Source organism: Streptomyces drozdowiczii (assembly GCF_026167665.1).
Classification (GTDB): Bacteria; Actinomycetota; Actinomycetes; order Streptomycetales; family Streptomycetaceae; genus Streptomyces; species Streptomyces drozdowiczii_A.
Genome location: NZ_CP098740.1, coordinates 6,808,551 through 6,866,221, shown reverse-complemented (window position 1 = coordinate 6,866,221; position 57,671 = coordinate 6,808,551). Strand labels below are relative to the sequence as shown.

Annotated in this window: 49 protein-coding genes and 5 pseudogenes (2 of these 54 cut by a window edge); 27 read left to right on the top strand and 27 right to left on the bottom strand. The window is 69.5% G+C overall.

The genetic code is table 11. The features are described from left to right. From NEH16_RS31085 to NEH16_RS31065, 5 genes are all read left to right on the top strand, one after another. On the top strand, positions 1-232 hold the final stretch of the coding sequence (locus NEH16_RS31085) for an LLM class flavin-dependent oxidoreductase (RefSeq protein ID WP_265546447.1). Its footprint begins 854 nt before the window's first position; 232 of the gene's 1,086 nt are visible here — the last part of the coding sequence; its start codon lies beyond the left edge, outside the window; its stop codon occupies positions 230-232. Continuing rightward, positions 229-885: a CE1759 family FMN reductase gene (locus NEH16_RS31080; protein ID WP_265546444.1), complete on the top strand. Its 657-nt coding sequence runs from the start codon at positions 229-231 to the stop codon at positions 883-885. Before NEH16_RS31085 ends, NEH16_RS31080 begins: the two co-directional genes overlap by 4 nt. Before the next feature lie 51 nt (positions 886-936). Further along, positions 937-1,338: an SsgA family sporulation/cell division regulator gene (locus NEH16_RS31075; protein ID WP_265546442.1), complete on the top strand. Its 402-nt coding sequence runs from the start codon at positions 937-939 to the stop codon at positions 1,336-1,338. Between the two features lie 165 nt (positions 1,339-1,503). Beyond that, entirely contained in the window at positions 1,504-2,166 is a 663-nt protein-coding gene (locus NEH16_RS31070) for a hydrolase (protein WP_265546440.1), read from the top strand. 76 nt (positions 2,167-2,242) lie between these two features. Beyond that, complete coding sequence (locus NEH16_RS31065; protein ID WP_265546439.1) at positions 2,243-3,076, top strand: alpha/beta fold hydrolase; 834 nt, start codon at positions 2,243-2,245, stop codon at positions 3,074-3,076. A gap of 196 nt (positions 3,077-3,272) precedes the next feature. On the opposite strand, the gene NEH16_RS31060 is transcribed toward NEH16_RS31065, so the two are convergent. From NEH16_RS31060 to NEH16_RS31040, 5 genes are all read right to left on the bottom strand, one after another. Beyond that, positions 3,273-3,836: a Dps family protein gene (locus NEH16_RS31060; protein ID WP_265546437.1), complete on the bottom strand. Its 564-nt coding sequence runs from the start codon at positions 3,834-3,836 to the stop codon at positions 3,273-3,275. Continuing rightward, a complete protein-coding gene (locus tag NEH16_RS31055; protein WP_265546436.1) occupies positions 3,833-4,348 on the bottom strand; it encodes a DoxX family protein in 516 nt (171 codons plus the stop codon). The genes NEH16_RS31060 and NEH16_RS31055 overlap by 4 nt, the downstream gene beginning before the upstream one ends. 27 nt (positions 4,349-4,375) lie before the next feature. Continuing rightward, entirely contained in the window at positions 4,376-6,286 is a 1,911-nt protein-coding gene (locus NEH16_RS31050) for an amidohydrolase (RefSeq protein WP_374215585.1), read from the bottom strand. An 82-nt stretch (positions 6,287-6,368) separates the two neighbouring features. Further along, positions 6,369-7,058: a GPR1/FUN34/YaaH family transporter gene (locus NEH16_RS31045; RefSeq protein WP_265546434.1), complete on the bottom strand. Its 690-nt coding sequence runs from the start codon at positions 7,056-7,058 to the stop codon at positions 6,369-6,371. A gap of 125 nt (positions 7,059-7,183) precedes the next feature. Then, positions 7,184-8,152 (bottom strand): alpha/beta hydrolase, encoded by a 969-nt coding sequence (locus NEH16_RS31040; RefSeq protein WP_265546432.1) that lies wholly within the window; start codon positions 8,150-8,152, stop codon positions 7,184-7,186. Between the two features lie 248 nt (positions 8,153-8,400). On the opposite strand from NEH16_RS31040, the gene NEH16_RS31035 reads away from it, so the two are divergent. The 3 genes from NEH16_RS31035 to NEH16_RS31025 all read left to right on the top strand — a co-directional run bounded on the left by NEH16_RS31035 (position 8,401) and on the right by NEH16_RS31025 (position 10,270). Next, positions 8,401-8,634 carry a DUF5133 domain-containing protein gene (locus NEH16_RS31035; protein ID WP_265546431.1) on the top strand — a complete coding sequence of 78 codons (234 nt, stop codon included), beginning with the start codon at positions 8,401-8,403 and terminating at the stop codon, positions 8,632-8,634. Between the two features lie 195 nt (positions 8,635-8,829). Beyond that, entirely contained in the window at positions 8,830-9,564 is a 735-nt protein-coding gene (locus tag NEH16_RS31030; RefSeq protein ID WP_265546430.1) for a hypothetical protein, read from the top strand. A gap of 247 nt (positions 9,565-9,811) precedes the next feature. Beyond that, on the top strand, positions 9,812-10,270 hold the full coding sequence (locus NEH16_RS31025; protein WP_265546429.1) for a Fic family protein: 459 nt from the start codon (positions 9,812-9,814) through the stop codon (positions 10,268-10,270). Positions 10,271-10,574: 304 nt separating this feature from the next. On the opposite strand, the gene NEH16_RS31020 is transcribed toward NEH16_RS31025, so the two are convergent. After that, positions 10,575-11,528 (bottom strand): SGNH/GDSL hydrolase family protein, encoded by a 954-nt coding sequence (locus NEH16_RS31020; protein WP_265546427.1) that lies wholly within the window; start codon positions 11,526-11,528, stop codon positions 10,575-10,577. A 518-nt stretch (positions 11,529-12,046) separates the two neighbouring features. Between NEH16_RS31020 and NEH16_RS31015 the strand changes: the two genes are divergently transcribed. Next, positions 12,047-12,388, top strand: a complete 342-nt coding sequence (locus NEH16_RS31015; RefSeq protein WP_265546426.1) for a hypothetical protein — start codon at positions 12,047-12,049, stop codon at positions 12,386-12,388. A 718-nt stretch (positions 12,389-13,106) separates the two neighbouring features. Here the strand turns inward: NEH16_RS31015 and NEH16_RS31010 are convergent. The 3 genes from NEH16_RS31010 to NEH16_RS31000 form a co-directional block, all read right to left on the bottom strand. Beyond that, positions 13,107-13,232 (bottom strand): hypothetical protein, encoded by a 126-nt coding sequence (locus NEH16_RS31010; RefSeq protein WP_265546424.1) that lies wholly within the window; start codon positions 13,230-13,232, stop codon positions 13,107-13,109. Positions 13,233-13,253: 21 nt separating this feature from the next. Next, positions 13,254-14,453: a PP2C family protein-serine/threonine phosphatase gene (locus NEH16_RS31005; RefSeq protein ID WP_265546422.1), complete on the bottom strand. Its 1,200-nt coding sequence runs from the start codon at positions 14,451-14,453 to the stop codon at positions 13,254-13,256. 243 nt (positions 14,454-14,696) lie between these two features. Continuing rightward, entirely contained in the window at positions 14,697-14,909 is a 213-nt protein-coding gene (locus NEH16_RS31000) for a hypothetical protein (protein WP_143203028.1), read from the bottom strand. Between the two features lie 218 nt (positions 14,910-15,127). Here NEH16_RS31000 and NEH16_RS30995 point away from each other — a divergent pair. From NEH16_RS30995 to NEH16_RS30980, 4 genes and pseudogenes are all read left to right on the top strand, one after another. Beyond that, positions 15,128-15,584, top strand: a pseudogene (locus NEH16_RS30995) (transposase); the annotation flags it as partial. A 93-nt stretch (positions 15,585-15,677) separates the two neighbouring features. Then, positions 15,678-17,357, top strand: a complete 1,680-nt coding sequence (gene aspT, locus NEH16_RS30990) for an aspartate-alanine antiporter (RefSeq protein ID WP_265546418.1) — start codon at positions 15,678-15,680, stop codon at positions 17,355-17,357. Then, a pseudogene (gene aspT, locus NEH16_RS30985) lies at positions 17,354-19,056 on the top strand (aspartate-alanine antiporter). The gene aspT (NEH16_RS30990) and the pseudogene aspT (NEH16_RS30985) overlap by 4 nt, the downstream one beginning before the upstream one ends. Positions 19,057-19,074: 18 nt before the next feature. Further along, positions 19,075-20,737 (top strand): annotated as a pseudogene (locus NEH16_RS30980) (bifunctional aspartate transaminase/aspartate 4-decarboxylase). A 163-nt stretch (positions 20,738-20,900) separates the two neighbouring features. Here the strand turns inward: NEH16_RS30980 and NEH16_RS30975 are convergent. Both NEH16_RS30975 and NEH16_RS30970 read right to left on the bottom strand, forming a co-directional pair. Beyond that, positions 20,901-22,049: a hypothetical protein gene (locus NEH16_RS30975; protein WP_265546416.1), complete on the bottom strand. Its 1,149-nt coding sequence runs from the start codon at positions 22,047-22,049 to the stop codon at positions 20,901-20,903. Between the two features lie 136 nt (positions 22,050-22,185). Then, a pseudogene (locus tag NEH16_RS30970) lies at positions 22,186-23,790 on the bottom strand (penicillin-binding transpeptidase domain-containing protein). An 85-nt stretch (positions 23,791-23,875) separates the two neighbouring features. Between NEH16_RS30970 and NEH16_RS30965 the strand changes: the two are divergent. Both NEH16_RS30965 and NEH16_RS30960 read left to right on the top strand, forming a co-directional pair. Beyond that, a complete protein-coding gene (locus NEH16_RS30965) occupies positions 23,876-24,835 on the top strand; it encodes a LysR family transcriptional regulator (protein WP_265546414.1) in 960 nt (319 codons plus the stop codon). Continuing rightward, complete coding sequence (locus tag NEH16_RS30960; RefSeq protein ID WP_265546412.1) at positions 24,832-25,722, top strand: serine hydrolase; 891 nt, start codon at positions 24,832-24,834, stop codon at positions 25,720-25,722. Before NEH16_RS30965 ends, NEH16_RS30960 begins: the two co-directional genes overlap by 4 nt. Positions 25,723-26,558: 836 nt before the next feature. Here the strand turns inward: NEH16_RS30960 and NEH16_RS30955 are convergent. The 3 genes from NEH16_RS30955 to NEH16_RS30945 form a co-directional block, all read right to left on the bottom strand. After that, positions 26,559-27,608, bottom strand: a complete 1,050-nt coding sequence (locus tag NEH16_RS30955; protein ID WP_265546410.1) for an FUSC family protein — start codon at positions 27,606-27,608, stop codon at positions 26,559-26,561. A gap of 103 nt (positions 27,609-27,711) precedes the next feature. Continuing rightward, positions 27,712-29,142 carry a glucose-6-phosphate dehydrogenase gene (gene zwf, locus NEH16_RS30950; protein WP_265546408.1) on the bottom strand — a complete coding sequence of 477 codons (1,431 nt, stop codon included), beginning with the start codon at positions 29,140-29,142 and terminating at the stop codon, positions 27,712-27,714. Further along, positions 29,139-30,620 (bottom strand): sugar porter family MFS transporter, encoded by a 1,482-nt coding sequence (locus NEH16_RS30945; RefSeq protein ID WP_265546407.1) that lies wholly within the window; start codon positions 30,618-30,620, stop codon positions 29,139-29,141. The genes zwf and NEH16_RS30945 overlap by 4 nt, the downstream gene beginning before the upstream one ends. Before the next feature lie 568 nt (positions 30,621-31,188). Here NEH16_RS30945 and NEH16_RS30940 point away from each other — a divergent pair. Then, positions 31,189-32,022, top strand: coding sequence for a hypothetical protein (locus tag NEH16_RS30940; protein WP_265546405.1), 834 nt, complete (start codon positions 31,189-31,191; stop codon positions 32,020-32,022). A 154-nt stretch (positions 32,023-32,176) separates the two neighbouring features. On the opposite strand, the gene NEH16_RS30935 is transcribed toward NEH16_RS30940, so the two are convergent. From NEH16_RS30935 to NEH16_RS30920, 4 genes and pseudogenes are all read right to left on the bottom strand, one after another. Continuing rightward, a complete protein-coding gene (locus NEH16_RS30935; RefSeq protein WP_265546403.1) occupies positions 32,177-33,493 on the bottom strand; it encodes an HAD family hydrolase in 1,317 nt (438 codons plus the stop codon). Positions 33,494-33,779: 286 nt separating this feature from the next. Next, positions 33,780-34,564: pseudogene (locus tag NEH16_RS30930) on the bottom strand (3-oxoacyl-ACP reductase). A 5-nt stretch (positions 34,565-34,569) separates the two neighbouring features. After that, positions 34,570-35,973, bottom strand: a complete 1,404-nt coding sequence (locus NEH16_RS30925) for an aldehyde dehydrogenase family protein (protein WP_265546402.1) — start codon at positions 35,971-35,973, stop codon at positions 34,570-34,572. Between the two features lie 38 nt (positions 35,974-36,011). Further along, positions 36,012-37,376, bottom strand: a complete 1,365-nt coding sequence (locus NEH16_RS30920) for a glutamine synthetase family protein (RefSeq protein WP_265546401.1) — start codon at positions 37,374-37,376, stop codon at positions 36,012-36,014. 74 nt (positions 37,377-37,450) lie between these two features. Between NEH16_RS30920 and NEH16_RS30915 the strand changes: the two genes are divergently transcribed. The 3 genes from NEH16_RS30915 (at position 37,451) to NEH16_RS30905 (ending at position 40,770) form a co-directional block, all read left to right on the top strand. Continuing rightward, complete coding sequence (locus NEH16_RS30915) at positions 37,451-38,248, top strand: FadR/GntR family transcriptional regulator (protein ID WP_374215586.1); 798 nt, start codon at positions 37,451-37,453, stop codon at positions 38,246-38,248. 201 nt (positions 38,249-38,449) lie between these two features. Further along, positions 38,450-39,919, top strand: a complete 1,470-nt coding sequence (gene eat / locus NEH16_RS30910) for an ethanolamine permease (protein ID WP_164641170.1) — start codon at positions 38,450-38,452, stop codon at positions 39,917-39,919. 104 nt (positions 39,920-40,023) lie between these two features. Further along, on the top strand, positions 40,024-40,770 hold the full coding sequence (locus tag NEH16_RS30905) for a gamma-glutamyl-gamma-aminobutyrate hydrolase family protein (protein WP_265546399.1): 747 nt from the start codon (positions 40,024-40,026) through the stop codon (positions 40,768-40,770). Between the two features lie 93 nt (positions 40,771-40,863). On the opposite strand, the gene NEH16_RS30900 is transcribed toward NEH16_RS30905, so the two are convergent. The 4 genes from NEH16_RS30900 to NEH16_RS30885 form a co-directional block, all read right to left on the bottom strand. After that, a complete protein-coding gene (locus NEH16_RS30900) occupies positions 40,864-41,097 on the bottom strand; it encodes a DUF5133 domain-containing protein (protein ID WP_265546398.1) in 234 nt (77 codons plus the stop codon). A 156-nt stretch (positions 41,098-41,253) separates the two neighbouring features. Then, positions 41,254-41,988 carry an OBAP family protein gene (locus tag NEH16_RS30895; protein WP_265546397.1) on the bottom strand — a complete coding sequence of 245 codons (735 nt, stop codon included), beginning with the start codon at positions 41,986-41,988 and terminating at the stop codon, positions 41,254-41,256. Positions 41,989-42,354: 366 nt separating this feature from the next. After that, positions 42,355-42,738, bottom strand: a complete 384-nt coding sequence (gene gcvH, locus NEH16_RS30890) for a glycine cleavage system protein GcvH (protein ID WP_265546395.1) — start codon at positions 42,736-42,738, stop codon at positions 42,355-42,357. Positions 42,739-43,681: 943 nt separating this feature from the next. Then, positions 43,682-44,257, bottom strand: coding sequence for a CGNR zinc finger domain-containing protein (locus NEH16_RS30885; RefSeq protein WP_265547449.1), 576 nt, complete (start codon positions 44,255-44,257; stop codon positions 43,682-43,684). Positions 44,258-44,360: 103 nt separating this feature from the next. Here NEH16_RS30885 and NEH16_RS30880 point away from each other — a divergent pair, with 103 nt between their 5' ends. Beyond that, complete coding sequence (locus NEH16_RS30880; RefSeq protein ID WP_265546394.1) at positions 44,361-45,545, top strand: epoxide hydrolase family protein; 1,185 nt, start codon at positions 44,361-44,363, stop codon at positions 45,543-45,545. 219 nt (positions 45,546-45,764) lie between these two features. On the opposite strand, the gene NEH16_RS30875 is transcribed toward NEH16_RS30880, so the two are convergent. The 5 genes from NEH16_RS30875 to NEH16_RS30855 form a co-directional block, all read right to left on the bottom strand. Continuing rightward, on the bottom strand, positions 45,765-46,580 hold the full coding sequence (locus tag NEH16_RS30875) for an SAM-dependent methyltransferase (RefSeq protein ID WP_073969315.1): 816 nt from the start codon (positions 46,578-46,580) through the stop codon (positions 45,765-45,767). Between the two features lie 335 nt (positions 46,581-46,915). After that, the gene (locus tag NEH16_RS30870) at positions 46,916-47,428 is read right to left on the bottom strand and encodes a tetratricopeptide repeat protein (protein WP_265546391.1); all 513 of its coding nucleotides are present in this window, start codon (positions 47,426-47,428) and stop codon (positions 46,916-46,918) included. 40 nt (positions 47,429-47,468) lie between these two features. Further along, on the bottom strand, positions 47,469-48,395 hold the full coding sequence (locus NEH16_RS30865) for a hypothetical protein (RefSeq protein ID WP_265546389.1): 927 nt from the start codon (positions 48,393-48,395) through the stop codon (positions 47,469-47,471). Positions 48,396-48,405: 10 nt separating this feature from the next. Continuing rightward, the gene (locus NEH16_RS30860) at positions 48,406-50,223 is read right to left on the bottom strand and encodes a hypothetical protein (protein ID WP_265546387.1); all 1,818 of its coding nucleotides are present in this window, start codon (positions 50,221-50,223) and stop codon (positions 48,406-48,408) included. A 481-nt stretch (positions 50,224-50,704) separates the two neighbouring features. Further along, positions 50,705-51,049: a hypothetical protein gene (locus NEH16_RS30855; RefSeq protein WP_265546386.1), complete on the bottom strand. Its 345-nt coding sequence runs from the start codon at positions 51,047-51,049 to the stop codon at positions 50,705-50,707. 273 nt (positions 51,050-51,322) lie between these two features. Here NEH16_RS30855 and NEH16_RS30850 point away from each other — a divergent pair, with 273 nt between their 5' ends. The 7 genes from NEH16_RS30850 to NEH16_RS30820 all read left to right on the top strand — a co-directional run. Then, positions 51,323-51,715 (top strand): hypothetical protein, encoded by a 393-nt coding sequence (locus tag NEH16_RS30850; protein ID WP_265546385.1) that lies wholly within the window; start codon positions 51,323-51,325, stop codon positions 51,713-51,715. Between the two features lie 187 nt (positions 51,716-51,902). Then, positions 51,903-52,028, top strand: coding sequence for a hypothetical protein (locus tag NEH16_RS30845; RefSeq protein WP_265546384.1), 126 nt, complete (start codon positions 51,903-51,905; stop codon positions 52,026-52,028). A 122-nt stretch (positions 52,029-52,150) separates the two neighbouring features. Next, a complete protein-coding gene (locus NEH16_RS30840; RefSeq protein ID WP_265546383.1) occupies positions 52,151-52,708 on the top strand; it encodes a GNAT family N-acetyltransferase in 558 nt (185 codons plus the stop codon). 96 nt (positions 52,709-52,804) lie between these two features. Then, positions 52,805-53,545 carry a beta-phosphoglucomutase family hydrolase gene (locus NEH16_RS30835; protein WP_265546382.1) on the top strand — a complete coding sequence of 247 codons (741 nt, stop codon included), beginning with the start codon at positions 52,805-52,807 and terminating at the stop codon, positions 53,543-53,545. After that, positions 53,542-55,920: a glycoside hydrolase family 65 protein gene (locus NEH16_RS30830; protein WP_265546381.1), complete on the top strand. Its 2,379-nt coding sequence runs from the start codon at positions 53,542-53,544 to the stop codon at positions 55,918-55,920. Before NEH16_RS30835 ends, NEH16_RS30830 begins: the two co-directional genes overlap by 4 nt. 137 nt (positions 55,921-56,057) lie before the next feature. Beyond that, positions 56,058-57,260 carry a teichoic acid biosynthesis protein C gene (locus tag NEH16_RS30825; protein WP_265546380.1) on the top strand — a complete coding sequence of 401 codons (1,203 nt, stop codon included), beginning with the start codon at positions 56,058-56,060 and terminating at the stop codon, positions 57,258-57,260. 172 nt (positions 57,261-57,432) lie between these two features. Next, positions 57,433-57,671: the start of a hypothetical protein gene (locus NEH16_RS30820; RefSeq protein WP_265546379.1), read on the top strand. The gene runs 1,321 nt beyond the window's last position; only the first 239 of its 1,560 coding nucleotides appear in the window; the start codon lies at positions 57,433-57,435; the stop codon falls past the right edge of the window.

Sequence of the window (57,671 nt, the reverse complement as noted above, 5' to 3'; positions counted from 1 at the left end):
CATCGAGCGGACGCTGCGCTTCCGTGAGGACTTCGGTGACTACCAGCGGCAGCTGTTCCTCATGGACCATGCCGGGCTGCCGCTCAAGACGGTCCTCGAGCAGCTCGACATCCTGGGCGAGGAGGTGGTTCCGGTGCTGCGCCGTGAGTTCGCGGCTGTCCGGCCCGCCGGTGTCGCCGAGGCTCCCACGCACGCGGCGCGCGTGCGTGACCTGGCGGGGGCCGCCCGATGAGCCGCCCCGTACGGCGCGTCGTGGTCGTGGCGGGCGGGCTCGGGGTCCCCTCGGCGACCGCGCTGCTCGCGTCCCGGCTCGGCGAGGCGACGCGCAACGCCTGCGCGGAGGCCGGGGTCGAGTGCGTCACCGAGGAGGTCTCGTTGCGCCCGCTCGCCCGTGACATCGCCTCCGCTCTCGTCACCGGCTTCCCGCCGCCCGCCCTTGAAGAGGCGCTGGAGCGCGTACGTGCGAGCGACGCGCTCATCGCGGTGTCGCCGGTCTTCGCCGCATCGTTCTCGGGGCTCTTCAAGTCGTTCGTGGACTTGTGGGACCCGGACGGTTTCACCGGACGGCCGGTCCTCGTCGCCGCGACGGGCGGGACGAGCCGGCACTCGCTCGTCCTGGACCACGCTTTGCGGCCTCTCTTCGCGTATCTGCGCGCCGCGGTCGTTCCCACCGGTGTCTTCGCGGCCACCGCCGACTGGGGTACGGGAGCCGAGGACGCCGATCCCGCGCTGCCCCGCCGCATCGAGCGTGCGGCGGCCGAACTCGCCACCGCCCTCGCCGGGCGCGGGGCTTCGGTGGTGTCCGGTTTCGCCGAGGAGGAAGAGGAGGGCATCCGTGCGTTCGTGGCGCAACTGCGCAGCCCCCGCGCGCACTCGGCGGGGTAGGCGCCGGGCGCGGCCGGTGGACGTCTGCCGTCGCACCTGGACGGAGCGAACGTGAACGGCGTCGTGCACGTCCTGACCGCGGACGTCGTCGGGCCGCACGCTCACCTGGCACGGTTCACCGTCCATCTGCGGCATCTTCCGCACGACCCGCTCGCCGTCCACTGCGACTTCCTGTCACCCGACGGCCGGCCGACGGCGACCTGGGTCTTCGCGCGGGCCCTGCTGGAGGAGGGTGTGCACGGCCTGGCCGGTGAGGGCGACGTACGCGTACGCGCGGCCGGTACTCATACGGAACTGGTCCTGCGGTCGCCCTCGGGCAGGTGCGTCCTGTACCTCCGCACCGCCGCAGTGCTCACCTATCTCGCCCGCACCGACACCTGGCCGCCGGCGGTCGCGGAGTGCGTCGCGCGAGCGGTCGACGAACTGCTCGCGGGCCTCACGACGGCCGACTGACGTCTCTGCCCCGGGGCCGCAGGTGTGCAGGCAGGGCACAGGAAGCGGGCCTTCACAGTCAACTGCCTTCTCACCGGCGGCCATAGGTTCGCCATGTCGAGCGCGGCACCGGTCGGTGTCCAGCTGCTCTTACCTCATCCCACTTATCTCACCCGAGGAATCACCATGTTCGATCCCAGCTCCGTTCAGGCCGCCCCGAGTCCGGACCTGCTGACACCCGACAACGCGATGATGCTCTTCGTCGACCACCAGCCGCAGATGTTCTTCGGCGCGGCGAGCGCTGACCGTGCAGGCGTCATCAACGCCACGGTCGGGCTCGCCAAGTCCGCCCGCGTCTTCGACGTGCCGGTGGTGCTGTCCACGGTGGCCGCCGAGTCCTTCTCCGGCCCGATCCTGCCGCAGCTCCTGGACGTCTTCCCGAAGCACGAGGTCATCGACCGCACCTCGATGAACGCGTGGGAGGACGCCGCGCTCGTCGAGGCGGTCAAGGCCACCGGACGCCGCAAGATCATCCTGTCCGGGCTCTGGACCGAGGTCTGCCTCGTCCTTCCCGCCCTCTCCGCGCTCGGTCAGGGCTATGAGGTGTACGTCGTCGCCGATGCCTCCGCGGGTGTCACCGCGGAGTCGCACGAACACGCCATGCAGCGCATGACGGCTGCGGGCGCCGTGCCCGTCACCTGGCTCCAGGTGCTCCTCGAGCTCCAGCGCGACTGGGCGCGCGGCGAGACCTACGCCGCGACGCTCGATGTCGTGAAGGAGCACGGGGGCGCGTACGGCATGGGTGTCGTCTACGCCCAGTCGATGATCAGCCCGCACGCGGCCGGCTGATCCACTCCCTCGGTGCCCGGCACCCCGTGGTGCCGGGCACCGGTCATTTCCCTCCAACAATCCGAAGGAACCCACCATGTCTTTCCTCACCGTCGGCCATGAGAACAGCACCCCGATCGACCTCTTCTACGAGGACCACGGCAGCGGCCGGCCCGTCGTCCTCATCCACGGCTACCCGCTGGACGGCCACTCCTGGGAGAAGCAGCTTCCCGTCCTGCTCGATGCCGGATACCGCGTCATCACGTACGACCGGCGGGGCTTCGGACAGTCGTCGCAGCCCACGGCCGGCTACGACTACGACACCTTCGCCGACGACCTGCACGCGATCATGGAGCGGCTCGACCTGCGGGACGCGGTCCTCGTGGGCTTTTCGATGGGCACGGGCGAGGTCGGCCGCTACCTCGGCAGGTACGGATCCGAGCGCGTCGCCAAGGCGGTGTTCCTCGCGGGCCTCGAACCCTTCCTGCTGAAGACTGAAGACAACCCGGGCGGCGTCGACGGCGCCGTCTTCGACGGCATCCTGGAAGCCGTGACCCGCGACCGCTACGCGTACTTCGAGGACTTCTACCAGGACTTCTACAACCTGGACGAGAATCTCGGAACCCGCATCAGCGAAACCGTCGTGCGCGCCAACTGGGCGACCGCGGCGGGCTCCTCCGCGTACGCCTCACGCGCGGCCGTCCCGACGTGGCTCACCGATTTCCGCGAAGACATCCCGAAGATCGACGTGCCGGCCCTGATCGTGCACGGCAGCGGTGACCGCATCCTGCCGATCGGCGCGACCGCCGAGCGCTTCCACGCGGCGCTGCCCGCCGCCGAGTACGTCGTGCTCGACGGCGCCCCGCACGGTCTGCTGTGGACACACGCGCAGGAGGTCAACGAGGCGCTGCTGGCATTCCTGAAGCGGTAACTCCCTCCTTCTGAGGCTCTCCCCGGTGCCGGGGCGGTGACGAACGACGTCACCGCCCCGGCACCTTCGTGCGTGCGGACGCGGGCTGCGATCAGTGCGTCGCCGACACGCGGTACGTGGGTATCCCAGGAGGGCCGCAGGCGCAGCGAAACGCCCCGCGCCCGGTGGACCGGGCGCGGGGCGGATGGTGGGGAGATCAGCGGGTCCGAAGGTTCCCAGGAGCGGACGCGTCGTTCGCCGCCTCGGCCGCGAGGAACCACACCTGCCGCTCGCCCGTGCGGACGATCGAGGACACGAGCAGGTCCTCGGTGCCCGAGTCGCCGAGGGCGCCGAGCCGGGTGGCGGCCTCGCGGGCGTCCACGAGGATGCCCTCGTGTGTCCTGAGCAGCCGGTGCAGGAGATCCGGCACGTCCTCGGCCCCGTCGGGGAAACGGGGCACGGAGGTCAGTTCGGCGGCGTGCCGGGGATCGGCGACGGCGACACCGCCGAGGATCTGCACCCGTTCCGCCAGCTCGTCGACGAGCGCCTGCTGTTCGCCGGCGTGCCGGTCGAAGAGGAGGTGCAGCGAGTGGAAGAGGCCGCCGCGGACCTGCCAGTGGCCCTTCTTGTAAAGGGCGTAGAGCATGTGGGTGTCGGCGAGTACGCGGTTGAGGCGCTGGGCGGCGTACCGCCGGGTGTCGGCTGTGAGGCCGAGCGGCACAGGGCGCACCGTCCCGAATTCCTGGAGTACGGCGGGGCGAGAGGTCTGCTGGGTGGTCATGAGGCGTTCCTCGGGGTGGTCGCGGGTGAGGGTGTGCGGTGCAGGAGCAGACGGGTCAGCAGACCGCTGGCGAGCCCGAGTGCGAGGCAGCCGGTGCTCAGCCAGGCGGGCCAGGGGGTGGCTCCGAGCCGGGAGTCCAGTGACCAGGCGCCGGGGCCGGCCAGGACGAGTGCGGCCGGGACCGCGATGAGGAGCAGGGGGTATTCGTAGCCGTCGTTCTGCACCCACAGGCCGTGCGGGCGCTTGACGGTGAGGGCGACGGTCATGACGCCCATCACCCCGGCACCGGCGAGCGGTGTGAGGGCCCCGGCGGCGAGCAACAGTCCGGCGCCCGCCTGGGTGCCTCCGGCGGCGAGAGCGGTGAGCCGCCCGCCGCGGAATCCGTCCTGCCGGAACTCCTCGACGCCGCCCGCGAGGCCCTTGCCACCGAGCCGGAAACTGATCTTCTGCACTCCGTGGCCGGCCACGAGCAGTCCCGTGACGAACCGGAGCAGCAACAGCGCGCTGTCCACGCGTGTTTCTCCTTGTGGTGAGGTCGGTCAGAGCACATAGCAGGGGTCGAAGACCCGCGGCGCGGTGCCCTCGGGAGCGAAGCCGCGCGCCACCCGCCACTGCCGGTGCTGTTCGGAGGCGCCGACCGCCTCGGCGATCCGGTCGGCCTGCCGCGCGCCGATGAGGCCCGGCGCCGGTGTGGCCTGGTAGCCGCCGAAGTGGGCGACCGGACTCCAGGCCGGGGCGAGCGGCGGCAGCGCCTCGTCGACGCCCTCGTGCTCGGCCGCCGCGTACACGATCCGGCCGCCCACGACGGTCAGTACGGACTCGATGTGCGGAATGTCGTCCTGGTGGACGGAGAAGTAGTCGTGGCTCAGCAGGGTGAAGTCGGCGTAGCGGCCGACACCCAGGGTGCCCTTGACATCCGACTCGCCCGTGATCCTGGCTCCGCCGACGGTGTACAGCTCCAAGGCGCGTTCGCGGCTCAGCAGCCGCTCCGGCGGGTAGAGGCACAGGTCCCCGACCGTGCGCCCGGTGACGAGCCAATGCAGCGCGACCCATGGGTTGTACGAGGAGACACGCGTCGCGTCGGTCCCGGCGGCCACGGTCAGGCCCGCCTCCAGCATCTCGCTGACCGGTGGGGTGCGGGCGGCGGCCTGCGCCCCGTACCGTTCGGCGAAGACCCGGCCCTGGAACGACATCCGGTTCTGCACGCCGATGGCCCCGCCCAGCGCGGCGATCCGCTCCAGGCTGCCGGAGGAGACGGTCTCGGCGTGGTCGAAGAGCCAGCGGCCCTGTCCGGGGAAGAGCCCGTCGGCGGCGAGCTTCTCGAAGACGGCGAGATCGCGGCGGATCGTCTCGTCGTACGTGGCGTGGAGACGGAAGCCCCAGCCGTGTTCGAGGAGCAGCCGGACGGCCTTCTCGAACTCGCTCTCGTAGCCGGGGGCGAGGCTGGGACGCGGTTCAGCGAAGTTCTCGAAGTCGGCGGCGGCCCAGATCAGGTTCTCGCCCGCCCCGTTGAGCCGCAGCCAGGCGTCGCCCTCGTCAGGCTTCACCATTTCCGTCCAGCGGGCCAGGTCCGCCAGTTCCTGCCCGGCCGTCTGGGGGAAGAGGTGGTAGGCGATGCGCAGGGACAGCTCTCCGGCCCGGGCGAGGTCGGTGACGGCGGCGTAGTTGTCGGGGAAGTTCTGGAAGCCGCCTGCCGCATCGACCGCCGAGGTGAGGCCAAAGCGGTTCAGCTCGCGCAGAAAGTGCCGTGTGGACAGGCGTTGCTCCTCGGGGGCGAGGCCGGGGGCGCGGGCGAGCGTCGAGTAGAGGACCAGGGCGCTGGGTGCGGCCAGGAGGAGGCCGGTCGGCTCGCCGTCGCGGCCCCGGACGATCTGACCACCGGCGGGGTCGGGGGTGTCGCGGGTGAGTCCGGCAGCGCGGACGGCGGCTCTGTTGAGCAGCGCGGACTGGTAGAGGTGCAGCACGAAGACGGGTGTGTCGGGGGCGGCCGCGGTCAGTTCGGCGACGGTCGGCATGCGGCGTTCGGCGAACTGGTCGGCGGTCCAGCCGCCCACGACACGGATCCACTGGCCCTTCGGCGTACGCCCGGCCTGTTCACGCAGCATGGCGAGGGCCTGCCGCAGCGAGGGCACACCGTCCCAGCGCAGTTCGAGTACGTAGTTGAGTCCGCCGCGGATCACATGCAGATGGGAGTCGTTGAGGCCGGGCACGATACGGCGCCCGAGGGCGTCCACGACGCGGGTGCCGGGGCCGGTCACGGCGGCCACGTCGGTCTCATCACCGATCGCGAGGATCACGCCGTCGCGTACGGCGAGGGCCGAAGCGGCGGGCCGGGCCGGGTCACCGGTCCACACCTTGGCGTTGCGGACGACGAGGTCGGCGCCGGCCGCTGGGGCGAGGCCCGGCTGCGGTGTGAACCCGCCGACGGGCATGGAGGTGCTGCTGGTCATGGAATGAGGCTCCAGTGGGTGGTGAAAGAGGTACGGCGGCAGGAAGGCGACGCCTGTCCGAACGTGAGGGCTGCGGCCGTCCTCAGAGAGTGCGGCGTACACCTGCGTGACGTTCGAGGTCGCGCAGCTGCACGCTCAGGTCGCCCTCGACGGCGTGGTGCGCCGGGCCGCTGCGGCCCAGTGGCAGCACTTCCTCGCCCCGCATGTCCTCCAGCATCAACGCGAACGCGGCATAGAGGGCGACGGCCGCGAGGAGGAGCCCCAAGGCTCCGGAGAGGACGGTGAGCGCGTGCGCGCCGCCCAGCCCGGCAGCGGCGGCCGCCCCGAAGCGCGGCACAGCCACGCACAGCACGAGCCACAGCGCGCGCTTGGCGCGGGCGACGGATGCCATGAGCAGCGCGAAGAACGTGAAGCACAGGTTGAGCACGCCGAGGACGCGCGGTCCGTGCTCCGGGTGCAGCGCGAGGACGAGGGCGTTGGCGAGCCACGTACCGGAGAAACACGCCATGAGCGTCGCCGCCAGGACGTCACGGGCTCCAAAAGCGAGTACGGCGACCAGGAGTTGGAGGACGAACGCGGGCAGGATCGTGAAGGCCACGGCGCGGCCGGCGTCCTCGCCGAGTATGCCGAGCTGGTAGGTCCCGGCGACCACGGAGGCGATGCCGACGGCGTAGAAACCGAGGGGCATCGGGGAAGCGATGGGGCGCAGGTTGATGCGGGTCATCGCGCGGAGATCCGGTTCGAAGCGGCGGGCGGGTGGAGGTGTGGTCATGATGATCACCTGTCGGGAAAGGCCGCTGCCGCATCAGGGCAGCACGGCGGGGCGGAACCGGCCGATAGCGCGTGGAGGCCGGTCCCGCCTGGGCAGGGTTCGAAACCGCGGGGTTGAAGCGGAGGTCAGCGCGGCGCGAGAGCCGTACGCAGCGTGGCGACGGCGAGGGCGATCGCGGACTCGGCGGCCTGTGTTCCGCGCAGAGCGTTGAGCATGACGAAGTCGTGGATCACACCCTGGTACCGCACGGCGGTCACCGGCACCCCTGCGGCACGCAGCTTCGCGGCGTACGCCTCCCCCTCGTCGCGCAGCACGTCCGCCTCAGCGGTGATGACGAGCGCCGGAGGAAGGCCGGTGAGCTGGTCCGTCGTGGCGCGCAGCGGGGAGGCGGTGATGCGAGCGCGGTCGCTCTCCTCGGTCGTGTACTGGTCCCAGAACCAGCGCATGCCGTCACGCCGCAGGAAGTAGCCCTCGGCGAACTGCTCGTAGGAGGCGGTGTCGAAGGAGGCGTCGGTGACCGGGTAGAACAACACCTGCTGGCGCAGGGCGAGGCCGCCGCGCTCCTTGGCCATGAGGGTGAGCGCCGCGCTCATGTTGCCGCCCACCGAGTCACCCGCGACGGCGATCCGCTCGCCGTCCAGGCCGTGTCGGACCCCGTCGGTGACGATCCAGCGCGCCACGGCCCAGTTCTGCTCGATCGCGACGGGGTAGCGGGCCTCGGGCGAGAGCGCGTACTCGGGAAAGACAACGGCCGCGCCGGTCCCGTCGGCGAGCTCGCACACCAGCCGGTCGTGGGTGTGCGCGTTACCGAAAACCCAGCCGGCACCATGAATGTAGAGGATCACCGGGAGCGGCCCCGTGGACTTGGCAGGCCGCACGATACGTACGCGCACGTCACCGGCATCGGACGGAACGGTCACCCACTCCTCGTCCACCTCAGGCAGCTCCACGGAGCCGGACTGCGCCTCATCCACAGCGGCACGGCCCTCGGCAGGGGCGAGGTCGAAGAGGTACGGGGGCTGCGCGGTCGCCTCGGCGAAGGCGGCAGCGGCCGCTTCCAGGACGGGCACGGGAGGGGCGGGAAAGGTACGCATGAAGGGGTCTTCTTCCAGTACGGAAAGGGATGTATGGCGGAGCAGGCCCGGAACGTGCCGCTCCGAAAAGCACGCTAGGCACGACCGCCGGTCATTCCCTTCTCTGCGCGCACCACTCTTTGCCTCATAGCGCATCGCGCCGCCGGCCGGCCGTCACTCGACGACCCCGCTCGCCGGCATCGGCTCACTGAGCGGAATCGAGGGGCCACGACCCCACTCGGTGCAGGTGCAGGAAACACGGTTCTGTGATGCTGATGGCCCACCCCACGGTGCTGCGGAACCTGATCGACCAGTACGAAGCCCTCGCCGCCGTGGACGCCTCCCATGCGGACAGCGCGCAGGTGCGCCAGCGCATGAACGACGTCGCCTACACACTGTGCGTATCCACCGGCACCCGCGACATCGACGCGGCGCTGATCGCGGCCCGCCACCAGCTGCCCGGGGCCCGCCCGCTGGACGACTCGATCCTGAAGGCGGGCTGAACCGCCGTCATCCCCCGCTGCGACTGACCTCGATGCACGGACACCGTTGCCCGGGGACCACCGCCGCGAGCGCAGCACCGATCCATGGCTTACTGATGGCCGAGCGGTGTCGGCGTACTCCTCGAAGTGCTCAGCCGCGTACAAGCGAAACGGGCCCAGTCGGATACTCGCGTGACGAGGCTACGAGCTTTTGGCATGATCACCAGGTTGTCCTACCGTGCCCGGTTCTGGAGGAACACCACGGCTATCAACTACGAGCTTGCTCCGGCCTGGCTGCCGTGGTCTGCCATCGATCCCGATCTCATCGCTTTCGCCTGGGATGAAGCGGAGGCAGCTGAGATCACCACGGTGATCGCCTCGATGGTGCCTCCTGACGATGCCGGGTGGGAAGAGAAACATCGCTTCACCACCGAGGTCACGGCGCTTTTAGCCGCCCGATACGGCCGGTGGGCCTGCGGATGGCATTGGGCCGTCGGCGAGGGCGGTGGTGGCGGTGTCGTCACCCACTGGTGCTGCAGTTCCCACTCCATAGGCAGGCCCGCAGCAACGGCCGCCGACGTGGTCGCGTCACTGCTGGAGTGGCGCGACTGGCTGGAGGAACTGGCGGAGCGATTCCAGCAGTTGGCTCCGCCCGCCGGAGCGAGTGCCGAGGATCGCAGCTGGCACCTGGAACGGGCGGCCACCCGGCTCGTGACCGTGGTCATGGACCGCACTGGTGCCGAATGCGGCTGGTATGGGCTCTGCCACACGGTGCTGACGTGGTTCCTCTCTTCCGCTGGCATGGGGGCGGAAGACGCGAAGAACGCGGTCGACACGGCGATTGGTGGACGATTCAAGAGCTGGACCGTGCCGTCGCGGACTCTCATCGACGCAGTGGGAGAGGATCTCGCCGTGGATCTGACCGGAATACAGCCCTACCGTGAGCGCTGACGCCCTGGCCGCCTGGGTCCAGGTCAGGAACCAGATCGACTGGACTTCCGCAGCCGGTGAGGTGCCGGCCCCGGTCGAGCCCATCGTGGATGGTCTCACCACCTGGTGCAGGGAAGGAAGTCTTTCCTCGGCCCCCGATCGAGGCCGCCGACTGCTCGCAGCGCTGGCTCAGTCGCGCACAGATGCTTCCCATAGGCGCCCTCTTACCTGCGCGCTTCTGACTGGATGGCAACGGCTGCTCCTCGGCATGCCTGAGGTCCGGTTCCGACGAGGGGACGCCTTTGCCAAGGGCGGCCGGGAGCGCTACGCCCTGACCCCACACACTCAGCGCGACTTTGAACAATGTCTGCATGACAGTGCCAATCCGCGAGTGCCCTTGGCCTCCCGCGCGGCGAGGGCCTACCTGGACGTGGCCTTCTTTCATCCTTTCCCGGATGGAAACGCCCGCCTTGCCATGCTCACCCTCGCCTACGTCCTGGAGTGGGAAGGAGTTCGACTGGACCAGGTCGGCCCCTTGCAGACCACGCGCTACGCGGACGACGACGCCGGGGCAGCAGACCTGGCCGCCCTGGTCTCCGTTCTCATCCGCGCGACCCACCAAAGGGCGGGCGAGCCGGCCCGTGCGGGCCAGGGCCGCCACCGCGCACACCCCGCCCAGGTCCCGCTCAAGGCCGTCCGTCCCCGCCAGCCAGGTACCAGCTCCTGACCGCCGCTCCGAACCCCATCCGTAACTGGGCCGCCCGCGACATCGCCATCGCCCTGTACCGGATAACCACGTACCAGACCCGCTCCACCTGATGAAACAGCAGCTCGGCCAAGAGAACTGAAACCCGGTCCCCCACCACCCCGCAGTGGGAGCTCGACCTGATCAGCCCAAGCCGGCCCACCACCCACCGATCAGAAAAGCCGCCCCTGGGCAGGAATCGGCGGCCGCGGAAGCAATGCAGGCGCTGGCCTCCGACTGTGCTGAGGCCAGCGCCTTGGGGTCGTGCCGAGGGGTGTCCGACAGCTCAGCTGACGGCGTTGAGCATCGCTTCTTCGACGTGGTCGGCGGCGTTGCGGTGGCCGAGGGCGTTGGGGTGGACGAGGGAGATCTGGTCGGGCAGGGTGACGATGCCTTCCACCCACTTGGTGGCGTCGCAGACGCTGTGGTTCCGTGACGAGGTATAGAGGTCGACGAAGTCGGCGGTGTCCTGGGTGCCGGTCGCAGCGTTGATGGCCTGGTTGAGGGGTTCCAGGACGTCCTTGCGCAGCCAGGCCAGGTCGCCGCGGGTGATCGTGGCGAACTGCGTCGGGTCGCCGTAGGTGCACTTGGAGGCGTCGTTGGGGATGACGGTGGGATAGCCGACGGCGAGGATTTTCGCCTTCGGGGCGCGCTCGTGAAGGACGGTGAGCATGCGGTCGTAGTCCTGGCGGACCTTGGTCAGCCGGGCCGGGATGCCGCTGGCGAGGGCGTCCTTGCAGGGGGTGCCTTCACCTTCGCTCTCGCCGCCCAGTGTCATGCACTGGGTGAGGAGGTCGGCGAAGCCGAGGGTGTTACCGCCCACGCCGACGGTGATGACGTCGGTGGTGGGGCCCACGGCTACGGACTGCGGGGGCACGGCCGCGAAGGGGTAGTCGGGATCCTCGGAGAACGGCGGAAAGTGACGGCCGATCGGTTTCTGGGGTGTGTCGGTGACGTTGTCGATGGTGGCGGCGCCGCAGCTGACGTTGGTGAGGTCGAACAGGCCGCCGAGTTCGCGGTCGATGACCTGGGGGTAGGACAGGTCGGTGCGCTCGCAGCCGTCGCGCGGGACCTCGAAGGTGTTGCCCGCGGCCCGGACGACGCCGGCGGTGTAGGAGTCACCGAGGGCGACCCACTGGTTCTCGTCGGCTGCGAAGGCGGACTGGGAGGGAAGTGCGGCGCCGGCGGTGAGGGCTGCGGCAGAGCCGAGCAGGGCGAGGCGGGTACGGAAGCGTGCCACGACAACTCCAGGGTGGGGGGGTGACAATTCCACCACGAACCATATACACACAGTGATCATCAATGCCGCTGAAGTCACGGTAAGTACCCTTTCGGGCTGCTGCTGACCGATGTCTCCCTGCTTCCCGCACGCGTCTGATACCGCAGCGCCCCCTCCGTAAGCCGGGCCGGCCCGCTGCTCAGATACGTCGGCCTGACTTCCGCTCCGCCAACATCTCGTCCTGGTCGGGTTGTTCTGCGTGGACGCGGAACTTTGCGCGAGGAGTTCCGCCACGAGGCCCGGCTCTTGCGCCGCTCGCAGAACCAGGGGGCTGTCCGCCGGGGTGCCCGGTCGCAGGCACACTCGACGACGAGGCCGCCTGTCCGGACAAGGCGTTGCCCGCAGCTCGGCCGTTGAGCCAATCGCTCAAGCAGAATCGATTCGGCCTCCCCCGATCGAAGGAAACCGTTTTCAGCGCCTCAGAGCTGGGGCATCCGTGGCACCGACTAGATGATCAACCAGGAACAGGACGGTCCACCGTGTCCCTTCGCTCCCTCGCCGTCGCAGCCGGCGCCGCCGTTCTGCTCGTGGCAGTGCCCGGCTCCGCCTCTGCCGCAAGCGGTCAGTTCCGTTACTCCTACACCACCACCGACGGCTACGAGGCCGTCGGCTTCCTGAACCACCCCGCCAGCGGCCAGTGCGTCAACCTCTCCACCCCGGCCGCCGAACCCGGCACCGTCTCACGAGCTCCCAAGAACCTCACGGACGCGACCGCCATCGTCTTCCTCGACCGCGACTGCGAAGGCGACACCTACTACGTCCTGCCGCCCGGCAAGGGCGCCTCCGACCGCCTGCTCGTACGCTCCGTCGTCTTCTCCTAGCGCCGGTCGCAGTCCCCGGGCGCGCCGACGCGGTGCACGAAAGGCGTTATGCGTCCTGATGCACGTCGTCTTGTCCGTCCCCTCATGTTTGCCTGGTAAAGCCGTTCCGATCCAACGCGAGGAGTACACCGGCATGGGTCTCGGAGGACGCGAAGGGCTCAAGGGGCGGGGCGGCGGACGAGGCGATCGAGCGCTCCTCGCAGGCCCCTGGCGACGCGGATGACGCTGCTCAGGACCAGCGAGACACGTTCGGCAGGGACTACGATTCCTGACGCTGAACCCCGTAGCGATTGAGGCCCGTCCAGGGCATACGGTCATGCCTTTAACCAGAAGGCCGGAAACCGTACGTTTGTAGAGAAGCTGTGCGGCGACCACCTCGTCCGAGTGCCGCGAGGCACTGGGCCCACTCGCCATCGGCACCGCCGTGGCCGGACACCCGGGGCCGCCGCCGGTCGGGAACTCCCTCCCAGCCGGGGGTAAGCGCCTCGCCCCTTCGCTGACTGGCCAGACTGCTCGGCTCCTGTCGCCCCACTCGGACCTGCCCGAGCCTCAACCAGCCCCGAGTCATCCTGCTGGCGCCGGCCGCAGCAGACCACCGCAAGGCGGCTCGCCCGCCGCAACCGGTCCCGGGGGCGCGGTTCGTCAGGCGTGGTAGAAGGCGTACAGGCGCCCCCTGTAGGTGGCGAGGCCCGAGGCGCCGAGAACGGTGGGAGCCGTTTCACCACCGACGACGGTAGCGCTGGTGCAGGTGCAGGTAAGGCTTGCCGCCGGTGTCGACGTGCGCGCGCCACAGGTCGGTGCCGTCTAGGGGCAGGACGGGGTCGTGGCCGCTTTCGGCGGACATCGTGTACAGCTCAGTGCCGATTCAGGTGTTGGCGCCGGCGGAGGTGTGGCGGCCCCCGCGGTGGGGGCCGTGCCAGTCCAGGCACATCACGGTGGCGTCGTCGCCGAGGTGGCCGCCGTAGGCGTCGGCGACCGCGGCGACGAGGACGCGGACCACTTCGCGGGGGTGCTCACCGGATGTGGCGGCGATCAGGCCGGGCAGGTCGACCACTGCCGCCTGCCGTTCCTGCATGCCGTCGGTGTAGAAGACGAGCCGGTCACCGGGGCGGCAGTCGAGGTCCTGCCCCTGGTAGGGGTGCGGGGACCCGGCACCGAAGGGCATGTTCACCTCCAGCTCGACCTCGTCGACGGCACCGTCGCGCAGGCGCAGGGGCCAGGGGTGGCCGGCGTTGACGAGGCGGGCGCTGGTGCCGTCCAGGGCGATGCGGACGAGTTGGCCGGTGACGAAGGTTCCCCGGCCGTGCTCCGCGAGTGCCCGGTCGGTCAAGCGGGCCTGCTCGTCCAGGCCGGCGCCGGCGCGACGTGCGCCGCGGGAGGCGTTGACGGCGATGGTGGCCAGGAGCGCGGAGTCGGTGTCGTGGCCCATGGCGTCGGTGATCGACAGGTGCAGGTTCTCCTGGCCGAGGGCGTAGTCGTAGCTGTCGCCGGCGACGTTGTCGGCCGGCAGCAGGGCGCAGGCCAGGGTGAACTCGGCCGCCTCGCAGGAGGGGGCGGTGGGCAGAAGCTGGCGCTGGATCTCCGCGGCCAGGCTGACCTGGGTGGTGCGCTGGCCCCAGTGGTAGAGGTCGGTGAAGCGGCGGTCGGTGACGACGATGTAGGCCAGTGCGTGCGCGGCCTCTTCCACCTGTTCCAGGATGTCGGCGGTTGTGTGTGGCAGGAACAGTTCGAGTACTCCGATGGTGTCGCCCCGGTTGGTGACCGGTGCCAGCACCCGCTGCCCGGAGCCGCCGTCGGCCGCTCGCACCAGTTTCTGGGTGCGCAGCACCTCGTCGTAGACGCTGCCGGCCAGCGGAATCTGCTCGGCCCGGTGGCCCTGCCCGGCATCGGCCTCGTCGGTGACCCGCACCATCTTCCGGCCGACGATGTCCATGAACAGGAACGACACGTAACCGGCGCCGAACCGGTCCCGCAAGTTACGCGCCACCACCCTCAACGACGCCACCGGTGAAGCGTCCTCTGCCGCGGCCAGCACGTCCGCCAAGCCGAGTCGGTCATCCGCCACCACAACCTCCCTCATCCCGGACCCCGCAACGTCACCAGTGGCAGCACACGGGGCACGGGGCCGTGTCGGTGCCAGAGAGCCCGTGCGAGGCCTTGAGCCCTTCCGAACTGATCCGCAGCCCCGGCTCTGCCCGCGACCTTCCGGAAAGTGGCCTCGCATGGGATGGGCGCAGGCTTCCGGTGCGTGTGAGCGTGACCGGGTGAAGTCATACCCCGAGCGGCTGCGGCTGTTGGTGTCTTCCGATCAGTCCAGGACCATGTCGCCGAACACCGCGGCATTGGTCTCGTGGTGGACGGAGTTGATGTCACCGCCCTCGACCTCGAACCCGGCGAAGTCGTCGGAGGCCTGGTGAGCGCCGGCCGGCACAAACGATTGGGCGGACGCCGCGGCAGCGCCTCCCAGGAGCGCGAGAGAGGCGATCAGAAGCGCTGCGGCAGTACGGGGCAGTGCGGACATGAATGTCGTCCTTTCCATCTGCGGACATGTCCTCACGATCTTGTGCGCGCTCTCCTGGCGTGACTACTCCACGGGGGCCGACTGAGGGCCTGGTCATTCCTATGGGCTCCCTCTGGTGGCCACCGACTGCAATGAATTCGGCGCGGCCCAGTCGAAGGCTGAACGGGGAAATGAGGAGATGGCGTCAAGGGCAATGGCGGTCGCACAGCACCTGGCCCATCGACGGCCGCCTGTATCTGCCCACGTCTTGGACCGACGACCGCGAACGCTGCCAGGCCGCCGGCGTCGGCGATGATGTCGCCTTCGAGACGAAAGTCGTCATCGCCAAAGCGATGGTCCGCCGGGCGATCACCGAGAGATCCCGTTCCGGTGGGTGACCGCGGACGCCGCCTACGGCTTCTCCAAGAACTGGCGGGCCGAGCTCGCGAGCGGGCCGTTGTCTTCCACGTCATCGCCACCACCCGCCACGACACGGTCGTCACCCGGTGGGCCATGAACCACCCGGTGCACGATCTGTTTCCCGACCTGCCACGTCAGAAGCGGAGGCGCCGTTCCTGCGGCAACGGAGCCCACGGGCCACGCGTCTACGACTGGGCCAGGGTCAGAGCCCGGCCCTGGAACCGCGAAGACCGCCGACACCGGGTCATCGCCCGTCGCAGCGTCAGCCGACGCGAAGGCGAACAGAGGTGCCGCGACACTCGCTCGCTGTTATTTTCTCCCTTATGCGCGAAATGACCATTTATTCTTCCACGGGCCGGTGAGAGCCGGATGGGTATCGTGCGCGACCATCCCGAACTCGCGCTCTTCCTCTGCCTCGCTCTCGGGTATCTCGTAGGCAAGCTCCGCGTCGGCCCCATCACGCTGGGCGGGATCTGCGGAACGCTGATCGTGTCCCTGCTGATCGGCACTCGCCACGTCACCGTGGACGACGACGTCAAGACGGTGTTCTTCGCGCTGTTCATCTTCTCGCTCGGCTACCTGGCCGGTCCGCAGTTCTTCGCCAACCTCAATCGGAGAAGCCTCCGCTTTCTCGTGCTCTGCCTGATCGAGCTGGTTTGTGTGCTCGGTATCGCCTTCGGGCTCGCCAAGGCGTTCGACCTCGATGTGGGAACCGCGTCGGGCATTCTGGCCGGAGCGGCGACCGAATCCGCTGTGGTCGGTACGGCTACCGAGGCCATCGGCAAGCTGAATGGGCTGACATCCGCCCAGGTCACTCAGTATCAGGGGCACGTCGCCACCGCTTACACCGTCTGCTACCTCTTCGGCCTGGTCACGATCGTGCTGTACACCAGTCAGATCATGCCGATGCTGATGCGCATCAACCTCGCGGATGCCTCACGCGAGCTCTGGGAGAACATGCGCGGCGGCGTCCGCGGACTGGAGTCCGACGAGCGCGAGGCGCTGCCCAGCACCGTCGGCCGCACCTACCTGGTGACCCTGGCCGACGGGCTGCGGATCGGGGAGCTCAAGGCCGTCCGGTCCGGCCGGGTCACTGTCGAGGGCGTCAAGCGGGGCAGTGCGCTGTTGAAGCCCTCGCCCGATCTGCAGCTGACCCTGAGCGACCTCGTCCAGCTGGTCGGCCGGCGATCCCGGATCATCGAGGCCGGACGCGAGATCGGTCCGGAGACGCCGTCGGTACCCGGCCTCGACGTGCCGCTGGCCACCCGGCAGGTCGCTGTGACCGAGAAGGCGACCGCAGGCTCCTCCATCGCCCGGATGGAGCAGGACCACCCGGAATTTCTCCAGGACGGTGTGTACGTCACCGATGTCCTGCGCAACGACCAGCATCTGCCTGCCTCCGCCGAGACCACGGTGCAGCGCGGCGACGTCCTCACCCTGGTCGGCGCGCGATCGGGCCTGGACAGGTTGGTCGCGAAAATCGGCGCGGTCGTGAAGAACGATGCGACGGACTTCATCTATCTCGGCCTCGGCATCGTGGCGGGCTCGCTGCTCGGCCAGATCGTCGTCCACTTCGGCGACATCCCGATGTCACTCGGCACCGGCGGCGGCTGCCTGGTATCGGGCCTGCTCTTCGGCTGGTTCCGGTCCCGGAAGCAGACCTTCGGCGCTTTTCCCCCGCAGGCCGCCAATACGCTCAAGGATCTGGGCCTGGCCGTCTTCATCGCCTGTACCGGACTGACCGCGGGGCCGCAGGCATGGCCGCTGCTGAAGGAGTACGGCGCGCTGCTGCCCTTCGCCGGGATCGCCATGGTCCTGATCCCGGCGACCATCTCCCTGGTCGTCGGTCGCAAGCTGCTGCACATCGAGAAGCCGACGCTGATCGGCGCCATCGCGGGTCAGCAGTGCTCGACGCCCGCGATCACCTCGATCACCCAGGTGGCGCAGAGTTCCGTACCGCTGCTCGGCTACACGATCACCTACGCGCTCTCGAATTTCCTGCTGCCCCTCACCGGGCCGATCCTGGTCGGCGTACTGGGGGCCGGATGACCGACTTCCTGAACCGCAACATCTTCCAGCCCCACCCCGAGCTGCTGGTCTTCCTGGTGGTGGCGCTGGGTTTTCTGCTCGGAAGGATCCGCTACCGGGCGATCGCGCTTGGTTCTGTGACGGGCTGTCTGATCGCCGGGCTTGTCCTGGGCGCACGGCTTGGCGTGCAAATCGACGGCACGGTGAAGGACCTTTTCTTCATCATGTTCCTGTTCGCACTCGGCTACCGCGTGGGCCCGCAGTTCTTCCAGGGGCTGCGCAAGGACGGGCTGCCGCAGGTGGTCAACGCCGTCGTAGTCTGTGTCAGCGGGCTTCTGATCTCATGGCTCTTCGCGGTGGTCCTCGGCTATGGGCCCGGCCTCGGTGCCGGCCTGATGAGCGGGGCACTCACCCAGTCAGCGGCCATCGGTGTCGCTCAGGACGCCATCGGCACGCTGCCCGGACTCTCAACCGCGCAGGTGAAGTCGGAGCAGAATCTCGTTGCGGTCGGTTACGCGGTCACCTATCCGCTGGGCACGATCCTGTGCGCGATGCTGCTGGCCAACGTACTCCCCCGGCTCTATCGACGGGACCTGGCCGGGGAAAGCGCGGAGCTGGCCGCCGAGCTCGACGCCCCGGACGAAGACCCGGATGCCGGCCAGGGCTACTACGAGACGGTGCTGCGCGCGTATCGGGTCGAGCACCCCGGTCTGGCCGGGCGCAGCATCGCGGACTTCGAGGCACAGCAGCGAGCTCTCGGCAGGCGCGTGTACATCACGCGCGTTCGGCGGGAGGGCGAGCTGCTGTCCCATGAGCAAGGCTTGGTTCTGCGGCAGGGCGATGTTGTGGCGGTGAGCGCGCTACGGCACGACTTGGTCGACTTCGATGCCCGCACGCACGTCGGGCCGGAGGCGGACGACGTGGCGCTGCTCGGATACCGGACCGAGACGCTGCATGTGGTCGTTGCTGAGAAGGCCGTGCTGGGCCTGACCGTGTCGGAGCTTCGCCGCCAGCCGTTCATGGCCGGGGTCTACATCGACCGTCTGTACCGGGCAGGCGCCGCCTTCCCCTTCCGGCTTTCCACCCCGGTGGAGCGCGGAGACACCCTCGTGCTGACTGGCCCCGAGCGACTGGTCGGGCCGGCGGGGGCGGAGATCGGCAAGCCCGTCCCCACCAGTTTCGCGACCGACATGGTCTGGGTCGGACTCGGCATCTTCATCGGTGGCTGCATCGGCATCCCGGCACTGACAGCAGGTGGGGTGCCGATCTCCCTGTCCACCTCGGGCGGCGGGCTCATCATGGGTCTGGTCTTCGGCTGGATCCGGGGCAAGTACCCCACATATGGCAACGTCCCGCCGGGCGCTCAGTGGTTCATGGACACCCTGGGGCTCTGTGTGTTCGTCGCCGTGGTCGGTATCAACGCCGGTCCCGGCTTCACCGACGGGCTGTCCTCGGCGGGCTGGGGACTCCTGCTTTTGGGGGCGGTTGCCACCGTAGTCCCCTGGTGATCGGCTTCCTTGTGGGTCACTACGTCCAGAAGATCAGGTTCCCGGTCCTGATGGGGGTACTGGCCGGCGGCCAGACAACCACGGCCGCGATCGGAGCCGTCAACGAGGCATCCAAGTCGCAGGTTCCGACCCTGGGTTACACGATCCCGTACGCCGTCGGCAACGTGCTGCTGACCGTGTGGGGCGCCGTCATCGTCATCCTCAACCACTGAAGCAGCGGGAGACCAGCCATGCCCAAGGACGCCCTCAGCCGCGCCGAGATCAGGTCGTACGCACAGCTCAGCCCGTTCGAGCTGAAAGACAAGTTCATCAGCATCGCCCAGGCCGAGCAGGGCGACAAGCCGGGCCAGAAGGACAAGACGACCCGGGTGATGCTGAACGCCGGCCGCGGGAACCCGAACTGGGTCGCGACCGGTCCTCGCGAGGCCTACCACGCACTCGGCTACTTCGCGCTCGAGGAATCCCGCCGGGTCTGGACGGCCGACAACTTGGGTGGGATGCCCGAGGAGGCCGGATGCGCCGAACGCTTCGCCCGCTTCGTCCGTACGCACCCCGAACTGCCCGGCATCGAGCTGCTGAAGGCGTGCCTCGATCTGGCCATCGAGCGGTTCGGCTTCGTGCCTGACGCCTTCGTGCACGAGCTGGCGGATTCCTCGATCGGTGACAACTACCCCGTACCGGGGCGCTTCCTGCCGCACGCCGAGCAGATCGTACGGGGATACGTGGCCGACGAGATGTTCGACCACCGGCCGCCGGAGGGGCAACACCTGAGCCTCTTCGCGACCGAGGGCGGCACCGCCGCGATGTGCTACATCTTCGACTCGCTCTTGAAGAACGGCATCCTGCACCGGGGCGACCGCATCGCGCTCATGGTGCCGCTGTTCACACCGTATCTGGAGATTCCGGAACTGGACACGTACGGCTTCGACGTCGTGCACGTCGAAGCGAACCTGTTCACCGAAACCGGCGTTCGGCAGTGGCGGTACCCGCCGGAGGAAGTCGCCAAACTGGCCGACCCCGCTGTCCGGATGGTCTGCTGCGTCAACCCGAGCAACCCCCCTTCCCTCGCCCTCTCCTCCCGTGTCACCGAGCAGATCACGCAGATCGTGGCCGAACAGAACCCGAACCTCATCATCGTGACGGACGACGTCTACGGCACCTTCGTCGAGGGCTTCCGCTCACTCGCCGCCGAACTGCCGCGCAACTCCCTGCTCGTCTACTCCTACTCCAAGCACTACGGCGCCACCGGCTGGCGGCTCGGCGTCATCGGACTGCACGACGACAACGTCATCGACGCGATGCTGACCGAGCAGAGCGCCGAGCAGAAGGCCCGACTGGCCAAGCGATACGGGTCGCTCTCCCTGGAACCGGAGCGGATGCGATTCATCGACCGGCTGGTAGCGGACTCCCGGCAGGTGGCACTCAACCACACGGCCGGCCTGTCACTGCCACAGCAGGTGATGATGACCCTGTTCTCACTGTTCAACATGCTGAACGAGGGCCAGCAGTACAAGACCCGCATCCGCTCCATCGTGCAGCAGCGCCTCCAACTGCTGCTCGAAGGCGCGCACATGAAGATCTCGCAAGACCCGAAGCGGGCCGCGTACTTACATCGAGCTGGACCTGCTGGCGGAGGCCGAACGCACCCTGGGCAAAGAGTTCGCCGACTATCTGGAGGCCAACTACGAGCCGGTGGACCCGCTGTTCCGGCTGGCCGAGCAGACCTCCGTGGTGCTGCTGAACGGCGGCGGCTTCGACGGCCCGCAGTGGTCGGTCCGCGTCTCCCTGGCCAACCTCGACGACCTGGACTACCTGAAGATCGGCCACCATCTGAGGGCCATCTTCGACGAGTACGCACAGGAGTGGCGCAACGCCGGAACACGCCCCGCCTAACAGGTTCTCGGTCCTACCTGGTCACCGGCTTCCCCCATTGCCTTCGGTGGCCCCGCAACGGGGCTACCGGCCTCCGACCAACTGCCACCTCTTCCTCGTAGAACGTCGCACGCGGGTGCTGGCGCACCGCCTTGGAGCAGCACACCCGTTCTCTTCTGGTCTGTCAGGAGACCGGCCGACTCTGCGGCTCCGCCGGGGGCGGCGATTGTGCGCGGATGTGCCGACGTACGGCGACGGTGCTTGCACAGCCGGCGAGGGAGCCGAAGACGAGTGCCGCCGATGCGCCGGAGCCTGTGGATATGTAGTAGAGAAGCGGTCCGCCTGTGACGGTCTGGTAGGTGAGCAGCGAGTGCCACATGTCATTCGCCTCCGCCCCGAGCGTGGTGGCGGCGGCGGCGCCGAGAGCGTAGGCGGGAGCGGTGACGTGGTCGAACAGGGTCGGGAGGAGTCGCAGTGCCCACCAGACGGTTGCGACAAGGACTACCTCACCGAGCCGGTAGAGCAGCCAGCGCCCGAGCGTGGGCCCGGTGGGTGTGGTCCAGGCGCTGAGCTGGAGCCATTGCCGCAACAGGTCGCCGGGCTCGGACAGCCGGCCGTTACCGGTGAAACCGGTCTGGATGTAGGCGGCCACTTTCTGGTTCGAGGGCACGATGAGGGCGAAGAGGATCACTGCGGTACCCAGCGTTGCTGCGAGCCGTGCTGTTGATGTCGGGATTGACGTGGGCGGACGAGGTGTTGAGACGGGCTCACGGCTCAGCAAGGCCGTGACGCCTGTAGTCGCGGCTGCTGCCGCCAGAGCGGCGACGAGAGGGAGGTCGCGGCCTTGAGACATCGTGCTCGCGAGGGTGGGCAGGAGCTGGTGGGTTGCCGATCCGCCGGATGCTGCGGCCCAGGGGGCAGAGACGGTGACGGCGAGCATGGCTGCGGTGATTCCCCAGCCCCATAGGGCCGTCGTGCGGGCGATGGTGTGCAGGACAGTACGGCCGGAGAGTCGGCGCAGCAGCGGGGCCGCGCCACCGGAGAAGATGAGGATGAGCGCGGCGTAGCGTACGCGCATCGCGGTCTCCCGCAGTGCCACGTAGTCCGCGCCATGGCCACTGGCCCCGGCCGGGTAGGTGAACTGGGGTGAGGACGGCACCTCCGTCGACCAGGGCGTCGTCCACGCCTTGAGTCGGTTCGCCTGGTCAGGGCCCAGGAAGTTCGTTGCTCCAGGCAGGCTGAGTACGTGTGTGGTCGACCCCGCCCAGTAGAGGAGGCCGGCCAACACCAGCCCTCCGAAAAGGGCCGGTCCGAGCGCTCGGAAACCGGTCATCGTCTGACTCCCCCTGCGGTGCGCGTTGATGCGGGTTGTGGCTGAGGCGGTGGTACGGGTGCGAGGAGGAGGCTCTGTGAGGCAGTCGTTCCGCGCGTCTCCCCGCGTCTCCCCTGGCTCGGTGGGTAGAGATGGCTCAAGACGGGTCGTCGGGTACCGCTGCCAGAAGGCGGTGAAGGATGGGTCCGGCCGAGCCGCCGCCCGTGACACCTTGCTCGACCACGCAGGCCACCGCGACATTGCCGCGCCGGGCTACCAGCCAGCCGTTGTTCTCCTCGTCCTCGGCAACCTCGGCGGTTCCGGTCTTCGCGCCGATCGTGCCGGGCAGATCGGCCAGGATATGCGCGGTTCCGCCCGTTACGGTGGCACGCATCATCGTCTGCAACTGGTTCACCACGGTCCGCGGTAGTGCGGTGGTGGTGGTCCGGTCGTCCGTGTCGGGACGGATCGTCGGCTGGTGGAAGTGGCCGGAGGCCGCAGTCGCGGTGACCGAGGCCATGATGAGGGGGTTGGCCTGGATGCGGCCCTGTCCGATCATGGCAGCCGCCTTCTCTGTCTCGTCCTTCGGTACCGGCACCGATCCGTCGTACGAAGGGATGCCTACGTGCCATTCCTGGCCGACACCGAAGTACTTGCGCGCGACGTCGCCCGTTTCGGCGTCGCCGAGTTTGTCGCGCAGGCTGATGAAGGCCGTGTTGCAGGACTCCATGAAGTCTTTCTGGAAGGTCGCGCCGTGGAACTCCGACGTCTCGACGTTGTGGAACTCCTTGCCCACGATGAGGTGTTTGGGGCAGTCCACAATCGTTTGCGGGGTGACAGCGTTCTTCAGCAGCAGTGCGCTGCTCGTCACGATCTTCCAGGTGGAGCCGGGCGCATAGGTGCCTGAGGCGGCGCGGTTGAAACCGGTGGCGGGTGAGTTGGCCATGGCGAGGATCTCGCCGTTGTCGACGCGCAGAGCTACTAGCGAAGCGTTCTTGCCGTCGGCATCGGCGCCAAGAGCTCGGTCAGCGGCTGCCTGCCAGGTGGCGTCCAGAGTGGTCCGGGCCGATGCCGGGGCTTCTTTTCGCCCGAACGTGATCTCCGTGCGCTTCGTCTGCCCGGTGACCCGGTCGATCAGCCGAATCTTCCCTCGCGGCCCGCCGTCCCCACCCGCGATCTGCGTCAGCAGTGGCTGCAATGACGGGTAGGTGTCACCCGTAAGGGTCTTCCCGTGCCTGTCTGCGACGTCCGGCGTACTGGTTTCCTCACGCTCCAGACGGAACTTAGCCTGGTCGCTCAGGTGTGGGTGAACGAGCCCAAGGGACCAGTCGACCTTCCATGTTCCCTTCTCTTCCCGCAGGCGTACGCGTGAGGTGTACGTCCAGGTGCCGAGGGCTTTCACCGGCATCTTCGCGGTGAAAGGGACGCTCACCACGCCGTCGTCCGCGCGCTCAGCGGTAGCAGCGGTGAGACGGGGGCTGTCGATGTCGAGGCCCTCGGTGAAACTGCGGAGCACCTCCCCAGCCCGGGCGGGGCTGGTGGTCCGCCCTGCCGCGGCGTCGTAACGGCCGCGCGACTAGTCGGAGAGAAAGGCGCGCGCCTGGGCAGCGGCGGCCGGGTCCAAGGCATTCGGGCCGTTGTCGAAGGGACCGATCTTCGCGGCGTACGCACCGCCTGCGGTGAGAGCGAGGGTCGCTGCCGCGGCGGCGGTTACCTTGAGCGGGGAGCGTGAGGTTCTGCGTCGCCCGGAAGTGTGTGTCATGCCGTGAGGAGACCAAGCGGCGCCCCTTCATGTCCAAGACCGATATGGATTCAGAATTCATAGACTTTTGATATGGTCGCTGGTCGTGGACCTGATCCGGCACCTGGAATGCTTTGTAGCTGTTGCAGAAGAGTCACACTTCGGCCGTGCGGCGGTACGCCTGCACATGGCCCAGCCGCCCTTGTCACAGCGCATTCAGCGCTTGGAGCGAGAGCTGGAGGTGCGTTTGTTCGACCGCACCAGCCGCCAGGTCGCCCTCACGAAGGCCGGAATGCTGCTGCTGCCGGAAGCGCGTGCACTCCTCACCCGGGCTGCGACCCTGCGTGCCGCGGCCCGCCGGATCCGGGGCGGAGAGAGCGGACTGCTGCGCGCGGCACTGCCTGCCGACATCGCGAGCGCCACCGTCGCCGCCCTGATGGATGCCTTCCAGGAGAATTGCGCGACGGTGGAGCTGGAGCTGCAGGAGCTGTCGACAGGTGAGCAACTCGACCGGTTTGCCGCGCAGGAACTGGACGTCGGGCTGGTGCACCATCCCTGCGACGTGACAGGCCTCGAACTCGGCCCCGTACTGCGGCGCGACCTCGGCGTCCTGCTCCCTGGCAACGCACCCGCAACAGAGCACAGGGAGGTGACCCTGGCCTCGCTCAACGGCCACGAACTCGTGCTGTTCCCGCGGGCAGTCTCCCCCGCGCTCTACGATGACGTGCTGACAACCTGCGCGCGCGGCGGTTACACACCGCCCGCGATACGGCACGGCCGGGGCGACAGCTTCGTACGCGGCCTGGTCCTCTCGGCCTCGGCCGTTGCGTTCGCCCCACGCGACGCATGGGGCGACACCACCGGCCCCGGGCTCGTGTGGCGGCCCCTCGCCGGTGCTCCGCTGGCCTGGCGCCATTCCATCGCGTGGCCTCACGGGCACGGCGACGCTGCCGTGCGCGCGTTCGCCGACGCTGCTGAGCATGCCCTGCGGACGACAGCTGACGCCCGCCCCGACGCCCCTGCCCGCACGACACATCTGCGCCCCGCAGCGGAGTACTGGCTATGACCGACACCCTCACCCAACTCCGCGCGGCTTTCACCGACGCAGGAGTGAACGGCTGGATGCACGCCCGGGACATCGACTCCGGTACCGAAGTCGACTACCAGGGAAGCCAGTTGGTAAGCACCGCCAGCGTCCATAAGCTGCCCTTGCTCATCGCCCTGCATGAGCGGGCAGCGGCCGGCGACATCGACCTCACCGAGCAGGTCGACTGTCCGCCGGACGGGCGCGCCTCGGGGCCGACGGGACTCGCGGCCATGGCGGACACCGCCCGCCTCTCCCTGCGCGACCTGGCGTATCTGATGATGGCCGTCAGCGACAACGCCTCAGCCGACGTCATCCTGCGGCGCGTCGGGTTGGAAGCCGTGAACCGTACGACAGCACGCCTCGGCCTCACCCGCACCCATGCTCTTCACTCCTTCGGAGCGATGATGGCCAGCGTCAAGGAGGACGCCGGCCCAGGCGGCGCGCAGGCGCTCGCCGATCCACAGGTCATCGCCAGGCTCCGGGCTCTCGACCCGGCGCAGTCCAACCGCAGCACCCCTCGCGAGCTGACCCAACTGCTCGCCACGATCTGGCGTGACACGGCCTGCACCCCCGATCACTGCGCTTCCATGCGCCGTCTTATGGGACTTCAAGTCTGGCCACACCGCCTCGCCTCCGGGTTCCCCTTCGACGATGTGCACGTCGCGGGCAAAACGGGATCGCTACCGACGCTGCGCGGCGAGGTCGGCGTCGTCCAGTACCCCGACGGCGGCCGTTACGCAATCGCCGTATTCACCCGGACCGCCAGCACAGCTGCGATCGTTCCCGCGGCCGACGCCGTGATCGGCATCGCTGCCCGCATCGCCGTCGACACGCTGCGGGGGAAGGGAACAGCGCACACGTCCTGAACGCCACGTCACTGGTGAACGACGCCTTCAGGTCACAAAACTGCGCAGCTCCAACGCCTGCCTGTGTCACACTGCGGACTCTTGGCCGGGCCGGACTATGCCGCTTTCCGCCACCGTGTCAGCGAGGCGATGAGCCTTGGGTGCAAACTGCACGAAGGCCCCGCCATCACTTCGACGGGAAGAGGGTCGTCATCGCCCAGGCGCTGGTCTGGCCGCGTAGTGTGTTCCGGGTCTCCGGCGGATCGTGGCTGGTCGAAGTGCGCGCCCCCGTCGCTTACAGTCCGACGCTTGCCCGGATCACCACGGCCGAGCAGGTGCACGTCCAGGAGTACCTCCCGCCTCCCACTGACGACACGCCGCAAGCACACACGCGCCGCCTGTTCCGTCGCGGCTGACCATCAGGGTTTCCTCAGGCAGCAACAGCTGAAGCGTGCCGGGGCCTGCCGGGGAACGGATGCGGCCACCGTTGACACCGAGTTCGCCGTCCTGCACTCATACCGGCGGGCCACCGGACACCCCGCCAAGAGCGCCCCGGGGGCTTCGTCGTCCATACGCTCAGCCCCGTACGCGTGGGACGAGGCTCACAGGGGCCGGCGGGCTGTACGGCGCACCGAGTGCTGACCATCGTCCAGATGGGCGGCATGCTCGTCCTCGCCTACGTCGTCATGCGCCCGGCCCTGGTCACCCAATGGCTGCGCGCCTCCCGCTCAGCCGGACGGGCGCGGCGGGCCACTCGCCATCCGGCCGCACGCCGACCACGTCGTCAGCGCCGTCCTGGTCGACCTCCTGGTCCTGACCGACCCCCTGGCGGGCGGCCAGGGGCTTCGTGGACACCCCTAGGGCCGGCGTCCGCGCGGGGGTTCTGGCAGCTGCACCTCCTCGGCGCCCTCGCGGACGGCGCGTTCGGCCGCTTTCGTGTCGGCACCCGCGGAGATCAGGACGTCCTGCACCACCAGCCGTACGTTCTCCCACATCGCGACGGCGGGCGCGGGTCCGGCGTCCGGGGCGTTGCGGACGACTCCGAGCGCCCAGCGCGTCGCGTGACGGCGCACCGGCCGGCTGCCCGGGGCCGCCGCGAAGGAGGCCAGGGCGCCCGACAGGTCACGCAGTACGGGGGCGAACTCGCGCTGACACGCGGCGTCCAGGGACAGCGCGCGGCGGACGAGGGTGAAGCAGCTGTTGCCGAGCAGGTCCAGGTGGAGGGCGTCGGCCATCTCGCGGGAGAGCGGCTGCCGGTCCCTGCGGCGGTGGAGGGTGCGGGCGGCGACGCTGAGGCTGTCGGCCCGGGCCCGGCCCAGGTCGTCGAGCAGGCTGTACACCGTGCGCACCTCCTCCCAGGTGCGGGCGGTCCGCTCCTCCTCGGGGGCGTCCAGCTCGCGGGCGGTGAACTCCAGGGCGTCGGCCAGACCGGACAGGGTGGTGGACTCGGCCCGCCTGAGCAGGGAGACCGGGTGTACGGGGAAGAGGAGCTGGCTGAAGACCAGGGCCACCGCGCCGCCGACGAGCGCGTCCAGGACCCGGTTCGTCCCGGCCTGCCGCCCGGCGGCGACGCAGATGACGGCGCCCACGGCGGCTTGGGCCATGGTGATGCGCTCGCCGTCCAACACCAGGGTGATCAGGAGCGCGGCGAACACGGCCAGGCCGAAGGCGGCGGTGCCGTGGCCGAGGAGCGCGTAGGCCAGGTCCCCGACGACGACGCCCGTGATGACTCCGACCAGAACCCGGACGGTGTTGCTGCCACGCCCACCGAGCGGGGTGTTGAGGGCCACCAGGGTGGCGATCGGGGCGAACAGCGGGACGTGGTGGTCGATGAGGTCGTCCGCGATCCACCAGGACAGCGCGGCGGCCACGGCCTGCTGGAGCATCGGCCACAGGTTGTCGCGCACCCGCCTCAGGAGGCTCGCAGCCCGGCCTTTCCGACCGGCGTCGGAGGCACGGGGGATCATGGCGGGCTTCCCGGGCACCCCGCCGGGGCCGGTCGCACGGCCGTCAGACGACGTCCTCGAAGAGCCGCCGCCCCGGCTGGTGCCAGTACTTCAGCTCGGGGAGCCGGTCCGCCGGTTCGGGGCCCCAGGAGCCGGGTGCGTACGGCACGGGCGGCTGGGACGGGTCGAGGACGGAGGCGACGATCCGCCAGCACTCCAGGATCGTCGGGTAGAAGGCGAAGGCCTCCGGGTCGCCCACGACGGCACCGCGCAGGATGTTCTCGTATGGCAGCTCCTGCCGTCCGAGTACCGTCGCGAAGTCGACGCCGATGGGCACGGTGACCGGCTGCTCGACCCCGTCCTCGGGTTTGCGCAGCATGAGATCGGCTCGGATGCCGGTGTCGCCGTCGATGCGGAAGCGGATGAGGTTGGGCGGGGTCTCGGCGGCGCCGCTGCCGAACAGTTCCAGCGGCGGGGTGCGGAGCTGGACGATCACCTCGGTGGCGGTCACCGGGAGCGCCTTGCCGCTGCGCAGGTAGAAGGGGACTCCGGCCCAGCGCCAGTTGTCGATGAAGAGCCGGGTCGCGAAGTACGTCTCGGTGGTGGAGCCGGGGGCGACACCCTCGACGTCCAGGTAGCCCTCGTACTGGCCGCGCACGGTGGCCTCGGGATCCAGGGTGCGGACGGCGCGCAGCACCCGCCACTTCTCGAGGCCCTGGGCGCGGGCGTTGGAGACGTTGGGCGGGTCCATGGCCAGGAAGGCCAGCACCTGGAGCAGGTGGTTCTGGACGACATCGCGCAGGCAGCCCACGGCGTCGTAGAACGAGCCCCGGTCGGCGACGTCGAAGTCCTCGGCGAGGGTGATCTGCACGTTGTCCACGTACGAGCGGTGCCAGATCGGGGCGAGGAGAGTGTTGGCGAAGCGGGCGACCATCAAGCTCTCCACCGCGCTGTTGCCCAGGAAGTGGTCCACCCGCAGCAGGTGGTGGTCGTCGAAGAAGGCGCTCAGTTCTTTCTGGAGCTCGCGCGCGGACTCCTCGTCGTGCCCGAAGGGCTTCTCGACCACGAGGCGGGAGCGGCGGTTGAGTCCGGCGTCGCCCAGGGCGCGGGCCACGGTGGTGAACAGGGTCGGCGGGATCGCCAGGTAGTGGGTGACGAAGCCGTATCCGGCGACGGCCTCGCGCAGCCGGGCGAAGGTGCCGGGATCGGTGAAGTCGCCGGTCACGATGGAGAGGTTCGCCGCGAGACGGTCGAAGACCTGCTGGTCGAAGTCGGGGACGGCGGCGGCGATGGCCTCCCGGGCGTGTCCGCGCAGCGCATCGTCGTTCCAGTCGCCCGCGGCCACGCCGATGACGGGCACGGTAAGCCTGCCGTCCTCGGTGAGCCGGTACAGGGCGGGCATCAGCATCTTCTTGGCGAGGTCTCCGGTGATGCCGAAGAGCACGAGCGCGTCAGCCGGTTCGAGGTCGTCGGGGCCGAGGATGGTGTCGCTCATCGCGAGCGTCCTTTCTGCGGTGCGGAGCTGTGCCCGGAGTCGCCCGGGCGGGCCGGGGCGTGCTTGAAGCGGGTGTCGAGGGCCTCCTGGATCTGCCCGGCGTCCCGGCCCCGCGTCTCCGGCAGGTAGCGGCTGACGAACAGGAACGCGAGCACGCAGATCGCGGCGAAGATCCAGAAGGTCTCGCCCTGGCCGATGAGCCCGGCGAGGGGCAGGAAGGCGAGGCTCACGAGGAAATTGGAGATCCAGTTGACGGCGGTGGACAGGCTCGACCCCTCTGCCCGGACGGACGGCGGGAAGATCTCACCGATCAGCGTCCAGAAGACGGGGCCGAGACCGCCGGCGAAGGAGGCGATGTAGATCACCATGAACGTCAGGGTGAGCACCGATCCCATGTCCACGACGAAGGCGAGGCCCAGCATGAAGATGGACACCGCCATCAGGCCGAGCGAGACCAGGACCATCGGGCGGCGCCCCGCCCGGTCCACCAGCTTGATCGCCACCAGGGTCATGACCAGGTTGATCAGACCGATGAACACCGAGTAGAAGATCGAGTTCGAGGCGTTGAGGCCGGTCTGCTGGATGATGGTCGGCGCGTAGTAGATGATCGTGTTGATCCCCGCGAACTGCTGGACGGCCGCCAGGGTGAGCCCGACGACCAGCGCGGGCCGCACATCGGGCGCGAACAGCCGCCGGGAGCCCCCGCCGCCCTCAGCCTCCCTGCGCCGCTGCTTCTCGCGTTCCGCGTCCACACGCTCGCGGGCCCGCCGGAGCAGTTCGTCCGCCGTCTCCTCGTCGGTCAGCGCGGCGATCCCCTTGCGGGCCACGTCCTCGCGGCCGTGGGTGACGAGCCACTGCGGCGACTCCGGCAGCAGCCACAGGGTGGCCGCGATCATCAGGACGGCGGGGACCAGGCCGACCGCGAACATCGCCCGCCACCGCTCGCTGCTCGCGAAGGCGAGGTTGACGAGGTACGCCACGAGGATGCCGACCGTGATCATCAGCTGGTTCATCGTGAGCAGCCGGCCCCGGATGCGGGTCGGGGCGATCTCCGAGAGGTAGACGGGCACGGTCGCTGACGCGGCACCGACGGAGAGGCCGAGGACGACCCGGCCGGCCATGAGCATCGGGTAGCCGTTGGACAGCGAGGCGATCACCGTACCGACGACGAACACCAGGCCGATCAGGCCCAGTGCCTTGCGCCGGCCGACCCGGTCGGCGAAGCCGCCCGCCGAGGTGGCACCGATGACGGCGCCGATGAGCAGGACGCTGACCACGCTGCCCTGCTCGAAGGAACTGAGGTGGAAATCCTTCTTGATGTACAGCAGCGCACCGGAGACCACGCCCGTATCGAAACCGAACAGGAACCCGCCCAGCGCGATCGCGGTCGCCCAGAGAGTGATCTTCCGGATCCCCTCCGGGCCGACCTGCGTCAGCGGACTGTGGGTTCCCGGCTCTCTGGAGAATCCCTGAACCATGCGATGCCCTCATCTGTCGACGGCCGATTCCGCCATCGTCACCGCCCGGGGAAAGGACCGACATCCAGGAGGGCAACCGGGTGAAGACGGGAAACCTGAACGGCGGGTGGCGTGGATCCGGAGGGCCGTCGGCGGTGCGGGGGGTGCGCGAGGAGGAGCCGGGCTCCCGGCTCGCCGGCCTCGTGGGTGGTGGGAGGGACGGCGAGCGCCGAGGCGGCGCTGCTGGTCGTCCCGCCCGTGGCCGTACCGGGTCTGCCGGCCGGGATCGCTCCCGTGGTGCACCCGGTCGTCCGGGTGCCCTCTGCGGGTACAGGCGGCTGCCGCCGTGCCTACGCGTCCTCCAGGATCCGCGGCTTCCCGCGTTGCCCCGTGCGGCGTAGCGCTGGTGGCCACGGGCCGTCGGCCGGGGAAGGCTGCGGGCAGCACGGAGCTTCCACGCCCACCACCCTTCAGAGACCGGGAGCACGCTCATGGTCGTCGTCCGCACCGCCTGTACCGGCGAGCAGCAGGTCACCGGCGCATCGGCGTACCGCGCCGCTCCCCTTCACCCCGCCGCCCTGTAGTCGCCTTGGCGGAGACCAGCTACGGCGAGGATGCGGCGGCAGACGCCCGGTCAGCCGATCGCAAGGGCGGCCCCGGCCACACGGTGCTGCTGGCGGTGGCCTTCGCGGTGCCGGTCACAAAGGTCGCGTACACGGTCGGGGGTGGTGACGCGGCCCGTGACGTGTTCATCGGCATGGAACCCGCCAACTGGCCGGACGTCCTGATCGGCATGGTTCTCACCGACGCGCTCCTCGCGTCCGTGCTGGCCGTCGTCGTCTCCCGGGTCGTCTTCGCTCTGTTCGCGGCGCGTGGCGCGGTCCCCGTGAAAGGAGGCTTCCTCCGGGCGCTCCAGCGAGCGGCCCTCACCGTCGTCAGCCCGGCCTCGATGGCCGTGGTGGTGGCCTGCTTCTTCGGCCTCTGGTGGGGGCTGGGCACCGGGCTCGCCGCCTACGCGCTGCGCAAGGGCGTCGTCGTGGAATACCGTACCGGCAGACGCCACCCGCACCACCGCTCCGGCCGCGGCCGGGAGGCGTCCGGTTTCCACGACGACGACAGCTACCGCCCCTCGCCGCTGCTGCGCCGCGCGGCGGCCCTGGAGCAGTGGGCGGTCCTCGGCCTGACCGTCCTCGCCCTCCCGGTGCTGTCGTTCGCCGCCGCCCTGAACGGGCAGGCGTGGACCGGGATCGTCCGCTGCGAGGTCACCACCGGCGTCCGGACCGAGAGCAACCGCCTGATCGAGCTGAGCCGCAAGGGCAACGGCGTCGTGGGCTGGAACCTCGACACCCGGGAAATCTCCAACGGCGCGGGATGCGTCAGCGAGGAAAGCCTCTACGTGCGCGAACCCTGGTGGCGCGGCTGAGCGGCCGCACGCATGGTCGACCAGGTCTCGTCGACAGGACCGCCACGAAGTTGCGCCAGGCCCACCGTCGACGAAAGCGAGCAGAAGGTCCTTCTGGACCGTGCGCGGACTCCTTCGTGGGGCACGATCGGCGCGCAACCTTGCGTTAAACGGGTCAGCGAACGTAGACAGTGTCGTGCTGGTCGGGGATCACGCTGCCGTCGCTTCGGCGCACCGGCCCCGCGGTCCCGTTGGATGCGATGTACCCCTCGGTGGCGCAGGGGTAGGCGCCTTGCTTGCGGTCTTTCGGCCCGATGAACATGGGGTTGACCAGCCACTTGCCGTCCGCGTCATCGTACGAGCGGCACATCAGCTCGGTCTTGTTGCGGTTCAGGGCCAGCCGCAGCCCCGTCGCGTCTCGCAGCATCGACACATCGGTGTCGGAGTCCCCCGCCGCGAACACCGGTCGCTGGTTGGGCGGTTGCACTCTCGACGCGGCCGTGCCCCGGATGTCGTAGATCTCCTTGTTGATCCAGCAGCGCTTGCCGTCGATGTACGTGATCTGCGTGTCGTCGCCCGTACGCGCGGTGCCGCAGCCGCTGAGGTGCGAGGTGTAGCGGCCCCGTTCGGTGGTGGACCGGATTCCGATCACGTTCCCCGGTGCGATGTCGACTCCCTGGGCCCAGACGTCGACGACGGGCTGCGGTGACGCCGAGACGATCCACACGTCGAAGCCCGCCCGGCGCAGGGTGTGGATCAGGTCGCGTTGCTGGTCGTAGTAGCGGACGTAACCGGTGGCGTCCGTGGTGCTGCCGACCTTCTGCGTGGCCCCGAGCGGTGCCGTTAGGTTCTCGGTGCGGGCCGCCGCCGCGAAGGAGCGCACCTGCGCGGCCGTCCAGCCGTGTGTCAGCTGCGCCAGCCAGGCGTACGAGGGCTCCATGGTGCGCCGGTCGTACCCGGCGAAGGCGGCATCGCCGGAGGTGGTCGCCGCCTCGCCGTAGACGGACAGGATCTCGTCGGCGCAGGCCGTGTCCGTCGCGGTCGGCAGGGTGCGGTCCCGTCCGGTGCCGGATGGGCAGGCGGCGCGCAGTGCCCTCGCGGCGGCGGTGGTGAGGTAGCGGCTGGTGGTGCGCCAGTCGCCGTGCTCGGGTTCGCGTATCCGGGAGTTGCGCAGCAGCCAGTACATGGTGGCGTCGCCGATGTCGTTCTTGATGACGGTGTTGTCCCAGTCGAACACCGCGACGGGCTTGTTGCGGTCGTGGTGCCGTTGCGGGGCGCATGTGCCGTAGCGGTCGATGAGTTGCTGGATGCGTGCCCGGTTGTTCCCGTACCAGCCTGCGGAGACGGTCAGCCGGGGACAGGAGCGGTCAGGTCCGTGACGGTCGTGGGCCCCGGCGGGCTGGGCCGCAGTGGTGAGGGCCGTCGCCAGGGCGAGCGCGGTGACGGAGAGGCGTACGGCAGACGGGCGGGAGAGGCGAGAGGGAACAGGCACGTTGAGGGATCTCCTCGGTCTGGACGATCGTCGTGGAGCTCAGGGGCAGTCCGGCGGATCGTGGCCGGGTCCACCGCAGTCGGCAGGTACCTCGCCGTGGTGCCGGAACGTCCTGACAGCTCGGCTGTCCAGGCGCTCCGGCACCTTGAGGGGCACCGCACCGGCACGGCGTCCTCGTCGGCGCCGTTGGCCGCCCGGTGGATGGGCGGCCCGGCCGTCGGCCCGGCTGCGGCGCGCCGGTTCGGTCGCCGTGCCGTTGTCCCGCCGGGCCTGGTGCCGGTCGGCTTTACAGCGGCGTGACGTACGCGCCGGAGATTCCGCCGTCGACCAGGAAGTCGGTGGCGTTGACGAAGGACGAGTCGTCGCTCGCGAGGAAGGCGACGGCGGCCGCCATCTCGGTGGGCTCGGCGAACCTGCCGAGCGGGATGTGCACCAGCCGGCGCGCGGCCCGCTCCGGGTCCTTGGCGAACAGCTCCTGGAGCAGCGGGGTGTTGACCGGCCCGGGCACAGGGCGTTGACGCGGATGCCTTCCCGGGCGAACTGCACGCCCAGTTCCCGCGACATGGCCAGGACGCCGCCCTTGGACGCGGTGTACGAGATCTGCGAGGTCGCCGCCCCCATCCGGGCCACGAAGGACGCGGTGTTGATGATGGAGCCCCTGCCCTGGCGGCGCATGTACGGGATGGCGGCCTTGCAGCACAGGTAGACGGAGGTGAGGTTGACGTCCTGCACCCGGCGCCAGGCGTCGAGGCCGGTCTCCAGGATCGAGTCGTCGTCGGGCGGCGAGATTCCCGCGTTGTTGAAAGCGACGTCGACCGAGCCGTACGTGTCGAACGCGGCCTTGAACAGCGCCTCGACCTGGTCGGAGTCGGTGACGTCGGTGCGTACGAAGAGTCCTCCGACTTCTTCGGCGGCGGCCTTGCCGTGCTCCTCGTCCACGTCTGCGCAGACGACGTGGGCGCCCTCGGCAGCCAGCCGCCGCACGGTGGCGAGGCCGATGCCGCTGCCGGCTCCGGTGACGACGGCGGTGCGGCCGACCAGGCGGCGGCAGACAGGGGTGGTGTCGGTCATGGTGCTCAGGCCTCCGTGCTGATGAAGACGTTCTTGGTTTCGGTGAAAGCGGTGAGGGCGTCCGGTCCCAGTTCGCGTCCCAGGCCGGACTGTTTGAATCCGCCGAACGGCGTGGAGTACCGGACGCTGGAGTGCGAGTTGACCGAGAGGTTCCCGGCCCGCAGGCCCTGGCTGACCCGCAGCGCGCGGCCCACGTCACGGGTCCAGACGGAGCCGGCCAGACCGTACTGCGTGGCGTTCGCCAGGCGTACGGCGTCCGCTTCGTCGTCGAAGGGAAGCACCACGGCGACCGGGCCGAAGACCTCGTCGACGGCCACCGGCGCGTCCGGCGACACCCCGGCGAGGACTGTCGGCGGGTACCAGAACCCGGGCCCCTCGGGGGCGGAGCCGAGGAGGGTGACGGCCCCCGCCGCCTCGCGGTGCTCGGCCGCACCGTCCACGAAGCCGCGTACCCGGTCGCGCTGGACGGCCGAGATCAGGGGGCCCATCTGGGTCTTCTCGTCCGACGGGTCCCCCACCACGACGGCGGCGAGCGCCGGGGCGAGCAGGTCGAGGAAGCGGTCGTACAGGGAGCGTTCGACCAGGATGCGGGTGCGTGCGCAGCAGTCCTGGCCCGCGTTGTCCAGGAAGGACATCGGGGTGCTCGCGGCAGCGGCCTCCAGATCGGCGTCGGCGAAGACGACGTTGGGGCTCTTGCCGCCCAGTTCCAGGGTGAGGCGCTTCACGCGTTCGGCGCACCGGGTCATGATCTGCTTGCCGGTCCGGGTCGAGCCGGTGAACACGATCTTGGCAACGCCCGGGTGCTCGACCAGGGCGTTGCCCGCGACCGGTCCCTCGCCGGGCAGTACCTGGAACAGTCCCTCGGGCAGCCCGGCCGCGAGTGCCAGTTCGGCGAGGCGCAGTGCGGTCAGCGGTGTCGTCTCGGCGGGTTTGAGCAGCACGGCGTTGCCGGCGGCGAGCGCGGGTGCCAGGCCCCATGCGGCGATCGGCATCGGGAAGTTCCACGGGGCGATGATCCCGATCACGCCGAGGGGTTCCAGGATGGTGAAGTCGATGCCGCCCGCGACCGGGATCTGCCGGCCCAAGAGGCGTTCGGCTCCGCCGGCGCTGTAGTCGAGGAGGTCGCGCACGTTGCCCGCCTCCCAGCGGGCGTTGCCCAGGGTGTGTCCGGCCTCGCGGACCTCCAGCCGGGCCAGTTCCTCGACGTGGTCGTCGACGACGGCGGCGAAGCGGCGCAGCAGCCGGGCGCGGTCGGCGGGGGCCGCCGCGGCCCAGCTGCGCTGGGCTGTGCCGGCCCGGGTGACGGCTGCGTCGACGTCGGCTGCGGTGGCGGCCGGTACGGTGGCGATGACCTCGGCCGTCGCCGGGTTCAGGACGTCCAGGGTGTGCGGTGCGGACTGGTGTGACACGTACGGGCCTCGATCGGGAGTGGGGGCGGGGTGGGAGGTCACAGGCGTTCGAACGAGCGGCGCAGTTCCCAGTCGGTCACGGCGGCGTCGTACGCGGCGAGTTCGACATGTGCCATGTTCAGGTAGTGCGCCACGACCTCCTCGCCGAACGCCTCCTTGGCGATGGGGCTGGCCTCCCACAGGTCCGCCGCCTCGCGCAGGGTGGTCGGCACCTGCTCGTACTCCGAGGTGTAGGCGTTGCCCGTACAGGACTCGGGGAGGCGCAGCTTGTGCTCCACGCCGTACAGTCCGGCGGCGACCAGGCCGGCGGTGGCGAGGTACGGGTTGACGTCGCCGCCGGGCAGCCGGTTCTCGAACCGGCGTGACCGGCCGTGGCCGACCACGCGCAGGGCGCAGGTGCGGTTGTCGTGGCCCCAGGCGACGGCCGTCGGGGCGAAGGAACCGGGCTGGAACCGCTTGTAGGAGTTGATGTTGGGTGCGTACAGCAATGAGAAGTCGCGCAGTGCGGCGAGCTGGCCGGCCAGGAAGTGGCTCATCAGCTCCGACATGTCTTCGGGGCCGTCGCCCGCCATCGCGTTGTCACCGTTCTCGTCGGTGAGCGAGAGGTGGATGTGGCAGGAGTTGCCCTCGCGCTCGTTGTACTTCGCCATGAAGGTGAGCGAGACGCCCTCCTGTGCGGCGATCTCCTTGGCACCCGTCTTGTAGATGGCGTGCTGGTCGCAGGTGACGAGCGCCTCGTCGTAGCGGAAGGCGATCTCGTGCTGGCCGAGGTTGCACTCGCCCTTGGCCGACTCGACGGTCAGCCCGGCGGCCTGCATCTCGTTGCGGATGCGGCGCAGCAGGGGCTCGACGCGGCCGGTGCCGAGGATGGAGTAGTCGATGTTGTACTGGTTGGCGGGGGTCAACCCGCGGTAGTCGCGGTCCCACGCCTCCTCGTAGCTGTCCTTGAAGACGATGAACTCCAGCTCCGTGCCGACCTGCGCGGTGTAGCCGAGGGAGGCCAGCCGGTCCAGCTGGCGGCGCAGCACCTGGCGCGGTGCGGCGACGACCGGCCGGCCGTCGTTCCACGCGAGATCCGCGACCAGCAGCGCGGTGCCCTCGTGCCAGGGCAGCAGTCGCAGGGTCGCCAGGTCGGGGTGCATGGCGAAGTCGCCGTAGCCGTGTTCCCAGGAGGACATGGCGTAGCCGTCGACCGTGTTCATGTCGGTGTCCACGGCGAGGAGGTAGTTGCAGCCCTCGGTACCGTGCTCCAGCACCTCGTCGAGGAAGAATCCGGCGGCGAACCGCTTGCCCTGGAGTCTGCCCTGCATGTCGGGAAAGGCCAGGACGACGGTGTCGATCGAACCGCTCGCCACGAGGGAGCGAAGCTCCTCGACGGCGAGCGGGGGTGTGCGGTCTGCCACGGGATTCCTCCTTGGGTGCACCGGAAGCCATAAGGTATGGCAGAGAACCATTACTTGGGAAGGGGAAACGTCCAGTGGCGAGCAAGAACTCGACCGGCGCCGGCCCGGTGGCCGGGGAGGCGGACGTGAGGGAGCCGGAGGCGAGTGCCGCGGAAGACGCCCCGGCGGACCGGCTGACGCCCGTACTGCGCCCCGTACGCGCCGGAAACGGATTCGAGGAGGCACTGGAGCAGACCCTGCAACTGCTGCGGCTCGGCCTGGTCCCGCCAGGCGAACGGCTGCCCTCCGAGCGTGAGCTGTCCCACCGTATGCGGATCAGCCGGGTGACCCTGCGCGAGGTCCTCAAGGTGCTCCAGGACCAGGGCATGGTGGAGAGTCGGCGGGGCCGTTACGGCGGTACGTTCGTCCTGCCGCGCGCCGCAGTTCCGGCAGGCGAGCAGGAGCTGCGGCGCCGGGTGGCGGCCGTCGACGTGGAGGACACCCTGCGCTTCCGCGAGGTGCTGGAGGTCGGCGCCGCCGGGCTCTGCGCGAACGGCCTCGAACCCGACGGCGCCACCCGGCTGCGTTCGGCCCTGGACGCGACGCAGGACGCCCGGTTCGACGACTACCGCCGCCAGGACACCCTGCTCCACCTCACCCTCGCCGAGCTCTCCGGCTCACGCTCGCTGGCCGCCCAGTACGCCGCCGTACGCGCGACCCTGAACGACCTCCTGGACTGCATTCCGCTGCTGGTGCGCAACCTGGAACACTCGCAGCAGCAGCACGCGGCCCTCGTGGAAGCGGTCCTCGACCGGGACGCAGAGGCGGCGTCGGAGGTCATGCGCGAACACTGCTGCGGCACGGCGGCACTGCTGCGCGGCTTCCTGGCATGACGCGTGGCACGACACGGGCGCTCGCGCACCGCGGTGGCCTCCGCCCATCACGCAGGAGGGCCCGACCCGTAACCACTGTTTAACGTACGCCCCTTGTATTTCCTCGGACGATCCACAAAGGTGTGGCGACGAACCTTTGATGTAGGCCCCTCTTGCCTCTCACCTCGACGCTGCGCCGTCGACACACCTTCGGAGCGCCCCATGGCCCAGGGAACCGACACACACGCCCACCCACCCGGCGACGCGAGCGGAGCGGCGAGCGACACGGACGCGTACCTGCACCGCCGTACGCTGCGTCGGGGCAGCGCTGGCTGGCTCCTGCTCACCGGCCTCGGCGTCGCCTACGTCGTCTCCGGCGACTACTCCGGCTGGAACATCGGACTGTCCAAGGGCGGCTTCGGCGGCCTGGCGGCGGCCACCGTCCTGATGGGAGTGATGTACGCCTGTCTGGTCTTCGCCCTGGCCGAGCTCTCCGCCATCCTGCCCACCGCGGGCGGCGGTTACGGCTTCGCGCGACGCGCGCTCGGCACCTGGGGCGGATTCCTGACCGGCACGGCGATCCTCATCGAGTACATCATCGCCCCCGCCGCCATCGCCCTGTTCATCGGTGACTACGTCGAATCGCTCGGCCTGTTCGGCCTGACCTCCGGCTGGCCCGTCTATCTCGCCTGCTTCGTGATCTTCATCGGCATCCACCTGTGGGGCGTCGGCGAGGCGCTGCGGTTCAGCCTGGTGGTGACCGCGATCGCCGTCGCCGCACTGCTGGTCTTCGCCGTCGGCGCGCTCACCGATTTCGACGCGAACCGTCTCAACGACATCCCGGTGGACACCGGCGCGGTCGGCTCCTCCTCCTGGCTGCCCTTCGGCCTCCTCGGCATCTGGGCCGCCTTCCCCTTCGGCATGTGGTTCTTCCTCGGCGTCGAGGGCGTGCCGCTGGCCGCCGAGGAGGCCAAGGACCCGGTCCGCTCCATGCCGAAGGCGCTGGCCATCGCGCTCACCGTACTCGTCGGCCTCGCGGTCCTCACCTTCCTGGCCGCCACCGGCGCCCAGGGCGCAAAGGCCATCCAGGAAGCGGGCAACCCCCTGGTCGTGGCGTTGGAGGGCAAGGGCGGCCACACCGGGCTGAGCCGGTTCGTCAACTACGCCGGCCTGGCCGGTCTGGTGGCGTCCTTCTTCTCGCTCATCTTCGCCGGTTCCCGTCAGCTCTTCGCCCTGTCCCGGGCCGGCTACCTGCCGCGTTTCCTCTCCCTCACCAACCGGCGCAAGTCCCCCTACCTCGGCCTGCTGATCCCCGGCGCGATCGGCTTCACGCTGGCCGCCTGGGTCGGGAACGGCGGCCGGATGCTCAATGTCGCCGTCTTCGGCGCCACGATCAGCTACGCCCTGATGGCGCTGTCCCACATCGTGCTGCGCCGCCGCGAGCCCGCCCTGGAACGCCCGTACCGCACCCCCGGCGGCGCGGTCACCTCGTCCGTCGCCTTCGTGCTGGCATGCTCGGCACTGGTGGCCACCTTCCTGGTGGACCGCGACGCGGCATTCATCGCACTCGGCGTGTACGTGGTGGCGTTGGCGTACTTCGCCTTCTACAGCCGGCACCACCTCGTGGCGGGCGCCCCGGAAGAGGAGTTCGCCGCGCTCGCAGCGGCGGAGGCCGAACTGTCCAGGGACTGAACGGAGCCCCGCCGCCGAACCCGGGCCCCCTGCCGCACCGTACGCGGCGGGGGGCAGCACCACGACCGCAGCGAATCCGGACGACGAAGACGTGAGGAGGGCCCATGACCCGGCCCGTCATCGGCATCAGCACCTACCAGGACCCGGCCCGCTGGGGCGTATGGGAGATGCCGTCGGTCCTGCTGCCCGCCGCCTACCCCCGCCTGGTCAGGGCGTCCGGCGGCCTCGCGGTCATGCTGCCGCCGGACGACACCGCCGATGCGGCCCGGGAGACCGTCGCCGCACTGGACGCGGTGGTCATCGCGGGTGGCGCCGACGTCGAGCCCGCCCGCTACGGCGCCGTACCCGACCCCCGCACCGGGCCGCCCGCCCGCGAACGCGACGCCTGGGAGCTTGCCCTGATCCACGCCGCGATCGAGGAACATGTACCGCTGCTGGGCATCTGCCGGGGCATGCAACTGCTCAATGTCGCCCTCGGCGGCACCCTGCACCAGCACCTCGACGGCCACACCGGCGGCCACGGCGTCTTCGGCGACCACCCGGTGACACCCGTACCCGGCACCGCGTACGCGACGGCCGTTCCGGAGCCCATCGTCGTACCCGCCTACCACCACCAGGCCGTCGACCGCCTGGGCACGGGCCTGACGGCCGGCGCCCACACACCCGACGGCACGGTGGAAGCGCTCGAACTCACCGGTCACGACAGCCTGGTGCTGGGCGTCCAGTGGCACCCCGAGATGGGGACGGACACGCGCGTGATGACCGCTCTGGTACGGGCGGCGGCCCGGCGCCGCACGACGCGCGCAAACGCGGGGCCCCGCTCGCGACCGCCGTCCCGCGCGACTCTCTGAGAGGGCGTTGCATTCAACGTGGCCGGTGGTGTCCGTGTCGCGGCTGACAGCGACGTGCAGACCCGTCTGTAACGCGCGGGGAAAGCTGGTGGCTCAGCTCGGGTTCAGGACCGAGTCGTCCAGCGGGCGGGCCCCGGGCAGCTGGTGCCGGGCCGCGATCAGCGCCGCGTCGATGTCGCGGGTGCCGGTGGACACGCACAGCGTGTAGGCGACGTCGTTCATGCGCTGGCGCACCTGCGCGCTGTCCGCGCGGGAGGCGTCCACGGCGGCGAGGGCCTCGTACTGGTCGATCAGATCCCGCAGCACCGCGGGGTGGGCCATGAGCATCAAAGAACCGTCCTTCTTCCACCTGCACCAACTGACCAAGGTCTGAACCCCTGTACCCGATCCTCCGCCCCACACTCCCCGCCTGCCACACACGGCCCAGAAACGTCTGCAGGTTGAGGGCTGCGGCGTCGCTTCGGGCTTGCACTGCCGGTCCTGTCAGCGCTTGAAGTCCGTCTCTTCGATGCGGGTCTGCACCGTGCGGCCGGTCTCCCACACGTTGGCGCCCGGGACCACTTCCGGCGTGGGGATGTCCGCGCGGCTGTGCCGCTTGCCGGGGGTCGAGATGCCGAGCCGCTCGTCGCGGGCCTGGACCATCGCGTCCGAGGCCTGTCCGTCCTCGGTGAAGCCCATCATCAGCTGCGGGATGCCGTAAGGGAAGTCGTCGCGGTCGTACTGCCAGGTGTGGAAGGTCTTGCCGTAGGTGGTGACGAGGTCCTCGAAGTAGGCGTGCTCGGCCAGGTCGGGGATACCGGGGGCGACCAGGCTGCCCGACTTCACTTCGTAGTGGTGGCTGTGCCACAGCCGCTTCTCGTCCTCGGGCAGCGAGCGGAAGCGCTCCTCGCTGATGATGTACTCGATGCCGATGAGACGGGCGTCGGGGGCGTTGCGGTCGAAGATGACGCACTGGTGCAGGTCGTGCTCGAGGTGGATGCAGAAGTGCGTCGCCTCCACTTGGCGGCCCATGTCGTCGGCGTACATGTGGAAGCCGTTGAGGTAGGTGCTCATCGCGTCGAGCGGGTACTTCGCCTGCATCGCCCCGGCCGCCGCGTCCAGGACGCGGTGCTTGAGCGGATGCCCCTTTCCGATCTTGCTGATCGTCGCTGCCTTGCGGCCCAACAGGAGCGCGCCCACGGCCGTCATACCCGCCGCGGCGCCAAGGGCGATGGACACGGCCGTCCCTGGGCCGGAACCGGTCGGGCGGTGCTTTCGCTGAATGGAAGACATGGGCAGTGGGTACCCAGTGCCCGGCGGCCGTAACAAGCCACACCCCAGTGCCACAAACCCGGTCCGTGGACGACCAGGAGTGGCGGCGCCGTCCAGCCCTGCGACACCGATCCAGCGCGCCGGTGGGCCGCCGATCCGACGCCCAGGTGGACGCCGTTGCCTTCACGGTGTCTCGACGGTGTGGTCCGGGTCCAAGTTCGTCGGCCTCGGGACCGCCTCCGTCCGGGAACCGAATGGCACGAGACCGTCCGGGCCGACGAGGTCCACGCACTGCGCGAGCACCACGCCCTGGCCCCGTGCCGGGCGGCTGGTTCAGCCCCGGCCGGTGAGGTCCTGGTATGCCGAGGCGTCGAGGAGGTTGCCCAGCTCGCCGACGTTGGTCAGGTCGATCTCCACGAGCCAACCCTCACCGTAGGGGTCGTCGTTGACCGTCTCGGGGCGCGCCGCGACGTCGTCGTTCACCGCGACGACCGTCCCCGAAACCGGAGCGTAGAGGTCGAAGGCCGCGACCGTGGACTTCACCTGGCCCATGCACTGCCCCGCGGCGAGGGCGTCGCCCGCCCGGGGAAGGTGGGCCGAGACGACGGCCCCGAGCTGTTCCTGCGCGTAGTCGGTGATCCCTGCCCGCACCCCGTTCTCGGCGGTCCTGAGCACCCACACATGCTTCTCGGTGTATCGCAGCTCTTCCGGGATCACCGCTCCTCCTTCGTCGTACGTGTCCAATGCCCGGTAGAACGACGCGCTGCCCCGGGGGACACGATCCGCTCGGCCGGACCAAGGACCCCCGGGGTACGGGCGTGACAGGGGCAGACCTCGGCCGCCCCGTCAGGACCGGTAGCCAACTCCGCCCAGGCGGTCGGCGCTCACCCAGGATGTCCACGACCCGCCGTTGCCCGCCGCTCGCGGCCCAGCTCCTTCGGCCTGCTGCCGGCTGTCCACGGGGTTGCGGCGAGCGTCAATGATCGCGACGGCGCGAAGCGGCCGTTGCTCTGGGCCAGGCTGGACCATCCGAGCGTGCGGAAGGTCCGGCCGACCAGGGTTTCGCCGGCCGTCTGGTCGAGTGGACCACTCAAATCCTCGGCCGCGAGCCGGAGATTGTCCGAAAGGACCCCGGCCGGCGGGGCTTCCAGGTTCCCTCAAACGGTGGGCGGTGGAAGGCACCTTCTCGTGGCTCACCGTCCACCGGCGCCTCGCCCAGGACTACGAAACCAGTTCGGCCCACTCCTAGACCATGATCCGCTGGGCGATGATGGGGGGCCTGAGCGCTCTTCGACCCGCAAGGATCACCGGGACGGCGTCACCGGCTCGGGCGCGTACACGCTCACCACCGTGGCGTACCTGATCACCTACTCGACGAACCGACGTCACCACCGAGAACCTCTCGACCGAGACGACGATGCTGCCATCTCCGGCATCACCTATTGACGGTCGGCTCTCAGCAGTTGGTTTCGGCTTGGTCGTGAGCCGTTCCAGCGATGTCCAGCCATACCGGGCCCGCACTCCTCCCCACGGTCCGGAACCAGTCAGTGAGCAGAGCTGCCGCCCGGGGCGGCCGGTCCCAGGTGCCCTGCCGATCTCTTGCACCAGCGGCACCGACATGCACAGCCGGTGCGGTAGTCGGCCATGCCGACTACCGCGATCATTCTGCCGCTTTGGCGCTTCTGTTCTGGTTCGCATGGAAACGCGCCTTCTTCTGGCGGTTGCCGCAGGTGTTCATGTCGCACCATCGGCGGGTGCGGCTTCTACTGGTGTCGAAGAAGGCGGCCCGGCAGGTCGGTGAGGCGCAGAGGGCCAGCCGGCCGTCTCGTTCACCTGCGACGATGGCGATTGCGTCGGCGGCGATCACGCCCAGAGCATCCTCCAGGGCGGAGGCTGGTCCCAGCTGCCAGCGGTGCTTGCCCTCAGGTGTCAGCATCGCGGTGGCCCGGCCCTGTCCGCTGCGGTCATTGAGCGTTCGTACAGCGCATGCGGGCAGCGGGTCCTGGAGTGCGGCTGCGGTGGCGGCCGCGTGGATCGACTCCCTCAATTCCCGAGCGAGGTCGAGCTGGTCGGGAGTGCAGGTGTCCACGTCGAGGCCGTAGATCGCCAGCCAGTCGACCAGCCGTCGCGGCGTGGGGATGCGCTCCACGGCCTCGCCATGACGCTCGGACAAGGTCCCGGTGAAGCTGGTCGCCAGTACGGCTCCGAGGCGGAAGTCGGGAAACTCGGCACGCATGGAACCACCATAGCCGGTTGCGCGCAGACGCAAAGGCGCGCTAGAACCGTCATAGCCGGTTCGCAACGTCATGCGGCCGGTATCGCGATGACCAGGAGGTCCCATGTCTCGCCCCACCGATGACGTGTACGCATTCACATCCCGCACCACCGACGCCGAACTCGACGACCTGCGCGCGCGCCTGTCCGCAGCGCGACTGCCGGAGACCGAGACGGTGGACCGCGCCGCACCGGGTCCACGCCGGTGGGATCAGGGCGTACCGCTCTCCGACCTCGTGGACGTCGTCCGCTACTGGCGCACCGGGTACGACTGGCGGTGGTTCGAGGAGCGTTTGCACGCGATCGGCCAGTACCGCACGACCATCGACGGCCTGGGGATCCACTTCCTTCACCGCCGATCACCACGTACGGATGCCACACCGCTGCTCCTCACCCACGGCTGGCCGGGCAGCATCGCCGAGTTCGTCGACGTTGTCGATGAACTGGCTGACCCGAAGAACGCCAATGCCCCGGCGTTCCACATCGTGGCCCCGTCGCTGCCGGGCTTCGGTTACAGCGACAAGCCGGTGACCACCGGGTGGGGGGTCGGAAAGATCGCGACCGCATGGGTGGAACTCATGCGAAGGCTGGGCTACGAGAGGTTCGCAGCCCACGGCGGCGACTGGGGAGGCGTGATCACCACCGTCCTCGGCGGCAGGTTCCCCGCGCAGGTCCTCGGCATCCACACCACGCTCGCGCAGGCACCAGCCGGGCTGACCACCGAAGGGCTGACGCCGGCCGAACGCCAGTGGGCCGAGGAGACCCGCGACTTCTGGCAGCACCGTTCGGCGTACGCGAAACAGCAGGCGACCCGACCGCAGACCATCGGCTACTCACTCGTCGACTCACCGGTCGGGCTTCTCGCCTGGATCCTCGACAAGTTCGCCGAATGGACGGACACCGGCGACAGTCCGTTCGAAACGGTCTCCATCGACCGAATCCTTGACGACGTCACCCTGTACTGGCTGACGCGGACCGGCGCGTCAGCAGGCCGCATCTACTACGAGAGCCACGGCGGCGTCAACGCCCTCGACCCCGACCTCCGCGTCGACGTCCCGTCAGCCATCACCATCTACCCCAGCGACATCGAGAAGTGCCCACGGCCCTGGGCACAGCAGCGGTACCAGCGGATCGTCCGATGGACGACTCCCGAAGCCGGCGGCCATTTCCCGTCGCTGGAAGTGCCCGAATACTTCGTCAAGGACCTCCAAGCAGGCATGACGGCGGTACTGGCCGCCAACGGCCGATGAGCATGCAAACGAAACGCTGTTGGGGCGCCGCTTCCCGTCTCGGCGAGCTGTGCGGTCCTGCTGGAGCTCATCGCGTCGCCGGAGCCCCGGGAGTTTCAAGTCCCGCCCGCCGCGGTGCACGGTGTCCAGGTAGACCTGGCGCTCGGGAACGTGCACTTCGCCGAGTGCGCCGCGGAGGCTTCCGCAGAGCCTGGTCAGATACTGCGCGGGCGGTATCCCTCAGGCAGTCCCGTGCTTGAGGCCCAGGCCACCGCGGAACCCCATGTCGTCAGGCCCCTCGGACACCGATGCGTCCGGGCGCCAGCGGTCGACGGGCACTACGCCCGGCTCCAGCAGTTCGAGTCCCGTGAAGAATTCCTCGATCTGCTTCTGCGTGCGCAGCACCACGGGCTTGGAGACTTTGTTCTGCCGGTAGAAGGCCGATGCCTCCTCTGCCCTGACGGGGTCCGCGTCACCACAGGCATGGGACAACGCGACATACGAGCCGGCCGGGAGAGCGTCCACGAGAACCCGCAGGACGCCTGCCGGGTCCTCGTCCTCGTCGAGGAAGTGCAGGATCGCGGCCAGGACCAGGCCCACCGGACGGGTCATGTCGAGTGTCTCGGTCACCTCGGGCGATGCCAGTACCGCGCGCGGGTCACGCAGGTCGGCTTGGAGGTAGGTCGAGCGGCCCTCGGGTGATATCGGGGTGAGCAGCGCCTCGGCGTGCCGCAGGACCACGGGGTCGTTGTCCACGTAGACGATCCGGGCCGACGGCACCATGCCTTGAGCGATCTCGTGCAGGTTGGGCCGGGTGGGGATGCCGGTGCCGATGTCCAGGAACTGCGTGACACCCCCCTCTTTCACCATGTGCCGTACGGCGCGCGCCATCCACGCCCGGTTCTGCTGCGCGCTGCGCTGGATTTCCGGCCACCGCTGGGCGATGCCCTCCGCGACGGCCTGGTCCACCGGATAGTTGTCCTTGCCACCGAGGAGGCTGTCGTAGACCCGCGCCGGGTGCGGCTTTCCCTGTTCGAACGACCCGTTGGGGAACACACGATCTCCTTCACGCGATGGCACGTTCGGTTCACACGACACGCAACAACACTCTGGCCAGAGCTATTTGAACACACTGGGTAGTGCGAGCCCACCCTTGCTCTCTGCGAACGTCTGCCAACGCGGTCGATGCCCTGGGCCGCGCCGGCCGGGTTGCGCAAATGCGGCCGGCACGTCAAGGGCGAGGGTCGCGTGTCGCGCCGTCCGGAGGCGTCGGAGGCCCCACCCCTCCCTCCGAGGACTTCTCGTGGCCCGGCCGCACCTGGCTGCCGACCGCTGGGGCCTCTACGCCGAGCGACCTGATCGACGAGCTCTCCCCGCTCTGGTTGCCCTACCTACTCGGGGCGGCCGTCGGCGAGCCACTGGGCGAGGCCGTGCAGGCCGGTCGCCCAGCGGCCGAGGTCGGTGGCCTCGGCGTGGGTGGTGACGACGGTGAGCAACTCGGCCACCGCCTCGTCGGACCGGTGGGCGTCGTTGAGGGTCAGGGCGCGGAATACGCGTACGGAGTCGGAGTCGGGGAACTCCTTGCGGGCGCGGTCGAGCACCACCAGTGACTCGTCCAGCTCGCCCAGCCATCTGAGGGTGCTGGCGTACTGGCACAGGCACCGGCGCAGGACGTCGCCGTCGAGGCCGAGGGCGAGCGCGCGTTCGTAGTAGCCGCGGGCGGTCTCCTCCTGGCCGGCTGTGTCGTAGGCGCCGCCCACTTCGTACACGAGGACCGGGTGGTCCGGGTGTTCGGCCAGCAACGACTGGAAGTAGGCGATCGTCGGGGCCATGTCCGCCCGGTCGCGCCGGTCGTAGCCGCGTTGGATCGCCTCGGCCAGTTCTGGCGTCACGTCGGTCGTCATGGCCGCGCCCCCTCTCAACGTACGAGTCCGAAGGCCGATCCTAGAGGAGCCCCGCCTGGCCTCGTACGATCACGGCGATGCCGCCGACCGGCCGCTCGTCGCGGTACTGGGCGATCTGGAAGGGTGCGAAGGCTTCGCTGCCCACCTCGTCGGTGACGACGAGCAGCAGTTCCATGGCGCGCTGCTCCATCGGGCCCAGCGTGAGCGTGTGGGTCAGTTCGTTCTGGCCCTGGGCCTCTTCCCCGGTGGTGGTGTCCTTCAGGGACAGCCAGGCGGAGGCGGTCACCGGGCGCAGGCGCTCGTCGTTGGGGATGTTGCCCCACAGTTCCGGGGGCATCGGGCGGACGCCGATCTGATACGTGGCTTCGTCGTCCGTCGGGTTCGTCGCGAGGAAGGCGAAGGGCTCCGGCGCGGCGGGGGCGGCCGGCAGGACGGCCAAGTTGTGCTGGGCCCAGTGGCGGTCGTTGACGGGGTCCGCAAGCCCTCCGGCGGCGACGTTGTCCAGCGGGTGCCAGACCTTGGCCAGGAGGCAGATGTGGTTGCCCGAGCTCGCCGGGATCCGCGCGGTGAGGGGTGTGGTCTCGGCCCGGCCGCCGTGCGGGGGCACCGCGACCGGGGAGAACCCCATGAACTTCGCCGGGTCGGGGATGACGGGCCCGCTCACCGGCTTGGACCACCACAGGCCGACGTACGCCATCGAGGGGCTGTTCCCGCCCTGCCAGTTGCCGATGGCCACCTGGGCGGTCAAGTCCTGTCCGGGCTGGAACGCGGTCAGCGGCTGGATTCCTGAACAGAGGTACCAGCAGACGCCGTTGGGGACCGGGCGTTCGCCGTGGTCCTCCCCCACGTCGGGCAGGTCGGGCGGCGGGTAGCTGTGGATGTAGAGGTAGGGCCGGTCGTTGCCCCCCTCGTGCCGGTCGTCGCCCCCCTCGTGCGGCTGTTGCTCGCGGCCTCGATCGGTGTCCATGGCTGGGTCCTCACAGGTCCTGGTAGGCGAGGATGTCGACGCCCACCGGGTCGTCCTCGATCGAGCCGCGGGTGGCCCAGCACGGATGGGCCGTGCCCCGGTCCGCGTCGAGGTCGAGGTTTGTGTCGCCGGGTGTGCCCCGGGCGGCCTCCTCCCACCTGCGTACGCAGTCGGGGCCGGTGGCCGTGAGGACGATGCCCGGGTCGGCGCCGACGGGAACGGTCTTCGTGTAGTCGACCGGGTGCTCCATCTCGGTCCGCGGATACCGGTAGAACGTGCGGACGTCGTCCGTCTCGGGGCGATGCGGCTGCAGGGTGTCGCTCGGTACGGCGAGGAACTGGTGGTAGAGCGGGAAGCCCAGCCGCCCCTCCGGGTAGATGAGGCCGCAGCCGGACAGGTAGGCGGCCGCCTTGCCGAGTGCCTCCCAGAGGCGTACGTGGAGGTCGAACAACTGGGAGACCAGCTCGTCGAGTTGGGACACCCTGGCGGCCGCCGCGAAGCCGCTGCCGGTGAGGGGTTGGCTCTGCGAGGCCAGCGCGTCCTTCTCGGCCTGGCTGAGGTCATTGGTGAACGCGTTCCGCCAGTTCTCCGCCACATGCTTGTCCCAGAACGTGCAGCTCTTCTCCTCGCCCCACTCCTCCCAGCACGGGCCTCCGAGCAGTACGGCGAAGCAGAGGAACGCCAGCACGGCCAGGCAGAAGCTGCCGCAGGCGCTCTCGCTGTCGGCGGTGCTGTCCGTCGCCGTCGGGGGCCCCACCTGTCCGCCGCCGTATCCGTGGTAGGTGGTCGGTTTCACCCCGGGCCCGTGGGCGTACGGGGGTGTGGCCGTCTCCGGGGTGACGGCCGGCTGGGGCGGGTGCGCGGGGTCGGCGAAGAACTTCGTGACGAAGGAGGCGGGTGGCAGGGCCGGCGGGGGCGGCTGGACGAAGGTGTCGAGGAGTTCGAGCTGCCTGATCAGGCGCCCGTAGCCCAGGGCCGGATCGGGCACCGGGCTCAGCCGCGACAGGTCGTACGTCTCCCTCAGCGTCCTCGTGAGGAAGTCGGCCGTCTCGCCGGGCAGGGTCGCCTCCGGTGCGTTGTCGAAGCGCAGGGAGTCCGCGATTTCGCGGCAGCTCCGTACCTCCGGATACCGCTCGCCGCACCACGATCCGATGGCGTTACGGGCTATGCGGTCCCGGAGCCGGTGAGAGCGGCGGGGTCCGCCGACGACCTGGGTCAGGTAGACGGAGCCGACGGCGTTCGCCGAGTAGCCGGACAGGATGCCGAAGGCCAGGGCGCGGGTCTCCCCCGTACGGGCTTCGCCGAACGCGGTACGTACGAGCGCGTCGGTCCTGCGGGCGAGGAAGACGTCTCCCCACCCCCACTGGGACACTGGTTCGTCCTGCTGGCGCGGGTGGCGTGGGATGTGGGCCATGGTCCGCAGGCGTTTGCCGAGGCTGTCCATCCGGAGGAACGTGCCCTTCGCGTCGCTCGTGGCGTGGCGGAGGCTCAGGGTGGCCTCGCAGAATCTCGACGCGGCTTCGGGGCTCGACGGGTCGGACAGGGCCGTCTCGATCTCGCCGCGGATTCTGCCGATCTCGGCGTAGAGGGCGAGGCCGTCCGTCCACATCCTCGCCGCTTCCTCGAGCAGGTCGGCCTCGGTGCCGTCGGATGCGGCGTGGGCGAGGACGTGGTCGAGCAGGGCGCCGAGTCGGGCGTGTGCGGGGTGGTCGGCGCAGTCGTCGACGAGCTGGTTGCGGGCCGCGTCGAGTGCCGGGTCGACGGGGGCGGCCGTGAGGGTGTTGAGCTGCTGCGACAGGGCGACGACATGGGTTCGGGCGTCGATCATGACGCACACCCCTTTTGGGTGTCGGTGATGACCCACCGGTTTTTGGGTGTCGGTGCCCACCGGACGAGTTCCGCGACGGGTGCGGTCGGGCGGTCGGCGCGGTGCGCATTCCCTGCGGCCGGCCGGGCCTTCGATCGCGCGTTGCGGAATTCTCGAAATGGCCTGTGTCACCAGCATCGCGCCGTTCCGCGCACCCGGCAACTCCGTCATGGGCCGGCCGCCGGCCGTGCCGACGCGGGTGCGGTCAGCGCCGGGCACGGCGGTCAACTGCCCTGTTGATAAGGGCCGTTCATAGCCTTCCGCCCTCAGTTCCGGGTCATGGGGCCTCGTCCTTCATGAAGTGGGCGGCGGAGTCGGTCAGATCCGATGGGGCGGCCATCGCCGTACCCAGAACGAATGCCGTGGTGAACAGAACGGTTGCGATGAGCTTCGTCAAAGTCTCTGTACTCCTCATAACTGCCGGGAAAGCCGACCGCTTGGTCTAGGCGCGGCGAATCGTTCCTGCCTGCCTCTTCATCACGCGGACGATCGTTTCTGCGTGGGGCGGTTCCCCGAGGAGCGGAGCGACCGGGCCGGAGAACCCTTTCTCCTCGCTGTTCTTCACGGGCTCGGCGGACGGGTGCTCGTCGGTCCAGAGCGGTCGCAGCCCGAGCGGGTACCGAATCTCCTCGTACTTGTCCGAGTGCGTGGTGTGCGCCGCGTGTTCGGTGCCGGCGCTCGGCAGCGGGGCGGGGCGTGCTTCCCGTTCGATGTCCTCCAGGCGTCTACGGAAGTCGACGTGCAGCTCGTCCATCGTGTCGAAGAAGCTCTCCAGCAGAGAGCACATTCCATACCTCCTGTAGCCACACCGACCGCCGGCTCCCTCTGTGCCGCACTCGATCGTGATCGTTTAGGGGATTCCATGGTCCCCAACGACTCCCACCACCGAAAGGAACGTTCCAAACGGGTGACGCCGCGACACGGGCGGCCGGCCTCCTGGCCTTGGACGGCAGCGTTCACATCGCGTGTATACACAGCGCCGCGCAGGAATCGTTGGGAAAGCAAGAGACACGGATCTCGGTTTTCCTCACATTCTCTCTTTTGGAGGTAGACTGCCCCCATGCCCAAGAACATCACGGTGGACGACGTCACCCACACCCAGATCACCTTGCTCGCCCGCGCCTGGGACGTCACCCCCGGGGAGGCGGTGCGCCGACTGGTCGATCACTTCCAGCGCCCCTCCCCCGCCGCAGCCCCATCAGCCCCTGCGAACAACCCGGTTGCCGTCCATGCCATTTACAACGGAGCGCACGTCCCCGGTCTGTACGATCCCGCAACCCAAGCGCTCACGATCACCGAGGGCCCGGCGGCCGGCACGTACCGTACCCCCAGCGGGGCAGCCAGCGCGGTCCTGCAAGCCCTCAAGCCACATGTGAAGCCCAACCGCAACGGCTGGGGCTTCTGGGTCCTCGACGACAGCGGTGAACTCCTCCAGACACTCCGCCGACGCTGAGCGTGCGACACCTCCCGATCCTCCGATTCTCACCCTTGCTCACGAACTCTCACGCATGCTACTATCGGTGCTCAATCGCGGCGGTGGCGCTGTACCGCCATTGCGCGCACGATCCTGGGAGTGGCATTTGCACACCGACCGAGACTCGCTACTGAGCCAACGCTCTGCCCTCATCCTGCTTCTCGGCGTGCTCGTGGGTATCGGCGCCGGAACCGTGGCCGCGCTCGGAGGTGCCGACCCGGCCACCGCCGTACTGATCGGCGCAAGCGCCTGCGGCGCAGGCATCACCTTCTTCAACGCCACCATCGCCTAGAGCTCGTCCAGCCTCTGAACGGGGTCGGTTCTTCCTGGCCGAAAGGCCGTTCCAGGTCCCCGGCCTCGTGCGCGGTGGGGACGACGGCTTCGGCGCGGGGCCGAGAGGCTAGGGTCCAGTTCATGTACCCGGTCAGCCGTTCCAGTTGTCGTCTCGGTCTGCGTGAACTCGCCGACGAGGACGTCGACGCCCTGCTGGCCATCTATGGCAGTGCCGCGGCGACCGAGCACATGGCCTTCGAGCCGCGCACGCGCGGGCAAGTCGAACAGATCGTGGCCGGGTTCGTCGCGTCGGCAACGCAGACGCCCCGGACCCAGTACGGGCTGGCTGTTGTGCAGCAGGACTCGGGGGAACTGATCGGGTTCGGTCGGCTCGCCACCGATCCTCATCAGCCGCGCGGGGCCACGATGGGTTTCGCGCTCCGCCCCGACACCTGGGGTTCCGGTCTCGGCCTCGAAACGGTCCGCCTGATTCTCGGTCTCGGGTTCGAGGAGCTGGACCTGCATCGGATCTGGGGAGCACGGTCCCCACTCAACACGGCGTCGGCGAGAACCTTGGCCGCCGCCGGGATGGTGGAGGAGGGGACCATCCGCGAGCACATCATCAAGGCCGGCCGATGGCGCGATTCCGTCGTCCACGCCATCCTCGACCGTGAATGGAAGGACCGATCCGCGCGGTAAGGCCCCGCCCGTCACGTAGAAGAGGTGGGCAAGTCGGCGACGCAGCTCACAGCGTGTCAGCCGATCGGACCGGCCCCGGCGGGGAACTGTGGGGTCATGACGACACAGCTCGGACTTCCCGAAGACATCCAGGCCTGTCTCTTCGATCTCGACGGGGTGGTCACCAGGACGGCGGTGGTGCACGCCGCCGCCTGGAAGGCGACCTTCGACGCCTTCCTGCGCGAGCGGGACGGAGCGGATTTCCGACCCTTCACCGATTCCGACTACGACGAGTACGTCGACGGCCGCCCCCGGGCCGACGGCGTCCGCTCCTTCCTCGCCTCCCGGGGCATCGAACTGCCCGAGGGCACCCCCGACGATCCACCGGACGCCCGGACTGTCAACGGGGTCGGCAACCGCAAGAACGAGCTCCTGCTGGAGAAGATCCGTACCGACGGTGTGGAGCCGTACGAGGGCACGCTGCGCTACATCGACGCGGTTCGCGCCGCCGGGCTCGCCACCGCGATCGTCTCCTCCAGCGCCAACACCCGCGACGTGCTGCACTCCATCGACGCCGAGCAGCTGTTCGACGTAAGGATCGACGGCGTGGTGGCCCGGGAACGGAGCCTGCCGGGCAAACCGCACCCCGACACCTTCCTGGCCGCCGCCCGGGACCTCGGCGTGGACGCGTCCCGGGCCGCCGTCTTCGAGGACGCGCTGGCCGGCATGGACGCGGGCAGGTCCGGGCACTTCGGCTTCGTAGTCGGCGTCGACCGCGTCGGGCAGACCGACGCGCTGTACGCCCACGGCGCCGACCGTGTCGTCAAGGACCTCGCCGAACTCGGAGGCAGCGCGTGATCACCAACCGCACGTACACCGTCGAGCCCTGGCGCGTACGCGAGACGGCTCTCGACCTCGATCTCCTGGCGCAGAGCGAATCCGTCTTCGCCCTGTCCAACGGGCATGTCGGCTGGCGCGGCAACCTCGACGAGGGCGAACCGCACGGGCTGCCCGGCAGCTACCTCAACGGGGTGTACGAACTGCACCCGCTGCCGTACGCCGAGGCGGGCTACGGCTACCCCGAGTCGGGCCAGACCGTCATCAACGTCACCAACGGCAAGCTGCTGCGGCTGCTGGTGGACGACGAGCCCTTCGACCTGCGCTACGGGCGGCTCCGCAAGCACGAACGCACCCTGGACTTCAGGCGCGGTGTGCTGGAGCGGAGCTGCGAGTGGACCTCCCCGGCGGGTACGACCGTCCGGGTGCGTTCCACCCGGCTCGTCTCCCTCACCCAGCGGGCCATCGCCGCCGTGCAGTACGAGGTGGAGCCCGTCGACAGCCGGACCCGGGTGGTCATCCAGTCGGAGCTGGTGACCAACGAGAGTCTGCCCTCGGCGGACGGCGACCCGCGGACGGCTAAGGCGTTGCAGTCCCCGCTGGAGCCGGAGGAGGACCAGGCCGTCGGGTCGCGGCTGCGTCTCGTCCACCGCACCCGGCGCAGCGGCCTCAGGGTGGCCGTGGCCGCCGACCACGTCGTGGACGCCCCCGGCGAGATCACCACCAGCAGCGAGAGCAACACGGATGTCGCCCGCCTGACCATCACCTCCGTCCTGGACCCGGGACAGCGGCTGCGGGTGCAGAAGACCGTCGCCCACGGCTGGTCGGGGGCCCGTTCCCGGCCCGCTATGAGCGATCAGGTCGAGGCCGCACTGGCTGCCGCCGCGCACGGTGGCTGGGACGAACTGGTGGCGCAGCAGCGGGCCTACCTCGATGACTTCTGGGCCCGTGCCGACGTCGAGGTGCACGGCGACGAGGAGATCCAGCAGGCCGTCCGCTTCGCCCTCTTCCATGTGCTCCAGGCCGGTGCCCGCGCCGAACAGCGGGCGATCCCCGCCAAGGGGCTGACCGGTTCCGGTTACGACGGCCACGCGTTCTGGGACACCGAGATGTTCGTGCTGCCCCTCCTCTCCTACACCGAGCCCAAGGCGGTCGCCGAGGCGCTGCGCTGGCGGCAGGCCACCCTGCCCGCCGCCCGGGACAGGGCCACCCAGCTCGGACTGCGCGGTGCCGCGTTCCCGTGGCGGACCATCGACGGCTCGGAGGGCTCCGCGTACTGGCCGGCCGGCACCGCCGCCTTCCATGTGGCCGCCGACATCGCGCACGCCGCGGTGCGCCACACGGCGGTGACCGGCGACAGCGCCTTCGAGCGCGAGACGGCCCTGGAACTCCTGGTGGAAACGGCGCGGTTGTGGCGCTCCCTCGGCCATCACGACCCTCACGGTGTCTTCCACATCGACGGCATTACAGGGCCGGACGAGTACAGCGCCGTCGTGGACGACAACACGTACACCAACCTCATGGCCCGCTCCAATCTCCTCGCCGCGGCGGACGTGTGCGAACGCCACCCGGAGGAGGCGGCCCGGCTGGGTGTGAACGAGGAGGAGAGCGCCGCCTGGCGAGACGCCGCGGAGGCCGTGCACATCCCCTACAACAAGGAGATCGGCGTGCACGAGCAGCACGCCGGCTTCACCCACCACCAGCGCTGGGATTTCGCGAACACACGCGCCGACCAGTACCCGCTGATGCTGCATTTCCCCTACTTCGACATCTACCGCAAGCAGGTGATCAAGCAGGCCGACCTCGTGTTGGCCATGTACACCTGCGGCAGCTGGTTCGAAACCCACTGCGACGACGACCAGCTGGCCGCGAACTTCGCCTACTACGAGCCGCTGACCGTACGGGACTCCTCCCTGTCGGCGTGCTGCCAGGCCGTCGTCGCCGCCCGGACCGGGCATCTGCGGCTGGCCTACGACTACACCGCCGAGGCCGCGCTGATGGACCTGGCCGACCTGGAGCACAACACCCGCGACGGACTGCACATCGCCTCGCTGGCCGGTACCTGGATGGCGCTGGTCGCCGGATTCGGCGGCACCCGACGAGACGGCGACAGCCTCCGCTTCACGCCCCGGCTGCCCGAGAAGTTCAGCCGCCTGGCCTTCCGGCTCCAGTTCCGCGGCCGGTGCCTCCAGGTGGAGATCGAGCCGGACAAGGCGATGTACTCGCTGCTGCTCGGCGATCCCCTGACGATCCACCACCACGGCGCGGAGGTCCATGTGAACGGCGAAGAGCCCGTCACCCTCCCGATCTCCCCGCCGAAGCGGCGGCCCACGCCCGAGCAGCCACTGCACCGCCGTCCGGGTGCCACCGACCGGCTGGACCCCCGTGCTACTTGACGCACTCCAAAAGGAGAGGGCGGCCGGGCGTGCCCGGCCGGCCGCTCGAAGCCGTCGGCGCCGTCCGCACGTTGGATGCCGGAATTGAGCGGGGGGTGGGGTTGAGTGCGGTCGGGTGCCCGGCTTGGATGAGCACCATGACCCACGACAGACTCACCCACCCCAGTCGCCGCTCCCTGATCGCGTGGAGCGGCGCGGGCGCGCTCACCGCTGCCGGCGTGTCGATCGGCACCGGCACAGCCTCCGCGGCCACGCACCCTACGCCGGGCTCGGCGCTGCTGGTGCCCTCGCCCCGGCTCGACCTGAACAGCGCGGCGGACAAGTGGATACGCGAGAAGCCGCTGCGCGACGCGACGATTCTCCAGTCCTTCGGCTACGACAACGCCAACGGGCACATCTACCTGGCGCAGGTGACGCAGGGCGGACTGAAGCTCGCGGGCGAGTCCGCCCCCGTGAGCGCCACCGAACGCAACCGGCACGGCGATCTGACGATCACCAAGTGGGACATGTCCGGGAACACGCTCGGCTACATGTACCTGCGCGGCTTCGGCCACGGCATGAGCATCGGCGTCGAGCCGGTCGGAAGCACCGCGTATCTGTGGACCGAGACGAACGGCCAGATAGTGCAGGACCCGGTGTACCCGGACGACAAGGAGAGGGAGACCAGTCGCGGCCAACGGCTGGCCCGCTTCCCGTTCGTCAACGGCAAGGTCCTCGACTTCGGGTCCGCCGGACTCGCCACGTACCAGCCGGTCCCGGGAAGCTCGACGTACACCGCCTCCGTCGACCCGGTCTACGGCCGCCTCGCCATCCGCTTCCGCGACGCCGACGGGGCGTTCGTCTTCCAGGTCCACGATCTGGACCTGGCCCGCCTCGGCGTCTGGACCCAGCCCCTCGCCAGTATCCGCGAACCCAGGCTCACAGCGGTTCCCGGATGGCCCCTCTCCACGTACGGCGACCCGTTCCTCCAGGGGTACGCGGTCGTCGGCCGGTACCTCTACATGCTGCACGGCAACAGCTACAACTCCACTCAGCAGGTCGGCGACGAGAGCGTCGTGATCTCCCAGCCGGGCGTCGGCAACACGTTCATCACCTCGGTCAACCTCGCCACGGGCGCCCTGGACCCCGCGCCGCCCGTCCCGTTCAAGGAGACCGTCAACCCCGCCCACACGGCGGCCGCGTACACGCTGGAGTACCGCGAACCGGAGGGGCTCGGCGTGTACATTCCGGACCCGGCCAAGCCCGGCGTCTTCCAGATCGGGATGGGCTTCGCCTCGGGCAAGGCGGGGGCGCGCATGGCGACGATCTACGGGAAGGCGGGGCTGATCCAGCCGTCCTGATCCGGGTCGGCGGGCCGGCACACCGCCGGCGCCGGCAGGCGGGGCAGTGAAGTGGCCGTCAGGTGAAGGCCGCACCGGCGGTGAACGGTGAAGGATCTTCCCGCCGTACTCCTTCCGTTGGTCCGGCCTCACTACTCTCCAGTCGCCCGGTCCGGCACAGGAGAGGTACGTCATGAGCACCCCGGTCCACCGCACTCCGACTCGGCAGTCGGCCCCGCCCTCGGCCCGGGAGCGGGGCCGCACCGGAGATCCGTCCCTCGTCTCGCCGGGCCACCCGCTCCTCGCGATCCAGGCCAGCCTCGGCAATCGAGTCGCGGTCGCGGCGGTGCAGCGCGCCGACGAAGCCGCCAGGAGCACAGCAGCGGAGAACACCGCTGCCCTCCCGGCTCCCAGGAGTTACCGCGACCGGAT

Excerpts from the sequence above, each read along its gene's own strand:
- NEH16_RS30900 (WP_265546398.1), bottom strand. The coding sequence starts at position 41,097 with ATGCTCATGGCCCACCCCGCGGTGCTGCGGGATCTGATCGACCAGTAC.
- NEH16_RS31035 (WP_265546431.1), top strand. The coding sequence starts at position 8,401 with ATGCTGATGGCCCACCCCACGGTGCTGCGGAACCTGATCGACCAGTAC.
- NEH16_RS30855 (WP_265546386.1), bottom strand. The coding sequence starts at position 51,049 with ATGTGCTCTCTGCTGGAGAGCTTCTTCGACACGATGGACGAGCTGCAC.
- NEH16_RS30870 (WP_265546391.1), bottom strand. The coding sequence starts at position 47,428 with ATGACGACCGACGTGACGCCAGAACTGGCCGAGGCGATCCAACGCGGC.
- NEH16_RS30865 (WP_265546389.1), bottom strand. The coding sequence starts at position 48,395 with ATGGACACCGATCGAGGCCGCGAGCAACAGCCGCACGAGGGGGGCGAC.
- NEH16_RS31065 (WP_265546439.1), top strand. The coding sequence starts at position 2,243 with ATGTCTTTCCTCACCGTCGGCCATGAGAACAGCACCCCGATCGACCTC.
- NEH16_RS30960 (WP_265546412.1), top strand. The coding sequence starts at position 24,832 with ATGACCGACACCCTCACCCAACTCCGCGCGGCTTTCACCGACGCAGGA.
- NEH16_RS31000 (WP_143203028.1), bottom strand. The coding sequence starts at position 14,909 with ATGTCCGCACTGCCCCGTACTGCCGCAGCGCTTCTGATCGCCTCTCTC.
- NEH16_RS31070 (WP_265546440.1), top strand. The coding sequence starts at position 1,504 with ATGTTCGATCCCAGCTCCGTTCAGGCCGCCCCGAGTCCGGACCTGCTG.
- NEH16_RS30880 (WP_265546394.1), top strand. The coding sequence starts at position 44,361 with ATGTCTCGCCCCACCGATGACGTGTACGCATTCACATCCCGCACCACC.
- NEH16_RS30860 (WP_265546387.1), bottom strand. The coding sequence starts at position 50,223 with ATGATCGACGCCCGAACCCATGTCGTCGCCCTGTCGCAGCAGCTCAAC.
- NEH16_RS31010 (WP_265546424.1), bottom strand. The coding sequence starts at position 13,232 with ATGTCCGCCGAAAGCGGCCACGACCCCGTCCTGCCCCTAGACGGCACC.
- NEH16_RS30835 (WP_265546382.1), top strand. The coding sequence starts at position 52,805 with ATGACGACACAGCTCGGACTTCCCGAAGACATCCAGGCCTGTCTCTTC.
- NEH16_RS31045 (WP_265546434.1), bottom strand. The coding sequence starts at position 7,058 with ATGACCACACCTCCACCCGCCCGCCGCTTCGAACCGGATCTCCGCGCG.
- NEH16_RS31040 (WP_265546432.1), bottom strand. The coding sequence starts at position 8,152 with ATGCGTACCTTTCCCGCCCCTCCCGTGCCCGTCCTGGAAGCGGCCGCT.
- NEH16_RS30945 (WP_265546407.1), bottom strand. The coding sequence starts at position 30,620 with ATGGTTCAGGGATTCTCCAGAGAGCCGGGAACCCACAGTCCGCTGACG.
- NEH16_RS30885 (WP_265547449.1), bottom strand. The coding sequence starts at position 44,257 with ATGCGTGCCGAGTTTCCCGACTTCCGCCTCGGAGCCGTACTGGCGACC.
- NEH16_RS31025 (WP_265546429.1), top strand. The coding sequence starts at position 9,812 with ATGCCTGAGGTCCGGTTCCGACGAGGGGACGCCTTTGCCAAGGGCGGC.
- NEH16_RS30825 (WP_265546380.1), top strand. The coding sequence starts at position 56,058 with ATGACCCACGACAGACTCACCCACCCCAGTCGCCGCTCCCTGATCGCG.
- NEH16_RS31030 (WP_265546430.1), top strand. The coding sequence starts at position 8,830 with ATGATCACCAGGTTGTCCTACCGTGCCCGGTTCTGGAGGAACACCACG.
- NEH16_RS30840 (WP_265546383.1), top strand. The coding sequence starts at position 52,151 with ATGTACCCGGTCAGCCGTTCCAGTTGTCGTCTCGGTCTGCGTGAACTC.
- eat (WP_164641170.1), top strand. The coding sequence starts at position 38,450 with ATGGCCCAGGGAACCGACACACACGCCCACCCACCCGGCGACGCGAGC.
- zwf (WP_265546408.1), bottom strand. The coding sequence starts at position 29,142 with ATGAGCGACACCATCCTCGGCCCCGACGACCTCGAACCGGCTGACGCG.
- NEH16_RS31050 (WP_374215585.1), bottom strand. The coding sequence starts at position 6,286 with ATGACCAGCAGCACCTCCATGCCCGTCGGCGGGTTCACACCGCAGCCG.
- aspT (WP_265546418.1), top strand. The coding sequence starts at position 15,678 with ATGGGTATCGTGCGCGACCATCCCGAACTCGCGCTCTTCCTCTGCCTC.
- NEH16_RS31080 (WP_265546444.1), top strand. The coding sequence starts at position 229 with ATGAGCCGCCCCGTACGGCGCGTCGTGGTCGTGGCGGGCGGGCTCGGG.
- NEH16_RS30975 (WP_265546416.1), bottom strand. The coding sequence starts at position 22,049 with ATGACCGGTTTCCGAGCGCTCGGACCGGCCCTTTTCGGAGGGCTGGTG.
- NEH16_RS31060 (WP_265546437.1), bottom strand. The coding sequence starts at position 3,836 with ATGACCACCCAGCAGACCTCTCGCCCCGCCGTACTCCAGGAATTCGGG.
- NEH16_RS30905 (WP_265546399.1), top strand. The coding sequence starts at position 40,024 with ATGACCCGGCCCGTCATCGGCATCAGCACCTACCAGGACCCGGCCCGC.
- NEH16_RS30850 (WP_265546385.1), top strand. The coding sequence starts at position 51,323 with ATGCCCAAGAACATCACGGTGGACGACGTCACCCACACCCAGATCACC.